This is a genomic window from Streptomyces sp. NPDC093544 (genome assembly GCF_040683495.1).
Classification (GTDB): domain Bacteria; phylum Actinomycetota; class Actinomycetes; order Streptomycetales; family Streptomycetaceae; genus Streptomyces.
The window spans coordinates 169,140-219,579 of record NZ_JBFBEA010000017.1 but is presented as its reverse complement, the minus strand read 5'-3'; the positions used below and the strand labels follow the sequence as shown (position 1 = coordinate 219,579).

Annotated in this window: 41 protein-coding genes, 2 rRNA genes and 2 pseudogenes (1 of these 45 running past the window's edge); 33 read left to right on the top strand and 12 right to left on the bottom strand. The window is 69.1% G+C overall.

Annotated features, from left to right (window positions below; translation table 11 throughout):
- From AB0N66_RS26315 to AB0N66_RS26270, 10 genes are all read left to right on the top strand, one after another.
- Positions 1-74: ribosomal RNA gene (locus AB0N66_RS26315) — 23S ribosomal RNA — on the top strand; the annotation flags it as partial.
- Positions 75-161: 87 nt separating this feature from the next.
- Positions 162-278, top strand: a 5S ribosomal RNA gene (gene rrf, locus AB0N66_RS26310).
- Positions 279-359: 81 nt separating this feature from the next.
- Positions 360-1,004, top strand: coding sequence for an HAD family hydrolase (locus AB0N66_RS26305; protein ID WP_365439421.1), 645 nt, complete (start codon positions 360-362; stop codon positions 1,002-1,004).
- Positions 1,005-1,139: 135 nt separating this feature from the next.
- Positions 1,140-2,369, top strand: a complete 1,230-nt coding sequence (locus AB0N66_RS26300) for an MFS transporter (RefSeq protein ID WP_365439419.1) — start codon at positions 1,140-1,142, stop codon at positions 2,367-2,369.
- Positions 2,320-3,492: an acetoin utilization protein AcuC gene (locus AB0N66_RS26295; RefSeq protein WP_365439417.1), complete on the top strand. Its 1,173-nt coding sequence runs from the start codon at positions 2,320-2,322 to the stop codon at positions 3,490-3,492. The genes AB0N66_RS26300 and AB0N66_RS26295 overlap by 50 nt, the downstream gene beginning before the upstream one ends.
- Before the next feature lie 201 nt (positions 3,493-3,693).
- On the top strand, positions 3,694-4,509 hold the full coding sequence (locus AB0N66_RS26290) for a phosphatase (protein ID WP_365439415.1): 816 nt from the start codon (positions 3,694-3,696) through the stop codon (positions 4,507-4,509).
- A gap of 129 nt (positions 4,510-4,638) precedes the next feature.
- Complete coding sequence (locus AB0N66_RS26285) at positions 4,639-4,851, top strand: helix-turn-helix domain-containing protein (RefSeq protein WP_365439458.1); 213 nt, start codon at positions 4,639-4,641, stop codon at positions 4,849-4,851.
- 192 nt (positions 4,852-5,043) lie between these two features.
- The gene (locus tag AB0N66_RS26280) at positions 5,044-5,142 is read left to right on the top strand and encodes an AURKAIP1/COX24 domain-containing protein (protein ID WP_003948845.1); all 99 of its coding nucleotides are present in this window, start codon (positions 5,044-5,046) and stop codon (positions 5,140-5,142) included.
- 303 nt (positions 5,143-5,445) lie between these two features.
- Positions 5,446-6,507, top strand: coding sequence for an NAD-dependent epimerase/dehydratase family protein (locus tag AB0N66_RS26275; RefSeq protein ID WP_365439414.1), 1,062 nt, complete (start codon positions 5,446-5,448; stop codon positions 6,505-6,507).
- A 14-nt stretch (positions 6,508-6,521) separates the two neighbouring features.
- Positions 6,522-7,571 carry a lysophospholipid acyltransferase family protein gene (locus AB0N66_RS26270; protein WP_365439412.1) on the top strand — a complete coding sequence of 350 codons (1,050 nt, stop codon included), beginning with the start codon at positions 6,522-6,524 and terminating at the stop codon, positions 7,569-7,571.
- A gap of 92 nt (positions 7,572-7,663) precedes the next feature.
- On the opposite strand, the gene AB0N66_RS26265 is transcribed toward AB0N66_RS26270, so the two are convergent.
- The 3 genes from AB0N66_RS26265 to AB0N66_RS26255 all read right to left on the bottom strand — a co-directional run bounded on the left by AB0N66_RS26265 (position 7,664) and on the right by AB0N66_RS26255 (position 11,633).
- Positions 7,664-8,902, bottom strand: a complete 1,239-nt coding sequence (locus tag AB0N66_RS26265) for a DUF5667 domain-containing protein (RefSeq protein WP_365439410.1) — start codon at positions 8,900-8,902, stop codon at positions 7,664-7,666.
- A gap of 332 nt (positions 8,903-9,234) precedes the next feature.
- Positions 9,235-10,005, bottom strand: a complete 771-nt coding sequence (locus AB0N66_RS26260; RefSeq protein ID WP_365439408.1) for an ECF subfamily RNA polymerase sigma factor, BldN family — start codon at positions 10,003-10,005, stop codon at positions 9,235-9,237.
- Positions 10,006-10,688: 683 nt separating this feature from the next.
- Complete coding sequence (locus AB0N66_RS26255) at positions 10,689-11,633, bottom strand: HAD-IB family hydrolase (protein ID WP_365439406.1); 945 nt, start codon at positions 11,631-11,633, stop codon at positions 10,689-10,691.
- Between the two features lie 191 nt (positions 11,634-11,824).
- Between AB0N66_RS26255 and AB0N66_RS26250 the strand changes: the two genes are divergently transcribed.
- The 5 genes from AB0N66_RS26250 to AB0N66_RS26230 all read left to right on the top strand — a co-directional run bounded on the left by AB0N66_RS26250 (position 11,825) and on the right by AB0N66_RS26230 (position 17,736).
- Entirely contained in the window at positions 11,825-12,121 is a 297-nt protein-coding gene (locus tag AB0N66_RS26250) for a glutaredoxin family protein (protein ID WP_365439456.1), read from the top strand.
- 323 nt (positions 12,122-12,444) lie between these two features.
- Positions 12,445-13,206 (top strand): redox-sensing transcriptional repressor Rex, encoded by a 762-nt coding sequence (locus tag AB0N66_RS26245; RefSeq protein WP_365439404.1) that lies wholly within the window; start codon positions 12,445-12,447, stop codon positions 13,204-13,206.
- Positions 13,203-15,041 carry a glutamyl-tRNA reductase gene (locus AB0N66_RS26240; RefSeq protein ID WP_365439402.1) on the top strand — a complete coding sequence of 613 codons (1,839 nt, stop codon included), beginning with the start codon at positions 13,203-13,205 and terminating at the stop codon, positions 15,039-15,041. The genes AB0N66_RS26245 and AB0N66_RS26240 overlap by 4 nt, the downstream gene beginning before the upstream one ends.
- Positions 15,038-15,997: a hydroxymethylbilane synthase gene (gene hemC, locus AB0N66_RS26235; protein WP_365439400.1), complete on the top strand. Its 960-nt coding sequence runs from the start codon at positions 15,038-15,040 to the stop codon at positions 15,995-15,997. The genes AB0N66_RS26240 and hemC overlap by 4 nt, the downstream gene beginning before the upstream one ends.
- Positions 15,994-17,736 carry a bifunctional uroporphyrinogen-III C-methyltransferase/uroporphyrinogen-III synthase gene (locus tag AB0N66_RS26230; RefSeq protein WP_365439398.1) on the top strand — a complete coding sequence of 581 codons (1,743 nt, stop codon included), beginning with the start codon at positions 15,994-15,996 and terminating at the stop codon, positions 17,734-17,736. The genes hemC and AB0N66_RS26230 overlap by 4 nt, the downstream gene beginning before the upstream one ends.
- Positions 17,737-18,064: 328 nt before the next feature.
- Here the strand turns inward: AB0N66_RS26230 and AB0N66_RS26225 are convergent, their stop codons facing one another.
- Entirely contained in the window at positions 18,065-18,466 is a 402-nt protein-coding gene (locus tag AB0N66_RS26225) for a helix-turn-helix domain-containing protein (RefSeq protein ID WP_365439396.1), read from the bottom strand.
- 137 nt (positions 18,467-18,603) lie between these two features.
- Here AB0N66_RS26225 and AB0N66_RS26220 point away from each other — a divergent pair, with 137 nt between their 5' ends.
- On the top strand, positions 18,604-19,494 hold the full coding sequence (locus AB0N66_RS26220; RefSeq protein WP_365439394.1) for an NADP-dependent oxidoreductase: 891 nt from the start codon (positions 18,604-18,606) through the stop codon (positions 19,492-19,494).
- A 65-nt stretch (positions 19,495-19,559) separates the two neighbouring features.
- Here the strand turns inward: AB0N66_RS26220 and AB0N66_RS26215 are convergent, their stop codons facing one another.
- Positions 19,560-20,369, bottom strand: a complete 810-nt coding sequence (locus tag AB0N66_RS26215; protein ID WP_365439392.1) for a helix-turn-helix domain-containing protein — start codon at positions 20,367-20,369, stop codon at positions 19,560-19,562.
- Positions 20,370-20,484: 115 nt separating this feature from the next.
- Here AB0N66_RS26215 and AB0N66_RS26210 point away from each other — a divergent pair, with 115 nt between their 5' ends.
- The 5 genes from AB0N66_RS26210 to AB0N66_RS26190 all read left to right on the top strand — a co-directional run bounded on the left by AB0N66_RS26210 (position 20,485) and on the right by AB0N66_RS26190 (position 25,882).
- Entirely contained in the window at positions 20,485-21,588 is a 1,104-nt protein-coding gene (locus tag AB0N66_RS26210; protein WP_365439390.1) for an LLM class flavin-dependent oxidoreductase, read from the top strand.
- A complete protein-coding gene (locus tag AB0N66_RS26205; protein WP_365439389.1) occupies positions 21,585-22,241 on the top strand; it encodes an FMN reductase in 657 nt (218 codons plus the stop codon). The genes AB0N66_RS26210 and AB0N66_RS26205 overlap by 4 nt, the downstream gene beginning before the upstream one ends.
- A gap of 559 nt (positions 22,242-22,800) precedes the next feature.
- Positions 22,801-23,415 (top strand): DUF2867 domain-containing protein, encoded by a 615-nt coding sequence (locus tag AB0N66_RS26200; RefSeq protein WP_365439387.1) that lies wholly within the window; start codon positions 22,801-22,803, stop codon positions 23,413-23,415.
- Positions 23,416-23,648: 233 nt separating this feature from the next.
- The gene (locus tag AB0N66_RS26195; protein WP_365439385.1) at positions 23,649-24,386 is read left to right on the top strand and encodes a response regulator transcription factor; all 738 of its coding nucleotides are present in this window, start codon (positions 23,649-23,651) and stop codon (positions 24,384-24,386) included.
- A gap of 50 nt (positions 24,387-24,436) precedes the next feature.
- Positions 24,437-25,882, top strand: a complete 1,446-nt coding sequence (locus tag AB0N66_RS26190; RefSeq protein WP_365439454.1) for a HAMP domain-containing sensor histidine kinase — start codon at positions 24,437-24,439, stop codon at positions 25,880-25,882.
- Here the strand turns inward: AB0N66_RS26190 and AB0N66_RS26185 are convergent.
- The gene (locus tag AB0N66_RS26185; protein WP_365439383.1) at positions 25,879-26,112 is read right to left on the bottom strand and encodes a hypothetical protein; all 234 of its coding nucleotides are present in this window, start codon (positions 26,110-26,112) and stop codon (positions 25,879-25,881) included. The genes AB0N66_RS26190 and AB0N66_RS26185 overlap by 4 nt on opposite strands.
- 268 nt (positions 26,113-26,380) lie before the next feature.
- Here AB0N66_RS26185 and AB0N66_RS26180 point away from each other — a divergent pair, with 268 nt between their 5' ends.
- From AB0N66_RS26180 to AB0N66_RS26165, 4 genes are all read left to right on the top strand, one after another.
- Positions 26,381-26,812 carry a GntR family transcriptional regulator gene (locus AB0N66_RS26180; RefSeq protein ID WP_365439381.1) on the top strand — a complete coding sequence of 144 codons (432 nt, stop codon included), beginning with the start codon at positions 26,381-26,383 and terminating at the stop codon, positions 26,810-26,812.
- 8 nt (positions 26,813-26,820) lie between these two features.
- Positions 26,821-27,750 carry an ABC transporter ATP-binding protein gene (locus AB0N66_RS26175; RefSeq protein WP_365439452.1) on the top strand — a complete coding sequence of 310 codons (930 nt, stop codon included), beginning with the start codon at positions 26,821-26,823 and terminating at the stop codon, positions 27,748-27,750.
- The gene (locus AB0N66_RS26170; protein WP_365439379.1) at positions 27,747-28,748 is read left to right on the top strand and encodes an ABC transporter; all 1,002 of its coding nucleotides are present in this window, start codon (positions 27,747-27,749) and stop codon (positions 28,746-28,748) included. Before AB0N66_RS26175 ends, AB0N66_RS26170 begins: the two co-directional genes overlap by 4 nt.
- A 139-nt stretch (positions 28,749-28,887) precedes the next feature.
- Complete coding sequence (locus AB0N66_RS26165; RefSeq protein WP_365439377.1) at positions 28,888-32,226, top strand: S8 family serine peptidase; 3,339 nt, start codon at positions 28,888-28,890, stop codon at positions 32,224-32,226.
- 24 nt (positions 32,227-32,250) lie between these two features.
- On the opposite strand, the gene AB0N66_RS26160 is transcribed toward AB0N66_RS26165, so the two are convergent.
- The 4 genes and pseudogenes from AB0N66_RS26160 to AB0N66_RS26145 all read right to left on the bottom strand — a co-directional run bounded on the left by AB0N66_RS26160 (position 32,251) and on the right by AB0N66_RS26145 (position 36,288).
- Positions 32,251-34,224 (bottom strand): amino acid transporter, encoded by a 1,974-nt coding sequence (locus AB0N66_RS26160; protein ID WP_365439375.1) that lies wholly within the window; start codon positions 34,222-34,224, stop codon positions 32,251-32,253.
- 394 nt (positions 34,225-34,618) lie between these two features.
- Positions 34,619-34,738, bottom strand: a pseudogene (locus tag AB0N66_RS26155) (short-chain dehydrogenase); the annotation flags it as partial.
- An 82-nt stretch (positions 34,739-34,820) separates the two neighbouring features.
- On the bottom strand, positions 34,821-35,432 hold the full coding sequence (locus AB0N66_RS26150; protein ID WP_365439373.1) for a DUF998 domain-containing protein: 612 nt from the start codon (positions 35,430-35,432) through the stop codon (positions 34,821-34,823).
- Positions 35,433-35,525: 93 nt separating this feature from the next.
- Positions 35,526-36,288, bottom strand: a pseudogene (locus AB0N66_RS26145) (cation:proton antiporter).
- Positions 36,289-36,510: 222 nt separating this feature from the next.
- On the opposite strand from AB0N66_RS26145, the gene AB0N66_RS26140 reads away from it, so the two are divergent.
- Entirely contained in the window at positions 36,511-39,174 is a 2,664-nt protein-coding gene (locus AB0N66_RS26140; protein WP_365439450.1) for an ATP-binding protein, read from the top strand.
- A 79-nt stretch (positions 39,175-39,253) separates the two neighbouring features.
- Here AB0N66_RS26140 and AB0N66_RS26135 read toward each other — a convergent pair whose 3' ends face one another.
- Complete coding sequence (locus AB0N66_RS26135; RefSeq protein WP_365439371.1) at positions 39,254-39,745, bottom strand: peptidylprolyl isomerase; 492 nt, start codon at positions 39,743-39,745, stop codon at positions 39,254-39,256.
- A gap of 45 nt (positions 39,746-39,790) precedes the next feature.
- Positions 39,791-40,363 (bottom strand): hypothetical protein, encoded by a 573-nt coding sequence (locus AB0N66_RS26130; RefSeq protein ID WP_365439369.1) that lies wholly within the window; start codon positions 40,361-40,363, stop codon positions 39,791-39,793.
- Between the two features lie 319 nt (positions 40,364-40,682).
- Here AB0N66_RS26130 and AB0N66_RS26125 point away from each other — a divergent pair, with 319 nt between their 5' ends.
- From AB0N66_RS26125 to AB0N66_RS26095, 7 genes are all read left to right on the top strand, one after another.
- The gene (locus AB0N66_RS26125; RefSeq protein ID WP_365439367.1) at positions 40,683-42,524 is read left to right on the top strand and encodes an APC family permease; all 1,842 of its coding nucleotides are present in this window, start codon (positions 40,683-40,685) and stop codon (positions 42,522-42,524) included.
- Positions 42,525-42,770: 246 nt separating this feature from the next.
- Complete coding sequence (gene kdpF / locus AB0N66_RS26120) at positions 42,771-42,860, top strand: K(+)-transporting ATPase subunit F (RefSeq protein WP_266456782.1); 90 nt, start codon at positions 42,771-42,773, stop codon at positions 42,858-42,860.
- Between the two features lie 8 nt (positions 42,861-42,868).
- Complete coding sequence (gene kdpA, locus AB0N66_RS26115; RefSeq protein ID WP_365439366.1) at positions 42,869-44,533, top strand: potassium-transporting ATPase subunit KdpA; 1,665 nt, start codon at positions 42,869-42,871, stop codon at positions 44,531-44,533.
- Positions 44,530-46,671: a potassium-transporting ATPase subunit KdpB gene (kdpB, locus tag AB0N66_RS26110; protein WP_365439365.1), complete on the top strand. Its 2,142-nt coding sequence runs from the start codon at positions 44,530-44,532 to the stop codon at positions 46,669-46,671. Before kdpA ends, kdpB begins: the two co-directional genes overlap by 4 nt.
- Before the next feature lie 5 nt (positions 46,672-46,676).
- Entirely contained in the window at positions 46,677-47,390 is a 714-nt protein-coding gene (locus tag AB0N66_RS26105) for a potassium-transporting ATPase subunit C (protein WP_365439364.1), read from the top strand.
- Between the two features lie 126 nt (positions 47,391-47,516).
- Positions 47,517-48,200, top strand: coding sequence for a response regulator (locus tag AB0N66_RS26100; RefSeq protein ID WP_365439362.1), 684 nt, complete (start codon positions 47,517-47,519; stop codon positions 48,198-48,200).
- Positions 48,201-48,225: 25 nt separating this feature from the next.
- Positions 48,226-50,440, top strand: the 5' portion of a protein-coding gene (locus AB0N66_RS26095) for a sensor histidine kinase KdpD (protein WP_365439360.1). It continues 326 nt past the right edge of the window; only the first 2,215 of its 2,541 coding nucleotides appear in the window; it begins with the start codon at positions 48,226-48,228; its stop codon lies beyond the right edge, outside the window.

Genomic DNA, 50,440 nt, shown 5'->3' with positions numbered 1-50,440 from the left:
GGTTGATAGGCCAGATGTGGAAGCCCAGTAATGGGCGAAGCTGACTGGTACTAATAGGCCGAGGGCTTGTCCTCAGTTGCTCGCGTCCACTGTGTTGGTTCTGAAACCACGAACAACCGTCGTAGCCATGCCACGGCTCCGGTTGAGAAGTTTCATAGTGTTTCGGTGGTCATAGCGTAAGGGAAACGCCCGGTTACATTCCGAACCCGGAAGCTAAGCCTTACAGCGCCGATGGTACTGCAGGGGGGACCCTGTGGGAGAGTAGGACGCCGCCGAACAAGTTTTGGAGAAAACCCCTGTACCGGGAAACGGTACGGGGGTTTTCTGCGTTCAGGGTTGCCTCGTTTTAATGTTGCAGTATGCGCTACGAATTGATCATCTTCGACAACGACGGCGTCCTCGTGGACAGCGAACCGATCTCCAACGCTCTCCTTGCCGCGTATCTCACCGAGCTCGGGCACCCCACCTCGTACGAGGAGTCCCTCCGCGACTACATGGGCGCCGCCATGCACCGCGTACACGACCTGGTCGAGGAGCGGACCGGGGAGCGGCTGCCCGCGGACTTCGATGACGTCTTCCATGCTCAGGTTTTCGCCGCCTTCGAGCGGGAGTTGGAGCCGGTTCAGGGTGCTGTGCAGGTGCTGGAGAAGCTGGCTGCGGACGGGGTGCCGTACTGCGTGGCCTCTTCTGGGAGTCATGAACGGATTCGTGTGGGGCATCGGAAGACCGGGCTCGACCGATGGTTCGACGAGGGGCGCGTCTTCAGTTCGCAGGATGTGGGGCGGGGGAAGCCGGCGCCGGATCTGTTTCTGTACGCGGCCGAGCGGATGGGTGTGGTGCCGGAGAAGTGTGTCGTCGTGGAGGACAGTCCGCTCGGAGTGCGGGCGGCCGTCGCGGCTGGGATGGATGTGTACGGATTCACGGCCATGACGCCCGCCGGTCGGCTCGCGGGGGCCACTCGTCTCTTCTCCGACATGGATGAGCTGGCTGACCTGCTCGTATGACTGGGTTCGGTTGCGAGTCCTCCTCAGACACCCTGCCCTCCATCAGCCGTGGGCCGCGCCGAGTTGAAGAGCTGAGCAGAATTCATCTTCGGTTGGATCTACCCACGGGTAGGCCTGGGCTCTACGCTCGCCGCCATGACAGATGTGCTGCGGCGCGGTAGGGCCTCGCTCGCGTTCAGCTTCTTCGCCCAGGGCGTCGGCTTCGCGTTGCTCGTGACGCGTATCCCGGCGATCCAGGACCGCTACGGAATCTCCGACGCGTTGCTGCCCGCCTTCCTCGCCGCGGTGCCGGTGCTGGCGGGGGTCGGGAGCGTGGCCACCGAGAAGCTGGTCAAGCGGGTGCCGCCCAGTCGCGTACTGAGGTGGTCGCAGCCCGTCGTACTCCTTGCGCTGCTCGGGGTCGGGTCCGGTGACCAGGTGGTCGAGGTGGCGATCGCGCTCGCTGCCTTCGGGCTCGCGGTCGGTGCGCTCGACGCCTCCATGAACATGCTCGGGGTGAGTCTCCAGCGGACGTACGGGCGCAGCATCATGCTCGGGTTCCATGCCGTGTACAGCCTGGGCGGGATCGTAGGGGCCTCGCTCGCGTGGGCGGGGGCGCACTGGCATCTGTCGCTGTTCGTGTTGTATCTGCCGGTCGTGGTGGTCCTGTTGCCTGCGGTCCTTGTCGGGAGTCGGTGGTACGTCGATGGGGGTGCCGGCGCCGGAGCGGATGATGCCTCTGGTGCGAAGGAGGCGGGCGAGGCCGGGCCCGTCGTCTTCAAGTTGCTGCTGCCGCTGTGTCTGGTGATGACCTTCGCCTATATCGGGGACTCGACAGTCTCCAACTGGAGTGCGAAGTATCTGCAGGACGTGCTGGGCAGTTCGGAGCAGCTCTCGACCGTTCCGTACAACGTGTATATGGTCACGACGCTCCTGGGGCGGGCGATCGGGGACTTCGGGGTACGGCGGTTCGGGGCTGCGGCGGTCGTACGGGTGGGGGCGGTGGTCGCGGCGCTGGGATTCGGTGTCGTGGCGGTGGCACCCGGCGCGTGGGTGGGGATGGTCGGGTTCACCCTGCTGGGGCTGGGGCTCTGTGTGATCGTGCCGCAGACTTTCGCGGCTGCCGGGCGGCTCTTTCCGGGGGCTTCGGATACGGCCATCGCGCGGCTCAATATCTTCAATTACGTGGGGTTCTTGATCGGTTCGCCCTTGGTGGGTGCGCTGGGGGACGCCTGGAACTACCGGGGCGCCATGCTCGTACCCATGGTGTTGGTTCTGCTGACCTTGAGGTACGCCCGGTCGTTCGCCGTTGAACCGGACCGATACGGTGAAGGGCATGAGCGGCCGCGCACAGCTGATGTGGGACGAGGCAGTAACGGGCTATAACTTTGGCCCGGATCATCCGATGGATCCGGTCAGGTTGGTGTTGACGAGGAAGCTCGTCGACGCGTTCGGGCTCGATCGGGACCTTGATGTGGTCGCGGCGAAGCCGGCCGGGGATTCGACGTTGCGGCTCGTGCATCGTGAGGACTACGTGGAGGCGGTCAAGGCCGCTTCCGTGGACCCGGAGGCTGCCGACACCTCGTACGGGCTCGGGACCCTCGACGATCCCGCCTTCGCCGGGATGCACGAGGTGTCCGCGATGATCGCCGGGCAGTCGGTGGGCGCGGCTGAGGCGGTGTGGCGCGGGGACGCGGTGCACGCGGTGAATTTCGCGGGTGGGCTGCACCATGCGATGCCGGGGGGTGCGTCCGGGTTCTGTATCTACAACGACGCTTCACTCGCCATCGCGCGGCTGCTTGAGCTGGGGGCCGAGCGGGTCGCCTATATCGATGTGGATGTGCATCACGGGGACGGGGTGCAGGCGGCGTTCTGGGAGGATCCGCGGGTTCTGACGATCTCGCTGCATGAGCATCCGCGGACGTTGTTCCCGCAGACCGGGTGGCCGGAGGAGACGGGCGGCGACAGCGCGGAGGGGTCTGCCGTCAATGTCGCGCTGCCTGCCGGGACGGGGGATGCGGGGTGGCTGCGGGCGTTCCACTCCGTGGTGCCTGAGCTGATCGCGGACTTTCGGCCGCAGGTGCTGGTTACTCAGCACGGGGCCGACACGCATTTTGAGGATCCGCTCGCGCATCTCGCGGTGTCGCTGGACGCGCAGCGGGCTGTGCAGGTTGCCTGTCATCAGCTGGCGCATGAGTACGCCGAGGGGCGGTGGGTCGCGCTGGGCGGGGGTGGGTACGCGGTGGTGGATGTGGTGCCTCGGTCCTGGACGCATTTGGTTGCCATTGCGGCGGGGCGAGCCGTGGAGCCCACGGCGTTGGTTCCCGAGGGGTGGCGGCAGGAAGTGTTCGCTCGTACGCGGCAGTTGGCGCCGGGGCGGATGACTGATGGGCGGTGGCCGGTGGCCTGGGCGGACTGGGAGTCCGGGTACGACCCGGCCGATCGGCTGGATCAGGCGGTACTGGCTACTCGGCGGGCGGTGTTTCCGTTGCGGGGGCTGTTGCCGTAAGGGGCTGGCCATTGTTTTCTCGCCCCCTCCGCCCCTTCCCGTCCCGTTTCTGGGGGCAGCCGCCCCCAGGCCCCCGCTTCGGCCTGAACGGCCTCGTCCTCAAAGGCCGGACGGGCTGAAATACCAGGCCGTTACGCCAACTGTGCGGCCTTTTCGGGATTTTCGGGGTGAAGGCGCGGCAAATGCGTCAGCATCGCTGACGTGTTGAGCACCGGAGCTTTGCGTGCACACCTGTTGGCCGCCCGGCTGGCCGGGCCTGTGGCCACCTCGCGTGAGGAGAGTCTGCGCAGTTATCGGCTCTTCGCCGCTCGTGATCCTCGCGTTCTGCTCGGGCTTGATCCCGAATGGACTTGGCGGCAGCGGGACTTGATCGAGTTGATGGCGGACAAGTGTGGGGTTTCTGCGGACCCGTCGCACACTTCGGGGCATGATGTGATCGATCCCGAGCGGACCCTGGCCGCCCTCGACGCCTTCGCGACGCGGCTCGGAGAGGCGGCTCGCAGGCGAGAACCGGTGCTTCTCGGCACCGGTCATCCGCATCGGCTGATCGGTTTCTACGCCGCTCTCGCGGACGCCCTGTCGGCGGCGGGATGTACTGTTCTCACCCCCGCGCAGGGTGACTGTGTCGACATAACGACCCGGTTCGGTCTACGCACGTACAACCTTGACTACGTACAAGGTGTCGCGCTGGTGCGCGAACCCGGCGTGCGAGCCCCCGGTAGTGCGACCGGCGCACACACCCACTCACCCCTCCCGGTTCGTACCGTTCTGGCCGCCGCGGCGGAGGCCGGTGGACCGCTCCCCGAGCTGGTGATCGGAGACCACGGATGGGTCTGCGGAGCAGGTCAGTTGGGGTTCGAGGCGATGGGGCTGGCGGATACGGACGATCCTGCGCTCTTCGTCGGGGAGGCAGAGGGGCGGGTGTCCGTCGTCGTTCCGCTTGATGACGCTGTGCGGTCTGATTACTACCGACCGCTTACTCGCTATGTACTCAATCGAGCGTGTCTGTCACAGTAGGCGGCCGATGGCAGCTCCTCTTCCCCACTCGCATCACCCGCCCCTACTCTGGGGAGTAAGCACGCAACGACGAAGTGTCACCGGAAGGGGAAGCCGGTGACCGTCGAGTGCGGAAGGTTCAGGTGTGTCATGGCTGCAGTTGGCGAGAGGCCTCTGAACGAGGTTCAGTTCCTGACCGTGGCGGAAGTCGCCTCGGTGATGCGAGTGTCGAAGATGACCGTGTACCGCTTGGTGCACAGCGGTCATCTGCCGGCGATCCGGGTGGGGAGGTCCTTCCGGGTGCCGGAGCAAGCTGTTCATGAGTACCTCCGCGAGAGCTATGTGGGGGTGGAGACAGCCTGACGGCGGTCCGGGAGACCCTCCGGGGTGATCCCTGATGATCCGGGAGGCCATCCAGGATCATCCGGCGTTCGCCTGGAGATCTCCCGGATCCCCTCGATTACGACCTCAGCGCTCGGACGGGTAGGCTGGCCCCTCATACGTGTGGGCCCATGCAGCCCAGCACCGAGTAAAGAGAAGTGAGCGAGGGTAGTCGTGGGCTCTGTTATCAAGAAGCGGCGCAAGCGGATGGCCAAGAAGAAGCACCGCAAGCTGCTCAAGCGCACTCGCGTTCAGCGTCGCAACAAGAAGTAAGCGGCGCCGCAAGAAGCGCGTACTGTGGCCCCCCGCCAACTGGCGGGGGGCCACAGGCATATCCGGTTCCGCATATCCGTCGCGCAAATCCGTCATAGAAAGCCTTTGCGGGCGATGAACCGATTCCTGTGCGCCGAATGGCTTGGTCTGATCGCACGTATGTGGCTGTCGTCACCTCGTGCCTCGGGCGGTCATCACAGCGCAACAACAACCCGCTAGGTTGGCCGTAGACGGGGAACACGGCAGGCTACGAGCAGAGCTACATCCGCATTCTGGAAGCATTCTGGAAGGAAGGCGCTGATCTTGGGGAAGGTCGTGCTCGTGACCGGAGTTGCCCGTCGGCTGGGCGGCCGGTTCGTACGGCGGATCCAGCGTGACCCACAGGTGGACCGGGTGATCGCCGTGGACGCGGTCCCGCCCGAGCACCATCTGGGCGGTGCCGACTTCATCCAGGCCGACATCCGGCACCCGACCATCGCGCGCGTGCTCGCCGAGACGAACGCCGACACGGTCGTACACATGGATGTGACGGGCACCGCGCTGGGCAGTGGGAGCCGGACAACGGTCAAGGAGACCAACGTCATCGGCACCATGCAGCTCCTGGGCGCCTGCCAGAAGTCCCCCACCGTCAAGCGGCTCGTCGTGAAGTCCAGTACGAACGTGTACGGGTCCGCGCCGCGCGATCCGGCCGTGTTCACCGAGACCACTCCGCCCAAGTCGCTGCCCAGCGGCGGCTTCGCGAAGGACACGGTGGAGGTCGAGGGGTATGTACGGGGATTCGCGCGCCGGCGCCCCGACGTGGCCGTGTGTGTGCTGCGGTTCGCGAACATCCTGGGCCCGAGCGCGGATTCGCCGCTCGCCTCGTACTTCTCGCTGCCGATACTGCCGACCGTGTTCGGCTACGACCCGCGTCTGCAGTTCGTGCACGAGGACGACGTGATCGAGGTACTGCGGATCGCCTCGCACGAGCCGGAGCGCGGGACGCTCAACAGCGGCACGTTCAACATCGCCGGCGACGGCCTCCTGTTGCTCTCCCAGTGCTCGCGGCGCCTGGGCCGACCCACGGTGCCACTGCTGCTGCCCGCGCTGTCCTGGGCGGGCACGGCGGTGCGTACGCTGGGCGTGACGGACTTCTCGCCGGAGCAGCTGCGGCTGCTCACGCACGGCCGGGTCGTGGCGACCAAGCAGATGCGCGAGACGCTGGGATTCCGGCCGAAGTACACGACGGCGGAGACCTTCGCGGACTTCGCCCGCAGCCGGGGGCCCGGACTCCTGCCCCCCGAGGCCGTCGCGGGAGCCGTCGACCGGATCGCCGCGCTGTCTTACCTGGGCGGCGGCCAGCCCCCGACGCAGAGCGCCAACTGAGGAGCGCATCAACGATGGCGGACGCCAAGGTCATTCCGTTCGACGACGACCGGTCGCGCGGGGGTGCGGTGCAGCGCCCGCCGCGCCGCCGGAGCGCGGGGAGCCGCCGCCCGGGCGAGCCCGTGGTGGTTCGTGAGGTCCAGCACCTGCCGAGCCGGGCCGGGCAGCGAGATGATGTTCCTGTGACGCGTGAGGAACAGCCACCCCAGGAGCCGCAGGAGAGCGGCGGTCTGGAGCGGCGCATCGCCGGGGGCCTGGCCTTCCTGCGCCGGCGGCTCACGGGCGACTACGAGGTCGACGAATTCGGTTACGACGCCGAACTCACCGACCAGGTACTGATGTCCGTGTTCCGCCCGCTCTACGAGAAGTACTTCCGCGTCGAGGTCAAGGGCATCGAGAACATCCCGTCCGAGGGCGGGGCGCTGATCGTCGCCAACCACTCCGGGACGCTGCCGCTGGACGGCCTGATGATGCAGGTCGCCGTCCACGACAACCACCGCGAGGGCCGCCACCTCCGCCTCCTGGCGGCCGACCTGGTCTTCATGCTGCCGGTCGTCAACGAGCTGGCCCGCAAGGCCGGGCACACGCTGGCCTGCGCCGAGGACGCCGAACGGCTGCTGGAGCGCGGCGAACTGGTCGGCGTGATGCCCGAGGGCTTCAAGGGCATCGGCAAGCCCTTCAGCGAGCGCTACAAGCTCCAGCGCTTCGGCCGCGGCGGCTTCGTCTCCACGGCCCTGCGCCAGGGCGCCCCGATCATCCCGTGCTCGATCGTCGGCGCGGAGGAGATCTATCCGATGATCGGCAATGTGAAGACGCTGGCGCGCGTACTGGGAATCCCGTACTTCCCGATCACTCCGACCTTCCCGTGGCTGGGCCCGCTCGGCGCGGTCCCGCTCCCCACGAAGTGGACGATCCAGTTCGGCGAGCCGATCCGCACGGACGGCTATCCGCCGGAGGCGGCGGAGGATCCGATGCTGATGTTCAACCTGACGGATCAGGTCAGAGAGCAGATCCAGCACACGCTGTACAAGCTGCTGGTGCAGCGGCGGTCCGTCTTCTTCTGATCATGGGTATACGTTTCTTCTGATCGTTTGGCTGTACGACGTTGGGGCGCCCTTCTCAGGAAGGGCGCCCCAACGTCGTACAGCCAAACGATCTAGCCGACGTCCTCGCTGTCGATGCCCAGACCCGGGAGCAGACCCGGGAGGAGCGGGGGCAGGGTGACGTCCGGTTCGCCGGTGGACGGGGTGTTCTTGCCGGTGGACGGGGAGGCGGAGCCGGTGGCGTCCTTGGGCGGGTCCAGTAGGCCGCCCGTGTTGCCGCCGAGCAGGCCGTCGTCCTGGCTGCCCGAGGTGGACGGCTTGGGTTTGCCGCTGCTCTGACTGCCATTGGACGAGCTGCTGCCGCTGGTGGCGCTGGGCGCCGGACGGTCCGTACCGGAGGAGCCGGTGGACTCCGAGCTGGAGCCGCGGTGGCGGCCCGTGCCCTCCGGTGCGGGCGGCTGCGGGAGCAGCGACCGCAGCGGTTCGACCTCTTCGTCTATGGCGTCGAACACCGACGAGACCTGGTCACTGACATCGCCGAGCTGCACGGGCAGCCGGTCGCGCAGCGTGCCCCAGGCCTCGCGGTGGGACTGCGAGAAGGCGGACAGGGCCTGGATGGGGCCGAGTGAGCCGTCCCGTTCGTATGCCTCGTGCAGCAGTCGATGGCCTTCGGCCGCGTCGTGCTGCATGCCCGACAGGGCGCGGCGGATCTCGCTCAGGGACTCGTGGTCGAGCTGCCCGGCCCGGTCACGCTCCAACAGCCGGCGGGCCTCGCTGAGCCGGTTCGAGGCCTGGTCGAGGTAGAGCTCGCCCCGGTCGCTCTCTCCGTGGGCCAGGCCCAGCTTGATGTCCTCCATGCCGCGCTTCAGCCCATAGAGCGAGTCACCGGGGAGGGCGTTGGTGCTGGCAGCGGCCACGCCGCCGAAAGCTCCCGCGGCCACACCGACGGTGAGCCCGCCCGCGGCGAGTCCCTTCGACAGCCGGGAACGCGGCCGCAACTTCCCGAGCCCGGTCGCCCGGTGCGCGCCCCGGCCCCGGTGGGACCGCTGCTCGGGCACCGAAGGGCCCGGGCCCTGGCCTCCCGCGGCAGTGCCCTCCAGCAGCATGGCCTCCATCGCGGCGACGAGCTGGGCTCGCTGCACGACTTTGACCTCGGGGTCGAACTCCGGTTTGGGCAACTCGCCGAGACCGGTGGCCAGGGCCAGCAGCAGGCCCTGATCGGTCTGTTCCGCAGCAGCCGGGGACGGTGCCGACCCATCGGGCTGCTCGGCCGCCGTGCCCTGGTCGGACTGCTCTTCCAGGGCCAGGGCGAAGGCGTTCGCCCGCCGGTGTGCCGATACGTTCGCGATCACTGGCGGCACCTCCTCTCATCATGACGGTCGACTCCCCAGGGGGTCCTGAGGGTTGCACTCCCTGACCACATCCACACGATCGAGTGATCGGTGGTGGCCGGGGAGTGACCACAGGGAGCCTGTATCCCGCACAACGAGCGTCGCGGCACTTGGGTTACGGACGACGGATGATCGGACCGCGAAGTCAACAGACTTTTACGGAAGGTGAGTTGAGCGTCGCTGAGCGTGTGGGATCACTGTGACTCCGCTCCCCCACCTATAAGGAGGGGGGCTTCCAACCCGAGGGTTGCGGTCCAGCCTGAACCGATGGCGTTTGTGCGGGTGTACGGGGCTCAGCGGGCGTCGTCCGGAAGGAGCCGGGCCAGCGTACGGACGGCCCGGTACTGGAGGGTCTTGATCGCGCCCTCGTTCTTGCCCATCACGCGGGCGGTCTCGGCGACCGAGAGCCCCTGGAGGAAGCGCAGGGTGACGCACTCCTGCTGCTGGGGGTTGAGCCGCTTCACGGCATCCAGCAGTGCCGCGTTCGACAACGACTCCAGGACGGAGTCCTCGGGGCTGCGCTCGACGTCGTTCGAGTCGAGCATGTCGCCGGTGGTCACCTCCAGCCGGAAACGGCTGGACTTGAAGTGGTCGGCGACCAGGTTGCGGGCGATGGTCACCAGCCAGGCGCCGAAGTCGCGGCCCTGCCAGGTGAAGGTTCCGATGCGGCGCAGGGCGCGCAGGAACGTCTCGCTGGTGAGGTCTTCCGCGGTCGCCTTTCCGCCGACGCGGTAGTAGATGTAGCGGTACACGGTGTCGCTGTACTGGTCGTAGAGACGGCCGAAGGCATCGGCCTCGCCCGCTTGGGCGCGCTCTACGAGTTCCATCATCCGGGCGCTGTCACTGTCTGCGGCCGGGCGGCGAGCGGTGGTGGCCGAGCTCGAGCGGCCCCGTCTGCCGACCGCCGCGCTTCCGTCGGCCAGGGCGTAACAAGGGCCGACGGGCGCGGGGCCGGCGAAGGCGGGGACGGCGTACGCGGTGGGGACGAAGCCGCGCAAGCGGTCCAGAACCGTTGCGCGCAGCGTAGCCAGGCCCGAGGCGTCAACCCCGACGTGTGAGTACACGGGACTCCCAGAGGCAGAGCTTCCATCACGTTCAGTGCGGAACCGTTCACCCGTCGTAGCGAAAGTGGGGTGGCGGTTTGCGTCTGAGGAGAATAACGCTTCGTACAGGCAGCGCTACACCGAGTTGCGTAAATCACCGGTTGCGTCGCTTCTGTTTCTTGTTGACGCTGATTCAAGTACCGGACAGTGACCGTTTGTTGATCGTTTTGGTCCGTGTTCCGTTTGAGTGCGGGGCGTGTTGTGGTCGACTGCCGTTAACGGGACTGGCGGGGGCGTTGTGGGGGTAGGAGTGCGGGATTGCCGGGTTTCGGGTGTGTCATGAGCATCCGGAAGCCCGTGGGCTGGGGAGTGGGTTGTTCGCCCCCCTCCGCCCCTACCCGTCCCTTGTTCCTGGGGGTTGCCGCCCCCAGACCCCCGCTGTCGGCCCGGACGGCCTCGTCCTCAAACGCCGGACAGGCTGAGACTGCCGGCCGGGGCTGAAGGGTGCTGCCCCCAGAGGGTGGGTGGGGGACTGGGATGGCACCGGCTCGTCCTCGAACGCCGGACGGGCTGAAACGGCCGCGCCTATGGGTGGCCTCGTCCTTGAACGTCGGACGGGCTGGGGGTGCCCTGGGTCGGGCTGAAGGGTGGAGTCCCCGTGTATGGGTGGGGGATCGGCGTGGTGGCCCTTGTTCTTGGGGGTGTTAGCGGCGGCGGCGGTGCAGTGCGATTGCTGCTGCTGTGCCGCCTGCTACCGCGCCTACTCCTGCTGCGGCTGGGATGCCTACCTTGGCGGCCTTGCGGGCCGTTCGGTAGTCGCGTAGGCGCCATTCCAGGTTGCGGGCGTGCTTGCGGAGCTTGGTGTCGGGGTTGATGGCGTAGGGGTGGCCGACCAGGGAGAGCATGGGGATGTCGTTGTGGGAGTCGCTGTAGGCGGCGCATCGGGAGAGGTCCAGGCCCTCCGCGGCGGCCAGGGCGCGCACCGCCTCCGCTTTTGCCGGGCCGTGCAGCGGCTCGCCGACCAGCTTGCCCGTGTAGACGCCGTTCACCGACTCGGCGACCGTGCCCAGTGCGCCGGTCAGGCCGAGACGGCGGGCGATCACCGTCGCGATCTCGACCGGGGCGGCTGTGACCAGCCACACCTTCTGGCCGGCGTCCAGGTGCGCCTCGGCCAGCGCGCGGGTGCCCGGCCAGATCCGCTCGGCCATGTACTCGTCGTAGATCTCCTCGCCGATGGACATCAGCTCGGCGACACGGTGGCCCTTGACGATCGACAGCGCCGAGTCGCGGGCCTCCTGCATGTGCTCCGGGTCCTCGACGCCGGCCAGCCTGAACCACGCCTGCTTCCAGGCGAATCGGGCGAGGTCGCGCGTCTCGAAGAACTTCCGCTTGTGCAGCCCGCGGCCGAAGTGGAAGAGCGCGGCACCCTGCATCACGGTGTTGTCGAGGTCGAAGAACGCGGCTGCCTTGTCGTCGCCGAGCACCGGGAAGGTTGGTTCGTCGGTGGGGAGATCCGGCGCGGCTTCGTGCGCGAGTTCCTCCAGCTCCTGGGAGGTTTTGCGCGCTGCCTCCGCCGAGGCCTCGCCTGCCAACACGCTCCGCGCGGTGGCGGAGCGCCTACGGGGAGTGAGCCATCCGAGAGCGGCCATGTCGTGAGCATAGCCAGTTTGTTCGGTGGTTCCGGAGTCGCGAGGATTCGAGGCTGTGAACTCTCCGCGACCGAGCCGTTAAAGAAACGGTCCGGGCGGTGTGTCGGGAGGGGCGGGGGCGGTCCGACCGCCTTGTGGCCGGGAGGGGTCGCGCCGGGCCCGGGTGGCGGGAGAATGGCCCTATGAGTTCCATGTTCCGGCGCGGTGGGCGTCGTACGGAGACGGATGGCGCGGCTACCAGAGCTTCCGGAGAAGGGCGGGTGGTCACGCTGATCAGGAAGCCCGGGTGTCATCTGTGTGATGACGCACAGGAAGTGGTCGCGAGGGTCTGCGGTGAGCTCGGGGTGGTCTGGGAGCAGAAGGACATCAGTACGGACGAGGAGTTGTACCGCGCGTACTGGGAGCAGATCCCTGTTGTGCTGGTCGACGGCGCCCAGCACACGTTCTGGCGGGTGAACGAGGAGCGCCTTCGCAAAGCCCTCACATAGTGGAGGAGGGCAGGTGTGACCGCATCGTGGCCTGACTGGGTAGTCCAACTGGTCCGGAAAGTCGCCTAGGATTGACGGCGATTGGTCTCGGGGGCGGGATGCGGTGAGGAGAGTGTGCGGGTTTGCCCCCTTCAGGCGAGGATCGAAACTGCCTGTGCGCCGGTTTCATATCCGTGCGCCAGGCGTGCGTGACCCCGGTCACGTTGGCCGGGCAAATCGGACACCATCTTTGTGCACGCGTTCACAAAGACATAGCCTGCATTCGACGGGGCGGTCTAGGTACGTGTGACCGCCTGCAGCCCCGCGCTACCCGCAGGAGCACCGTGGCAACTGGCCGAACTCACCGACCGGCGACCCGCAGCCGAGGGATTCCCGAGGCCACCGTCGCCCGGCTTCCGCTGTACCTCCGAGCCCTCACCGCACTGTCGGAGCGCTCGGTACCCACGGTCTCCTCCGAGGAGCTCGCGGCCGCCGCGGGGGTCAACTCCGCGAAGCTGCGCAAGGATTTCTCCTACCTCGGCTCCTACGGGACGCGTGGTGTGGGGTACGACGTCGAGTATCTCGTCTACCAGATCTCCCGCGAGCTGGGCCTGACCCAGGACTGGCCGGTCGTGATCGTCGGTATCGGTAACCTCGGCGCCGCGCTGGCCAACTACGGTGGATTCGCCTCCCGTGGGTTCCGGGTCGCCGCGCTGATCGACGCCGATCCCGAGATGTCCGGCAAGCAGGTCGCCGGGATCGCCGTGCAGCACAGCGACGGCCTGGAGAAGATCGTCGACGAGAACGGCGTCTCCATCGGGGTGATCACCACCCCGCCGGGCGTCGCCCAGGCGGTCTGCGACCGACTCGTCGCCGCCGGAGTCACCTCCATCCTCAACTTCGCGCCGACCGTCCTGTCCGTCCCGGACGGTGTCGACGTACGCAAGGTCGATCTCTCCATCGAGCTGCAGATCCTCGCCTTCCACGAGCAGCGCAAGGCCGGCGAGGAGGCCGAGGCGCAGGCCGCCGCCGCCATGCTCCCGGCCGCTCAGGAGAACTCAGGCAAAGGGCCTGACGGGGATGTCCCCGCCGTGATGCCGGCATGAGTCTCCTCGTTGTGGGGCTGAGCCACCGCAGCGCTCCGGTCAGCGTCCTGGAGCGGGCCACGCTGTCCGCGGACGCGCAGGTCAAGCTGTTGCAGGACACCCTCGCCGCCGAGCCGTCCGAAGAGGCCGCGGTACTCGCGACCTGCAACCGGATCGAGCTGTACGCCGACGTGGACAAGTTCCACGCGGGCGTCGCCGAGCTGTCCACGCTCCTCGCCCAGCACAGCGGGGTCGGCCTGGACGAGCTCACTCCTTACTTGTACGTGCACTACGAGGACCGGGCCGTCCACCATCTGTTCTCGGTCGCGTGCGGCCTCGACTCGATGGTCGTGGGCGAGGGCCAGATCCTCGGCCAGATCAAGGACGCCCTCGCCACCGGGCAGGAACTGCACACCGCCGGCCGGCTGTTGAACGACCTGTTCCAGCAGGCCCTGCGGGTCGGCAAGCGCGCCCACTCCGAGACCGGCATCGACCGCGCGGGCCAGTCGCTGGTCACCTTCGGCCTGGAGCAGCTGGCGTCCGGCGCTCCGGTCGACGCCTGGCTCCAGGGCAAGCGGGCGCTGGTTCTCGGCGCCGGCTCCATGTCCTCACTGGCCGCCGCGACGCTGGCGCGCGCCGGGGTCGCCGAGCTCGTCGTCGCCAACCGCACGCTGGACCGCGCCGAGCGCCTCGCCCAGATCCTGACCGACAGTGATGAAACGGACGTGCTGGCCCGCGCGGTACCGATCAACTCGGTGCCGTTCGAGCTGACACGTGCCGACATCGCCGTCTCCTGTACGGGGGCGACGGGGCTCGTCCTGTCGGCCGAGTCCGTCGCCGCCGCGATCGAAGGGCGTACGACGGAACCCGTGGTCCCCGGTGCGGATGCCGGCCCTCGCCGTTCGGCGGCGGGCGACTCCGGTCGTACGACCGTCTCGGGCGCCGTGCGGGACGCCCTTCCGCCCACGAGTGTCGGAACCGACGAAGGCTGCCCGCTCGATCTGTCCGCCGTGCAGACCACAGCCGGGTTCTCCGTGCAGGGTGAGGCGGCCGTCGCCGGAATGGGCGCGGCCGAGCTGGAACAGCACGCGGCCTGGGTGGACAAGGGCGACGTGGCGGGCCGGGCGCAGCGCACGGTGGTCGCCGGCTCTGGTGCCGCGCAGGACAGCGCCGCCGGGTTCGCCGAGCTGCTCGACCCGGAGGGTGACGCCGACGCCATCGCCGCGCTGGCCGCGGCGGCCGCCACCGTCGGCCGGGTGCCGGAGCGCCGCAGGCCCGAGCCCGTCGCCGAGATCCCCCGGCCCGCGCCCGTACTCTCGCTCCTCGATCTCGCGATGCCCCGTGACATCGACGCGGCCGTGCACCGGCTGCTCGGGGTGCGGCTCGTCGACATCGAGTGGCTCGCCGACGCTTCCGCCGACGCTCCGATGGCCGCCGACGTCGACCAGGTGAAACGGATCGTCTCCGAAGAGGTGGCCGCTTTCGGTGCCGCCCTGCGGGCCGCGCACATCACTCCCACCGTCGTGGCGCTGCGGACCATGGCCGCCGATGTCGTCGCGAACGAGATCGCGCGGCTGGACGGCCGGTTGCCCGGCCTCGACGAGAAGCAGCGCGGGGAGATCACCCAGACCGTGCGGCGCGTGGTGGACAAACTGCTGCACGCGCCGACCGTACGGGTCAAGCAGCTGGCCGCCGAACCCGGCGGCGCCGGGTACGCGGACGCGCTGCGGACCCTGTTCGACCTGGACCCCGAGACGGTCGCCTCCGTCTCGCGGGCCGAGGAGAGCGACAGCAGCACCGAAAACGCCCAGCACATCGAGAACACAGAGAACGCCGAGAACCGAGGGCGAGCATGAATAACCAGGCTTTGAGGCTGGGGACCAGGCGGAGCAAACTCGCCCTGGCCCAGTCCGGGCAGGTGGCGAAAGCCGTGAGTCAGGTGACCGGACGGCCGGTCGAGCTCGTGGAGATCACGACGTACGGCGACACCTCGCGCGAGCACCTCGCGCAGATCGGCGGCACGGGGGTGTTCGTGACCGCGCTGCGCGACGCGCTGCTCGCCAAAGACGTCGACTTCGCCGTGCACTCCCTCAAGGATCTGCCGACCGGCCAGCCCGACGACCTGGCGCTGGCCGCCGTACCGCTGCGCGAGGACCCGCGTGACGTGCTCGTCGCCCGCGACGGGCTGACTTTCGCGCAGCTGGGGAACGGGGCGCGGATCGGCACCGGTTCGCCGCGCCGGATGGCCCAGTTGAACGCGTACGCGCGCAATCACGGGATGACGATCGAGACGGTCGCGATCCGGGGGAACGTCGACACCCGGATCGGATATGTGCGCAAGGGTGAGCTGGACGCTGTCGTGCTCGCCGCCGCCGGACTCGGTCGCCTCGGCCGGATCGAGGAAGTGACGGACTTCCTGTCCGTCGACACAGTTTTGCCCGCCCCCGGCCAGGGGGCACTGGCGATCGAGTGTGCCGCGGACAACGCGGACCTCGTCGCAGCGCTCGGTGAACTCGACGACCCGCTCAGCCGGGCCGCCGTGACCGCCGAACGGTCCCTGCTCGCCGCCCTGGAGGCCGGCTGCAGCGCACCTGTGGGTGCGTTCGCCGACCTGTTGGCCGACGGGCAGATTGTCAAGGAAATGCGCCTGCGCGGCGTCGTCGGCACGACCGACGGCTCGACGCTGGTGCAGTTGTCCACCACCGGTCCCGTGCCCGAGACGTACGACCAAGCAATGGCGCTCGGCCGTGAACTCGCTGCCGAGATGCTTGCCAAGGGCGCGGCCGGTCTGATGGGGGAGCGAGCACAGTGAGCCCCACCAACCTTTCCGCCGGTCCGGAACACGGGCACGTCACCTTCCTTGGTGCCGGACCCGGGGATCCGGGACTACTGACACTGCGCGCCGTGGAGGCGCTGGCGAACGCGGATGTTCTCGTCGCCGAGCACGAGGTGCTCGACGTCGTCCGCTCACACGCCAGACCGGGCGTCGCCGTACTGAATACGGATACCGAAACTGGTACAGGTACTAACGCGTCGCCCGTGGGCACGCCTTCATCCGTGAGTGCGCGCTCGGGTACAGGCACGCCTCAGCTAACGGTTGTTGACGGTTTGTCAACTACCGTTGGTGACCCCGTGTTGAGGGACGCTGCCAATCTTGTCATGACGGCCGCACGGGGCGGCAAGCGGGTCGTGCGTGCGGTGTCCGGGGACCCCGGACTAGATACGTACGCCGCGGAGGAAATGCTCGCCTGCGTCGCCGCGGGAATTCCGTTCGAGGTCGTACCCGGTGTCGCGGCCGCCGTCGGTGTGCCCGCTTACGCGGGTGTGCCGCTGCGGGACGCGCAGGGTGCGGATGTGCGGTTCGTCGACGCGCGGACGGCCTCCGACCGTTGCTGGACCGAGGTCGGGGCGTCGGACGGGACGGTCGTCGTTTCGTCGACGCTCGACTCGGTCGGTGCGGCGGCGGGTGAGCTGGTGGCCGCGGGCCGTAAGCCCGATACGCCGATGACCGTCACGATCGCCGGTACGACGACCCGTCAGCGGACCTGGGCCGCCACCCTCGGCACCATCGCGCTGACGCTGAAGCAGGCGAAGGTGCTGCCCTCCCCGGAGGGTCACCGCCCGGTGATAGCCGTGGTCGGTGAGCGTTCCGCCGCCGCCCAGCGCGACCAGTTGTCGTGGTTCGAGTCCAAGCCGCTGTTCGGCTGGAAGGTCCTCGTGCCGCGCACGAAGGAGCAGGCGGTGTCGCTCTCCGACCAGTTGAGGTCGTACGGGGCCGTGCCGCACGAGGTGCCGACGATCGCCGTCGAGCCGCCGCGGACGCCGCAGCAGATGGAGCGGGCGGTCAAGGGGCTTGTCACCGGCCGCTACGAGTGGATCGCCTTCACCTCGGTGAACGCGGTCAAGGCGGTGCGGGAGAAGTTCGAGGAGTACGGGCTCGACGCGCGCGCTTTCGCCGGCATCAAGGTGGCGGCGGTGGGCGAGCAGACCGCCAAGGCGCTGGTCTCCTTCGGAGTGAAGCCGGATCTGGTGCCGAGCGGGGAGCAGTCCGCCGCGGGGTTGCTGGAGGACTGGCCGCCGTACGACCCGGTGTTCGACCCGATCGACCGGGTGTTCCTGCCGCGGGCCGACATCGCCACTGAGACGCTGGTCGCGGGGCTGATCGAGCTGGGCTGGGAGGTCGACGACGTCACGGCCTACCGGACCGTGCGGGCGTCGCCTCCTCCGGTCGAGACGCGTGAGGCGATCAAGGGCGGTGGTTTCGACGCGGTGCTCTTCACGTCGTCCTCCACCGTGCGGAACCTGGTCGGTATCGCGGGCAAGCCGCACAACGTGACGGTGATCGCCTGTATCGGGCCTGCCACCGCGAAGACGGCCGAGGAGCACGGCCTCCGGGTCGATGTGATGGCTCCGGAGCCGTCCGCGCTCAAGCTGGCCGAGGCGCTTGCGGACTTCGGGCTGCGGCGTCGGGCGGCGGCTGCGGAGGCGGGGGATCCTGTCACTCGGCCTAGCGAGCGGCGGCCGGGGTCTCGGCGGCGGCGTACTACGTAGGTGCTTGGTGTGGGGTGACTCCCGTGGCCTGTGGCCGCGGGAGTCATTCTGTTTTGTGCGGGTGCGGGTGCGGGTGCGGGTGGTTCGGGGCGGGTCTCCGGTTGGTGGTGGGTCGGGGCCGGGGGCCGGTACATCCGCCCGTCGCCGCCGGATCAGACGTCGGTTGTGTGGAGACGGGTCCGGTGACGCGAACGTACGCGACGGGCATGTGATGTACCGGCCCCCGGCCCCTTCCGCCGGTGGGCTGCCTCCGGCCCTCTTCCGCCGGTGGGCTGCTTCTCCGCCCCTCTTCCGCCGGTGGGAGGCTGCGGGACGGTGGGCCGGGCGGTCAGGACGGCTCGGCGTCGTAGTCGTCTCTTGCCTTGTTGACCTGTTCGATGTGCAGTTCTGCCCAGTCCTTCACTGCGGAGAGCAGGCAGCTGAGGCTGGTGCCCAGGGGGGTCAGTTCGTAGTCGACGCGGACCGGTACGGACGGGGTCACTGTGCGGGTGAGGAGTCCGTCGCGTTCCAGGGAGCGGAGGGTCTGCGTCAGCATTTTGGGGCTGACGCCTGCGATCTTGCGGCCCAGGTCGCTGTAGCGCATCGAGCCGGGGGTGAGTGCGCAGACGACGAGGCTGACCCATTTGTCGCTGATGCGGTCGAGGAGCTGGTTGGTGGGGCAGTTTTTGATGAACGCGTCGTACTCGATGCGTGCTTTTTCGCGTTGCTGCGCCGCGGTTGTGGTCGCCATGGCTCACCTCCGGGTGACGTACGCACCTTGAGGTGCCTACTTACTGATGGAGAGTAACTCTTCCTAGGGTTGTTGCTGCCGGGGAGATATCTGGGTCTTCTCGGGCGAATTGGTTTCTGCCTGTGGGGAGAGTTGTTATGCGTGCAGCAGTTGTTACGGCGTTCGGTGGACCGGAGGTCGTGGAGGTTGTCGAGATTGATGTGCCTGAGCCGGGTGCCGGGCAGATACGGATCAAGGTCGCGGCCGCTGCGCTGAATCCGGTCGACGCCGGGGTTCGTGTGGGTGTTTTCGGGGGTGCGGGTGAGCGGCTCGGGCTTGGCTGGGACGTGGCCGGGACCGTTGACGCGGTGGGTGTCGGGGCGGGGTGGGCGGTTGGTGATCAGGTGGTGGCGTTGTCGTACGGGCCCGTCAAGTCCCTTGGTACGCACGCCGATTACGTCGTCGTCGACGCGGACGCGGTGGCTCTGGCGCCCGCCTCCATCGACGCGGTGCACGCGGCGACCTTGCCGTTGAACGCCCTTGCCGCCGCGCAGGCGCTCGATCTGCTGGCGCTGGAGGCGGGGCAGAGCCTGCTGGTCACCGGGGCGGCGGGGGCGGTCGGTGGGTACGCCGTCCAGCTCGCCGTCCATCGGGGGCTGTCGGTGACCGCTCTGGCCCGGGACGCCGATGAGGCGCTCGTGCGGTCGCTGGGGGCGGGCAGCTTTGTGTCGGGTGAGGTCGCGCCCGGGAGCGTGGACGCGGTCCTGGACGCGGCGATCGTCGGCGATGCGGCGCTGGAGTGGGTCAGGGACGGGGGTGGGTTCGTGGCTGTCATCCCGCATACGGAGCCGGCGTCTGTGCGCGGTGTGCGGACTGCTGCCGTTGAGGTGAGTGCCGATGGGGCTCGGCTTGCGGAGTTGGTGGCGCTGGTGGATGAGGGGGTGCTGACGGCTCGGGTCGCGGACACCTTTGCCCTGGCGGATGTGGTGAAGGCGCATGCGCGGCTGGCCGAGGGCGGGGTGCGGGGGCGGCTGGTGCTTGTGCCCTAGCGAGCCCTAGCGACGGTCTCTGCTCGGTGAGGGGGCTGAATTCCTGTGAATTCCTTCAGCCCCTCTCAGTGGACCCCTCGCGCATACGCCGTCGGTGGCACTCCCACCGTTGCCGTGAAGTCCCGGACCAGGTGGGCCTGGTCGGCGTAGCCGAGGTCGGCGGCCAGGGCTGCCCAGTCCGGGGGGTGGGAGGCCTCCGCGTGTTCCAGGGCTTCGTGGATGCGGTACCGCAGGATGATCCACTTCGGGCCTACGCCGACGTACGCGGCGAAGAGGCGTTGCAGGCTGCGTACGGTCATGCCCTGGGCGTGGGCGAAGTCGCCGACGTGGCGGATCGTGCGGTCGGTGCGGATGCGGTCGACGAGGGTCATGGCCAGGTCGGACTGGGGGTCCGGCCGGGGGTTCAGGTTCAGGAGGAAGGTGTCCAGGGCGGTGACACGGGTGTCCTCGTCGTCCGGGGCGAGGATCGTCGTGGGGGCGTCGGTCGCAGGGGAGAAGGCTTCGGGGAGCGGGACGCGATGGCCGGTCCAGTCGGTCACCGGGTGCTCCGGGGCGAAGGGGCGGAAGCCGCCCGGCCGGAACTGGATGCCGCACACCCGTCCCCTTCCGCTCAGCTTCTGGGTGAAGAGGCCGAGTCCGATGCCGGCGACCTCGCCGAAGGGGTCCTGTCCCTCGTACTGCTGGAAGACGACGTTCACGGAGGGGTGCGGGACGACGTGGGAGGCGTACGGCTGGGGCAGGTCCCAGTCGATCAGCCAGTAGTGCTCCAGGTAGCGGCGCAGGGGTGGTGCGGGTGCGCGGCGTCGGAAGCGGACCCGGGAGAAGAGCTCCGTGGCGTCGACGATGCCTCGGGTGTCACGGCGTGGGGCGGCCATGTCGGGATCGTAAGGCCGGGGACCGACAGTCGCGGGTGGTGTGGGAATAGGGAGGCGGGCGGTCTCGTTAGCGGGTATAGTTGAATCGTAAACAACCTGCGGAGGATGAGCGACCATGCAGTTCGGGATCTTCAGCGTCGGTGATGTGACACCGGATCCGACGACGGGGCGGACGCCGACCGAGCACGAGCGCATCAAGGCCATGGTCGCCATCGCGCAGAAGGCCGAGGAGGTCGGCCTGGACGTCTTCGCGACCGGCGAGCACCACAACCCGCCGTTCGTGCCGTCGTCCCCGACCACGATGCTCGGCTATGTCGCGGCGAAGACCGAGAAGCTGATCCTCTCCACCTCAACCACTCTCATCACCACCAACGACCCGGTGAAGATCGCCGAGGACTTCGCGATGCTCCAGCATCTGGCGGAGGGCCGGGTCGACGTGATGATGGGGCGCGGCAACACCGGCCCGGTCTACCCCTGGTTCGGGCAGGACATCCGCCAGGGCATCAACCTCGCCATCGAGAACTACGCGCTGCTGCACAGGCTCTGGCGCGAGGACGTGGTGACCTGGGAGGGCAAGTTCCGTACGCCGTTGCAGTCGTTCACGTCGACGCCGCGGCCGCTGGACGGCGTACCGCCGTTCGTCTGGCACGGTTCCATCCGTTCGCCGGAGATCGCCGAGCAGGCCGCGTACTACGGCGACGGCTTCTTCCACAACAACATCTTCTGGCCGGCCGACCACACGAAGAAGATGGTCGAGCTGTACCGGGAGCGGTACGCGCACTACGGGCACGGGACCGCCGAACAGGCGATCGTCGGGCTCGGTGGACAGGTGTTCATGCGGCACAACTCGCAGGACGCGGTACGGGAGTTCCGGCCCTACTTCGACAACGCGCCGGTGTACGGGCACGGGCCCTCCCTCGAGGACTTCACCGACCAGACGCCGCTGACCGTCGGGTCGCCGCAGCAGGTGATCGAGAAGACGCTGGCCTTCCGGGAGTACGCCGGTGACTACCAGCGGCAGCTGTTCCTGGTGGACCACGCGGGGCTGCCGCTGAAGTCCGTGCTTGAGCAGCTCGACATGCTGGGCGAGGAGGTCGTGCCCGTGCTGCGCGAGGAGTTCGCGAAGGGCCGGCCGGCCGGGGTGCCGGACGCGCCGACCCACCAGTCCCTGCTGGCCGCTGCCGCTTCGGAGGCTTCGGAAGGGGTGACCGTCGCATGAAGCTCGTCGTCGTTTCGGCGGGGCTGAGTGTCCCGTCCTCCACGCGGCTGCTTGCCGATCGGCTGGCCGCCGCTACGGTCCGGGAGACCTCCGCCGACGTCCAGGTCGTCGAACTGCGCGACCTGGCCGTCGAGATCGCCCACAATTTCACCAACGGGTTCCCTGGGCGGGCGCTGGCATCCGCGTTCGACGCGGTGACGGCGGCGGACGGGCTCATCGTCGTCACGCCCGTCTTCTCCGCCTCCTACAGCGGGCTGTTCAAGTCCTTCTTCGACGTGCTGAGCGTCAGCGAGAAGGACGCGCTCGCCGGAAAGCCGGTGCTGATCGCGGCGACCGGGGGTTCGGCGCGGCACTCGCTCGTACTGGACCACGCGCTTCGACCGCTCTTCGCCTATCTGCGGGCCGTGGTCGTGCCGACCGGCGTGTACGCGGCTTCGGAGGACTGGGGAGCGGAGGGGCTTGCCTCGCGCGTCGACAGGGCTGCGGGGGAGTTGGCGGGGCTGATGGCCGGTGCCGGTGCGTATGTGCGGCGGGCAGAGGGGGAGTTGGCGGCTGAGTCCGGGACTGAGGCCGCGGGTGTCCGGTCCTCCGGTACCGACGGTCGCTTCGAAGTGGTTCCTTTCGAGCAGCAACTGGCCGCGCTGCGGTCCTAGTTGGGGACCCAGTAGTGAACCTGTGCGATGAGGGACCAGCTCGCGTCCCGGGTGCGGGAGAGTAGAGCAACCCCCGCCCTGGCTACACCAGTTCAGGGGTTTCGTCTGGCAAGTTCCGCCGGGCCCAGAACGTACTCGACGCCGCCGTCCAACTCTCGACTCAGCCCTGGCTGGGGTTCGTTCCCGACGACGTCCCCTCCGCTCCTCGTGCGGCGGGGGGCGTCTGGCGAAGCAGCTCGGGGGCGCCGTCGCCGACTTGGCGGGCTACGGAGAGCGCGGGCAGACCCGCACGGATCACTTGCGGGAGACTGCCGAGTACCTGTCGTGGAAGGTATGCCGTTTGGCCGGCCTCGTCGCGCTCGTATTTCCCGGTCAGCCGGCGCCCGCAGGCCTTCTCCACTCACTTTGTCGCGCGGCGTTCGTGCAGCGTCCACGGCGTGCCCAATCTCACCCGTGCCCCCGATATACGTATCCGCATAGTGGGCAGGCTTCGTCGTGTACGCAAGCGTGTAACGGGAGTGGCGGACGACGTCCGGCCCAGGAGAGGTTGGCAGCGGCCATGAAAATTCCCCGCACCGCCCATTCCGACCAGCCGTGGCGGATCCACGAGTTCACCGGCGACTTTCGGACCGAGGACGTGTGGTCCTTCCGCACTCCTGGTGCCGGACCGGACGACTTTCCCGTCATACTCGCCGCGATGCAGACAGTCGGCGGATTCGCCAAGCCGCCCCGCGCAATCCGGTTCCTGTTCACGGTGCGCTCGCAGCTCGGTGCCCTCCTCGGTTGGGACAAACCCAGGACGAGCCTCGGGAAGCGGGTTCAACCACTGTACGAGCGCCTGCCAGGCGATCTCCGTGAGACCGTCGACGTCGCCGACACCAGCGACGCCCCGTTCACCCCCGTGTACCTGCTCCACAACGAGTCTGTCCGCGAACTGGCGAACAAGACCTGCCACGCCGTCATGCACCTGGGGTGGGTGCCGACCGGAGGCGGCGAATACGAACTGCGGATGGCGATCCTGGTCAAGCCCAACGGCCGGTTCGGACGGGTGTACATGGCTCTCATCGCACCGTTCCGCTACCTGATCGTCTACCCCGCGATCACCCGGCAGTGGGAGCGGGCCTGGCGGGACCGCGAGCTCCCGCCCACCGCGAACGTGGGTCCTCGTCCGTAGTCGCTGCGAGCGTCGACACCATTCGTGGCCTCGCAACGGAAAGTCGCGGCCGCCGGCACCCGACCGGGACCATGCCGGGGTGACCGGCCGTGCCGCTCCGTGTGGTCGGTGTTTCATAGGTGGTCGACGAGGGCCAGGGGCCGGGCACGGCTCGCGGTGAGAGGGGGGTAAGAAGGGTGCCCGGGTGCTCGTTCATCAGGTGGTGTGCGGCGGGGGCCAGGCAGACTGGTGGGGTGCCCCAGAATGTGCTGCTCGCCGAGGACGATCGTGCTATTCGTCATGCGCTGGAGAGGGCGCTGGCCCTGGAGGGTTATGAGGTGACGGCCGTCGCCGATGGGGTGGCGGCGTTGGCCCAGGCCCATCGGACGCCGCCGGACGTGCTGGTTCTTGATGTGATGATGCCCGGCATCGACGGCTTGCAGGTGTGCCGGGTGCTGCGTGCGGAGGGGAACCGGACGCCGATTCTGATGCTCACCGCGCTGGTGGAGACCGCCGACCGGATCGCGGGGCTGGACGCGGGGGCCGACGACTACGTGGTCAAGCCGTTCGACGTGGAGGAGGTCTTCGCACGGCTGCGGGCGCTGCTGCGCCGCACGGGCGGCGGAGACGGTGCCCCCGATGATGTGGTCGATGTGGTCGAGGTGAAGGCCCGGGAGCTGCCCGTTCCCGCGGGGCAGGTCGCCGCGGCCGGGGTGCGGATGGACACCCATGCTCGGCGGGTCTGGCGTGGGGGGCGGGAGGTGGAGCTGACGCGGACCGAGTTCGAGCTGCTTGAGCTGCTCGTTCGTAACGCGGGCATCGTCCTTGACCACTCCACGATCTACGATCGGATCTGGGGGTACGACTTCGGCCCCGGGTCGAAGAATCTCGCCGTGTACGTGGGGTATCTGCGGCGCAAGCTCGACGAGCCGGGGGCGTCCGGGCTGATCCATACGGTGCGGGGTGTGGGGTACGTCCTGAGGGAGGACTGAGGGTGCCCCCGAGATTTCCCGAGCGATTTCCCGCGCGATTCCTCGAACGGCTGTCGCGGGTTCGGCTTCGGCGGGTTTCCTCGCTGCGGGCCACCTTCACCGTGTCCTTCGCGGCTGTGGCCGCCGTCGTCACCGTTCTGATCGGGTTTCTGAGCTACGACGCCGCCGCCCGGCTCGTACGCGTGGACCAGCAGACCGTCTTCGCCGGGGTCGTGCAGGATCTGCAGGTCGAGGTGCGTCAGCAGGAGCTGGGTCCGGGGAACTTCGCCTCGTCCGATACCGACCACGGCGGGGCGCTCGACAAGATCGTGCGGCCCAGTCGTACGGACGTGCAGGTGCTCGGGCCGGGCGGCGCGGTCGTCGACCCCGGGCACCCTCCGCTGCCCGTCGTCGCCGCAGACCGGCAGGCCGCGGACGCCGCGGCGGCGGGCACACTGGCGGAGCACAAGGAGGTCGAGGTCGGCGACAGCTGGTTCCGGGTGGCGACCGTCGCGCTCGGTGGCGGGCGGGGAGCGGTGCAGGTCGCGCAGGAGTTCAGCGACACGGAGGATCTGCTGAACGAGCTCCAGCAGCGGACCGTGCTGCTCGTCGGGGCCGTCGTCATCGCCTCGGGGCTGTTCGGGTGGTGGCTGGCCCGGCGGATCACCCGGCGGCTCGTGCGGCTGGCGGGGGCCGCTGAGGACGTGGCGCGGACCGGGCGGCTCGGGATCCAGGTGCCGGTCGCGGGATACGACGAGGTGGCCCGGCTCGGGCGGTCCTTCGACCGGATGCTCGGGCGGCTCGCGCAGTCCGAGGAGGATCAGCGGCGGCTGGTCCAGGACGCGGGGCACGAGCTTCGTACGCCGCTGACCTCGCTGCGTACGAACATCTCCATGCTCCGGCGCATCGACGAACTGCCGCCCGCCGCGCGCGAGGAACTCGTCGCCGATCTGGCACTGGAGTCCCGTGAACTGACCGACCTCGTCAATGAGTTGGTGGCCCTCGCGGCGGGACGGTCCGACACCGAGCCGGTGCGGCGGGTCGATCTCGGTGAGGTTGCCGAGGATGTCGCCATCGTCGCCCGGCGGCGCAGTGGGCGGGACATCGTCGTGCGGGTGACCGGGGAAACGGGGGTCGACGGGCGGCCCACCGCGTTGCAGCGGGCGGTGTCCAATCTGGTGGAGAACGCGGTCAAGTTCGACCGGGGCGGGGGCGCGGCGATCGAGGTCGTCGTGACCGGGGCCGTGCCGGGTGGCCGCCCCGGGAGTGTTCGGGTCGAGGTGCTCGACCGGGGGCCCGGGATCGCCGAGGGGGATCTGGAGCGGGCCTTCGACCGTTTCTACCGGGCCGCCGACGCGCGCAGTCTGCCCGGGTCGGGGCTCGGGTTGTCCATCGTGCGGGAGGTGGCCGTGGGGCACGGGGGCGCGCCGTTCGCCCACCAGCGGGCCGGGGGTGGCGTGGTGATCGGGTTCACGGTGGGTGATGAGGAAGGGCCGGCGGACGAGGGTGGCCGTTAGCGCTTGTGCGTGAAGGAAAAGCGGCTTCGCAGTTTGCGGCGTGCCGGGGCTATGGGGACGGGTGGGGGTACCCCTTCGACGACTGTGTTGCTGGTGGCGCCCATGGCCCAGCCCCATGGCCCAGCCCCATGGCCCAGGCCCAGGCCCAGGCCCAGGCCCAGGCCCAGGCCCAGGCTCTGGGCCGTGATGGTGACGGTGTCCCTGGGCTGCTGCGGTGGTGGTTCGAACACACCGTTGCGCCCCCAGGTGCCCCTGGAGGCGTAGGCGACCGGCTGACTCCGCTTCCCTCTCCCTTCGCTCCGCTTCCCTCCCCTCCGCTCCGCGCCTCGCGCCCACGCGCGCCCGTCCGGCATGAGATGACGCCAACTCCCGCTGTGCTGCGAGGAGATCGCAGGCATGCCCGCTCCGGGCGGCCCGGTTGACCTGCTCCTTTGACATGCCTGCGTTCTGCCTTCATCATCATTCCACTAATCAAGTAGTGAAAGGGTGGAGGAGGGAGTGGAGTTTCGCATCGACCGGCGGAGCGGGGTGGCCGCGTACCAGCAGATCGTGTTGCAGACGAAGCAGGCTCTGCGGCTGGGTGCGCTGGTGCCGGGGGACCGGCTGCCGACGGCCAAGGAGGTCGCGGCGAGCTGCGCGGTCAACCCGAACACGACGCTGAAGGCGTACCGCGAGCTGGAGCGGGAGGGGCTGGTCGAGCCGCGCCCGGGTCAGGGCACCTTCGTACGCAGGTCGCTGGCCAGCCCCCAGGCGGGCGCCGACTCGCCACTGCGCGGGTCGCTGGAGGAGTGGATGGACCAGGCGCGCGAGGCGGGTCTGGAGCGGGAGGACGTGGCGGCGCTGGTCGCTTCAGTGCTGGAGGACCGGTATCCGCAGAGTGCGGCTGCCGCGGGGAACTCGGAATTCTCAGGGAACGGGGAACACAGGTGAGCAGCGCGATGACACACGCGGCGAGCGCGATAGAGGCGTACGGCGTGGGCAAGAAGTACCGGCGGGGATGGGCTCTGCGGGACTGTTCGTTCCGGTTGCCGGCCGGCCGGATCTGCGGGCTGGTGGGTCCCAACGGGGCGGGCAAGACCACGCTGTTGGGGATCGCGGCGAATTTGCTGGCGCCGACGAGCGGCACGCTACGGGTGTTCGGCGAGGCCGCGGAGTCGGCGGAGGCCGGCCGGCGCACCGCGTTCCTGGCCCAGGAGAAGCCGCTCTTCCGCCGGTTCACCGTCGCCGAGACCCTGCGGCTCGGCCGCGAGCTGAACCCCGGCTGGGACCAGAAGGCCGCCGAGGACATCGTCCGCGCGGGCAACATCCCCTTCGAGGCGAAGATCGGCACGCTGTCCGGCGGGCAGCGCACCCGGGTGGCCTTCGCGCTCGCCTTCGGCAAGCGGCCCGATCTGCTGCTCCTGGACGAGCCGATGTCGGACCTGGACCCGCTGGTGCGCCACGAGATGATGGGCACCCTGCTGGCCGAGGCCGCCGAGCACGGCACCACCGTGCTGATGTCCACCCACATGATCACCGAGCTGGAGAACGTCTGCGACTTCCTGGTGGTCATCGCCGAGGGCGGACTGCGGCTGGCCGGTGACGTCGACGAACTCCTCGCCGCCCACACCCTGCTCACCGGGGTCCACGACGGCACGGGCCTCCCCGGGGCCCTGGCACAGCACACGGTCGTCGAGTCCCGCACCAGCGGACGGCAGGTCAGGGCGTTGGTGCGCCCCGCCGGGCCGGTCGGTGGCGCCTGGCAGGCCGATGCCCCGAACCTGGAGGAACTCCTCCTCGGCTACCTGCGCTCCCCGCAGGCCCCACCCCTGATCACCCCGACCGCCCAGGTCGGCGACCGCGCCGTCGCGAAGGCGGTGGCGGCATGAGTACGTTGACCAGCACGAGCACCCCGGCCGGCACCGAGCCGGTACGCCGCGGACCTCGCCTCAGCGGGCTGAACTGGCTGGTCTGGCACCAGCACCGGGTCGCCTTCTGGACCCTCATCGCCCTCACCGTCGTCGCCGTCGGCTGGATGGCCTACCAGCGCGGGCAGTTGACGGACCAGCTGAACGGCGTCCCCGGGTGGCCCCACCCGACGGATGACGACTGGGCCGCGAAGGTCGACAGGAGCCGGCTGGCCTGGGCCGCTACCGGCCTCGGGTTCATCCCCGTCGTGATCGGCGTCTTCCTCGGCGCGCCGCTGGTCGCGGGCGATCTGGAGAACGGCACCGCCAAACTGGTCGCCTCCCAGTCGGTGAGCCGGGTCCGCTGGATCGCCACGAAACTGGGGACCACGGCTCTCGTGGTCGTCCCGCTCTCCGTCGTGCTCTCCGTGATGTTCGGCTGGTGGTGGGGGCCGGTCCGGAGCAGTCCGAACATCCTTGACTGGAGCACCGGTCCCGCGTTCGACAACACCGGACCCGTGCCGGTGGCGCTCACCCTGTTCACCCTGGTCGGCGGTGTCGCGATCGGCATGCTGCTGCGCCGGACCCTGCTGTCCATGGTCGTCACTCTCGGCTTCGCCGTCGCCGTGCAGCTGGTCTGGTCGTACTTCCGCCTCGACCTCGCCAACGTGGTCACGGTGACCACCAGCAACGGGGTCGGCGAGAACGCCTACCCGGCCGTGCCCGACACCGCCTACTCGATCGACCAGTCCTATCTCACCGCCAACGGCGATCTCATCGGCTGGGGGAGCTGCAACGAGGCCACGGAGAAGGCGGCCAACGCCTGCCTGGAGCAGAAGCAGGTCATCGGCTGGTCGGTCGACTACATCCCCTTCTCGCAGATGTCGTCGATGCAGTGGTTCGGCGCCTCCATCCTGCTGGCCCTGACCGCTGCCGTCACGGTGTTCATCCTCTTCTGGGGCCGTAGGCGTCTCGTCTGACCTCAGCTCCACCCCTTCACCGACCTCGCTGTTCACGAACTCGCCCCGGAGGCGCCGCCTCCAGGGCGCGGTTCGTCATGCCCTCGATCAACGACCAACCGAAAGGCACGTGTTGAGCACGCACAGGAAACGAGCGGTCGTGGCCACCCCGCTGGCGGCCGCCGTTCTCGCCGCCGGACTGCTGAGCGGTACGGCCGGCGGAGCGCAGGCGCTGCCCGAAGCCGCCGGTCCGGGCCTCGACTCGCCGGCCGTCGACGGCGGTGCGAAGACGGTCACGCTCGTCACCGGAGACCGGGTCACCCTCGACGTGGCCGGAAAGGTCACCCGCGTCACGGCCGCCGAAGGCCGTGAGGGGACTGCCTTCCGTATTGAACAGGCCGACGGCCACGCCTACGTCGTGCCGCGCGACGCCGACGCGCTGATCGCGAACGGCACGGCGGACCGGCGGCTGTTCGACGTGACAGAGCTGGTGGAGTCGCGCTACGACGACGCCGCCCGGCCCGACCTGCCGCTGATCGTCACCTACGACAAGGGCAAGTCCCTCGCGGCGAGCACCTTCTCCGCCTCCGGCGCCACCGTCCGACGGGACCTGCCCAGCGTCAACGGCGACGCCCTGCGGGCCCGGAAGACCGAGGGCGCCGCACTCTGGCGGACCCTCACCGGCAGCGGCGCGGCGCGGGGTTCGGCCGCCGTCGCCAGTTCGGCGAAGGTCGCGACGATCCGGCTCGACGGCCGGGTCGAGGCGGCCCTGGACAGGAGCGTGCCGCAGATCGGCGCCCCCGAGGCCTGGCGGGCCGGGTACGACGGCAAGGGCGTCAAGGTCGCCGTCCTTGACACTGGAGTGGACGCGACGCACCCGGACCTGACGGACCGTATCGACGCGCAAAAGAACTTCTCCGACGCCACCGACACCGTGGACCGCGTGGGACACGGCACGCATGTGGCCTCGACGATCGCGGGCTCCGGGTCCAAGTCCGACGGCAAGTACAAGGGCGTAGCGCCCGGTGCCCGGCTGCTGGTCGGCAAGGTGCTCGACGACTCCGGCTCGGGCTACGAGTCCGGCATCGTCGCCGGTATGCAGTGGGCCGTCGCCGAGGGAGCCAAGGTGGTGAACCTCAGCCTCGGAGGCCCGGACACCGCCGAGACCGACACGCTCGAACAGGCCGTGAACGACCTGTCGGCCGCCTCCGGCACCCTCTTCGTCATAGCCGCAGGCAACGACGGCCCCGACGAGGGCACGATCGGCTCGCCCGGCAGCGCGGCGGCCGCGCTCACCGTCGGCGCGGTGGACCAGGACGACGCCACAGCCGACTTCTCCAGCCGCGGTCCCACCGCCGACGGCTCCCTCAAGCCCGACATCACCGCCCCCGGCGTCGCCATCGTCGCCGCGCACGCGGCCCAGGGCACCGACGGTGATCCGGCCGCCGACGGCTATGTGTCGATGAGCGGTACGTCGATGGCGACCCCGCATGTCACGGGCGCCGCCGCGATCCTCGCCCAGGAGCACCCGGACTGGACCGGCGAGCAGATCAAGGCCGCCCTCGTCGCCTCCGCCAAGCCCCTCGCCGGAGTCTCCGCGTACACGCAGGGCACCGGTCGCACGGATGTCGCCAAGGCGATCACCCAGCAGCTCACCAGCAGTCCCACCTCGCTCGGCTTCGGCACCCGGCAGTACCCGCACACCGACGACCGGCCGGTGAGCAAGGAGGTCGGCTACCGCAACGCGGGCGACCGGCCGGTCATCCTCGACCTGGCCACCGAGGCCTTCGGCGCGGACGGCAAGCCCGCCGCCGACGGCATGTTCGAAGTCTCGCCGAAGCGGCTCACCGTCCCCGCGGGCGGCGAGGCGACCGCCACCGTCACCGCCGACAGCAGCGTGGGCACGATCGACGGCAATTTCGCCGGCTCGGTCACCGCGACTTCCACCGAGGGGGCGCCCACCACCGCGCGGACCGCCATCGCCATCAACCGTGAGGTCGAGTCGTACAACCTGACGATCAAACATCTCGACCTGAAGGGGAAGGCCACCGGCGACTCCGAGACGGGCATCTACGGCCTGGACAACACCATCTGGCAGGACGTCTCCGACCGGACCGACGGTCAGGTCACCGTGCGGCTGCCCAAGGGGCGTTACAGCCTGGACGGCCGGATCGGCACCGGCGGCGACGGATACGCCGTCCTGCTGAACCCGAAGTTCACACTGGCCAAGGACACCACCCTGGTCATGGACGCCCGCAAGACCAAGCCCGTACGGATCACCGTGCCGGACGCCGCGGCGAAGAACACCGACGCCATGGTCACCTTCCACAACAGCGTCAACGCCGACAACTCCTACGCCACCACGTACCTCGCCGACACCTTCAAGGACCTGCGCGTCGGCCAGTTCGGCGCGCGTGTGCCCGCCGGTGAGGCGCTCGCGCAGTACACCGGGACCTGGAAGCACGGGAGCGTGAACTACCGGCCGGCCTGGAACCGTACCGGCGACCTGGCGGGCTTCACCCAGAACATCCGGCGCTCACAGCTCACCAAGGTCAATGTCGTCATCGGCGCGCCCGCCAAGGGGAAGACCGCGAGTGTCGTCGCCGCGCCTCTGCTGCCCACCGGCTCCTGGTTCGACCTGAGCCCGGGCGAAGGCGGCCGCCTGCCGCTGACCAGCACCGAATACGTACTCCCCAACGGCGTCAAGTGGCATTATTCGGTTTCCCAGTCGGGCGCCCCCGGCGCGGACGGCGAACCGGTGTACGAGAGCAGCCAGTCCGCCTCGCCCAAGGCGTACGCGGCGGGCAGGGAGTACACCGAGCGGTTCAACATCGGCGTCTTCGGCCCGTCCCTCCCCGCCAGCCCCCTCACCCCAGGATACGAAAGCCCCGGCGCACTCCGCAGCGGCGACCGGTTCGCGGCGTACATGCCGCTGTTCTCCGACGGCGCGGGCCATCTGGGCGAGTCCGCGTACACCAAGGCCACGAGCAAGCTCTACGCCGACGGCACGAAGGTCTTCGCCGAGAGCTCGCCGCTGAACGGCGACGTCCACACGCTCCCCGCCGGGAAGCACACCTACCGGCTCACCACCGACGTCTCCCGGGCCACGGCCCAGAGCGCGGTCAGCAGCCGGGTCACCGCCGCGTGGACCTTCGCTTCCTCGCACGTCGCCGGGGACACCGCCAAGCGGCTTCCGCTGTCGGTGGTCCGCTTCACGCCGACGCTGTCGACGTCCAGTACGGCCAAGGCCGGTGCGAGCCTCGCCGTACCGTTCAAGATCGAAGGAGCCGCCAAGGCCGGCACCGTTCGCAAGCTCGCCTTCAAGGTGTCCTACGACAACGGCAAGTCCTGGAAGACCACCAAGGCCGTGGACGGCAAGCTGCTGAAACTGCGCCACCCCGCCAAGGCCGGCACGGTCTCGCTCCGCGCCACCCTCACCGATGCCGCCGGCAACACCCTGGAACAGACGGTGTACGGCGCCTACCGCACCACCAAGTAGCAGCCCCCCGGGTGCACGTCGGGTCTAGCCGACGTGCACCCGGGGGCGGCGTGCGCGGTCGGGTTCCGCCTCGCGGAGGACCTCGCGGGTCACCGGGGCCACCTCGCCCTGGCCGAAGAGGAAGAAGCGGAGGAAGTTGGTGAAGGGGTTGCCCTCGGTCCACTCGAAGTAGATGTGCGGGGTCTGGCCTGTGCTGTCGCGGACGTAGAGGAGGAGGGCCGCGAGGGCGTTGGGGATGGAGGAGGACTCCAGGGTCAGGACGCGGTAGCGGCCGTGCATGACCTCGCCGCGTACGGTCAGGCCCGTCTCGAACTCCGAGGCGTCAAGGACGGTGACCTCGACGAAGACGAAGTCCTCCTGGAGGGGTACGTCGTTGTCGGCGCGGATCTGCTCGATCTTCTCGCGGTATTCGGTGATGTCACGGTTGTCGGGCTCGTTGGCGATGAAGCGGGCCCGGCGGCTCGCGATGTCCCGTACGAACCGTTCCGCCATGGGGTCCATGGTCAGGCTGGTGACGCGCAGTTCGAAGGCGCGGGCAAGGCGGGACAGGAGCGAGACGAGGATGATCGCGGCGATGAAGCAGGCGCCGATCTTGACGCCGTCGGGGCGCTCGAAGACGTTCACGACGGTCGTGTAGAGGAAGACCGCCGAGATGACGGCGAAGGCGATGGTCCAGTTGCGCTGGCCGGCCTTGCGCGCGGCGATGGTGACCGCGATGGCGGCGGAGCTGATGAGGACGAGGACCCCGGTGGCGTACGCGCCGCCCTGGGCGTCGACGTCGGCGTCGAAGATCCAGGTCACCAGGAACGCGACCAGAGTGAAGACGATCACCATGGGGCGGACCGCGCGGGCCCAGTGCGGGGCCATGCCGTAGCGGGGGAGGTAGCGCGGCATGAGGTTGAGCAGGCCGGCCATGGCGGAGGCGCCGGCGAACCAGAGGATCGCGATGGTGGAGACGTCGTAGATCGTGCCGAAGGTGCTGCCCAGGTACTCGTGGGCCAGGAAGGCGAGCGCGCGGCCGTTGGCGTCGCCGCCCGGGTCGAACTCCTTCTCCGGGATGAGCAGCGTGGTGATGAAGCTGGTCGCGATCAGGAACACGCTCATGATCACGGCGGCGAAGGTGAGCAGCTTCTTCGTGCCCCGGATACGACCGGCCGGATTCTCCTCGGTGTCGCCCGGCTTGCCCTCCACATGCGGCATGACCGCCACGCCCGTCTCGAAGCCGGAGAGGCCGAGGGCCAGCTTCGGGAAGACCAGCAGAGCCACGCCGATCATCGCGAAGACGTTGCCGTGTTCGGCGGTCAGGGCGGTGGACCAGTCGGTGATGACGTGGCCCTTCGTGATCACGTGCCAGAGGCCCACGACGGTGACCACGACGTTGAGCGCCAGGTAGATGCCCACCAGGACGACCGCGACGCCGATCGCCTCCAGGAAGCCCTTGAGGAACACCGCGCCGAGGAGGGCGACGAGGATGAGGGTGATGATCAGCTGCTTGTCGTGCAGGGTCTCGGTGAGGTGCGGGTTCTCCACCAGGTGGGTGGAGGCGTCCGCCGCCGACAGGGTGATGGTGATCAGGAAGTCGGTGGCGGCGAAGCCGAGCAGGGTGAGGACGAACAGCTTGCCCTTCCAGAACGTCAGCAGCCGCTCCAGCATCGCGATCGACCCCTGGCCGTGGGGGCTCTCTTCGGCCACTCGGCGGTAGACGGGGAGTGCGCCCGCGAGGGTGACGATGACGAGCACGATGGTGGCCACGGGAGACAGCAGGCCGGCCGCCAGCGCCGCGATGCCCGGCTGGTAGCCCAGCGTGGAGAAGTAGTCGACGCCGGTCAGACACATCACCCGCCACCAGCGCTGGCCCTCGTGCGCGGGGGTGGTGGGCGGGGTGTGCGGGCCCGGCTGCGGGGTCTTGGCCATCTCGGAGAGGCCCTGGAGCATCCACGTACGCAGGGGGCTCGTGCGCGGGCGGCTCGTACGGGCGTCCTTGTCGGCGGTGGCCATCGGCGGGCTCCTGACGTGCTGCCAAGCGGGGGTTTCCGGCCATGACGCGGGCGGGCCGGGCCAGCGTATGCAACCAGTGATCCACAGGCCCAGGGTCTCGCGCATGTTGGGAGGAACGTCCCGGAAGGAATCCGGAGGACTCCGCAACGTCATCGCTTGTTCGTGATGGGGACGGGCGGTTGGTTTTTCGCCCCCTCCGCCCCTACCCGTCCCTTTCTCCTGGGGCTCCGCCCCAGACCCCGCTGCCCGCGTTTCAGCCTGTCCGGCGTTTGAGGACGAGCGCGTTCAGCGCGATACGGGGGTCTGGGGGCGGAGCCCCCGGGAACAAGGGACGGATAGGGGCGGAGGGGGCGGAGAACCCTTGGCGTCAGCGCTGGCCGGCCTTGCGACCGTGGGAGGAGACGTGCACGACGCGGCCACCGGGCTCGCTGGTGAGCGCCGGTTCCAGCAGGCAGGTCAGCAGGTAGTGGGCGAGGAAGTTGACCTGGAAGGCGATCTCGTTGCCGTCCGCGGATGGCCTGCCGCTCACGGCGGGCGTGCTGCCCCTTCTTGGCCTGCGCCCGCGGCTCGCCGAGTTCCGGTGAGGAGCCCCGGTCTCAGGTCGCTTTGACTGCGAGGCAGATTCCCACGGTGATGAACCAGAGGTTGGTGCTGACGAGAAAGACCCTTTCGAACAGGCCGAAGACCGTCCGCAGGCGGGGGAGCAGCGTGACGACCAGGAGCACGAGCGACACCAGGGCGATCCAGAGGAGTACCGACAGGAGCCCGTGCGCGGACTCCCAGGGCGACACTGATTCCAGGCGGGACGTCATCCCGGAGATCGCCGCGTAGGTGAAGGCGAACGCGGCGATGGCGAAAAGGTAGTGCAGGCGCCCGGTGCGGGTGAGTTTCTCGCCCTCAAGATCGGTAGGGAAGAGGGCCATGCCGAGACGCATGGCCGGTACCAGGAAGAGGAAGACGAGCTGGCTCACCGCCAGCGGCGGTGCACCCGGGTCGAGGGTGAGACCGATCGCCAGGAACACGACGCCTAGCGAGGACACCAGCAGCCCGAGTCGGAACAACGAGCCGTACCGGCCCACGGCATAGTCGCTGACGGCGTGGTGGACGGGGCTGTACCCCGTCGGCAGCACGTGCAGCGCTGTGAAGATTCCCAGATATCCGGTGAGCCCGAGCAGCCCGAGGATCGCGACGCAGAGTTCGGCAGACATGATTCGGTCACCTTTTCATGTCGCTCTGCGAATTTCGCGACGAAAATGTCAGGTATGGGGTCTGAGCGGTAAAACCCGGCCCCCATACGCACCTCATGCGTCCGAAAGCCGCGCCTCCCCCAGGTCCAGCGACCGCTGCAACCGCCTTCGCGTCGTGTCGCCGATCTCGTGTTCGTCCTACAGCCGCTGGAGTTCGGTTCCCTCGACGGTGATGAGGTCGCGGCGGAGCTGGCGGTGGGCGAAGTCGGCGGACTTGGACGGGGTGCTGTCGCCGTTCGCCGCAGAGAGGCGGTCGGTGGCGTCTTCGAGGCGGGCGGTGAGGCCGCGGCGGAGACGGTCGAGGACGACGTCGGGGGACGGCCTCCAGTTCCGAGATCTCGTCCAGGCGGCTCAGGCCGGCGCCCGCCAGGCTGCACCGGGTCGCCGCTTCCTCGCGTTCCGTGTGGTCGGGTTCGAGGGAGATGCCGGAGCGGCGGACGACCGCGGCGAGGGTGAAGCCCTGGACCACTGGGGTGACGACCACGACCGAGGTGGTGAGGACCAGGACCAGGGCCAGGACCAGTGGGCGGTCGGTGGTCGGCGAGGGACTCCGGGATCGGCGCACGCCGACCGGCTTCCACACCGCGCGCAGCTCGCGCCAGGACAGTTCCTCGGCGCTCGCGTACAGGAGCGGCGGCAGCACGACGAGCCCGATGATCTCGGGGCTGATCCTTATCTCGGGGGTACCCGGCAGCAGCGCGACGGATAGGCCCGCGACCACGAGCAGACAGGGGGCGGGGATACGCCAGCGGCGCGCGAACGTCGCCGCCAGGGTGGCGAGTACGACGAGAGCCAGGACCGTTCCTACGCTGCGCATGCCGTCCCCTTGGCCAAGAACGCGAGCCTTGTGGCTCCCGGCCGACCAGACTTCCCGGCACGCCGCTTTCACTCTGCCGGGCCGCTGTTCGTCAAGGCAGTGTCAACTTCCACGTGGGCGGCGCCAGGGAGGCGTCAAGATCGCTACACGGTGAGCCGCCGCGCGCTTGGCTGACAGAGATGAATGACGTACGGCGCACAGCGGACGAAGGACGTACGGCGGATGGGTGGTGACGTACGGCCCGGACGGCTGAAGGTCTACCTCGGGGCCGCCCCGGGCGTCGGCAAGACCTACCGCATGCTCGATGAGGGGCGGCGCAGGGCGGCACGCGGCGCCGATGTGGTGGTGGGGTTCGCGGAGTGCCACGGGCGTCCGCGTACCGAGGCCATGCTCGACGGGCTTGAGGTGCTGTCGCCGGCCCGGTGCGAGTACCGGGGATCCGAGTTCACGGAGATGGACCTATCCGCGGTCCTCGCGCGGCGGCCGCAGCTCGCGATCGTGGACGAGTTCGCGCACAGCAACGTTCCCGGCGGCGGCCGCAACGCCAAGCGCTGGCAGGACATCGAGGAACTGCTCGCCGCCGGGATCGACGTCGTCACGGCGCTCAACATCCAGCACCTGGAGTCCCTCAACGACGTCGTCGAGAAGATCACGCGGGCGCCGCAGCGCGAGACGGTGCCCGACGAGGTCGTACGGCGGGCGCATCAGATCGAGCTGGTCGACATCCCGCCCGAGGGGCTGCGCCGCCGGATGGCGCACGGCAACATCTACGCCCCCGAGAAGGTCGACGCGGCTCTCGCCAACTACTTCCGGCCCGGCAATCTGACCGCGCTGCGCCAGCTCGCCCTGCTGTGGGTGGCCGACCGGGTGGACGAGGCCTTGCAGTCGTACCGCTCCGAGCACGGGATCGGCAGGGTGTGGGAGACGCGGGAGCGTGTTGTGGTCGCGCTGACCGGCGGGCCCGAGGGCGACACCCTGATCCGACGGGCCGCCCGCATCGCCGACCGGTCGGCCGGCGGTGACCTGCTCGCCGTACATGTGAACCGTAGCGACGGGCTCGCCGCCGGTACCTCGCATGCCTCGCTCGCCCGGCAGCGGCGGCTCGTCGAGGGCCTCGGCGGCAGCTACCACTCGGTGGTCGGCGACGACGTGGCCACCGCGCTCGTCGAGTTCGCGCGCGCCGAGAACGCCACCCAGCTCGTCCTCGGCACCAGCCGCCGTGGCCGTCTCGAACGGTTCGTCACCGGGCGCGGCACCGGCGAGACGGTGGTCGAGCTCTCCTCCGACATCGACATCCACATGGTCACGCACGAGCGCGCCGGGCGCGGCACGCTGCTGCCGTCGCGCCGCCGTACGCTGCCGACCGCGCGGCTCGTCGCGGGGCCCGTGGCCGGTCTTGTCCTGCCGGTGCTGCTCACCCTCGTCCTCGCCCAGGTGCGCGGCACGGTCAGTCTCACGAGCGAGGCGCTGCTGTTCCTGCTCACGGTGGTGGGCGTGGCCTGTATAGGCGGTGTCACCTCGGCGGTGATCGCCTCTGTCACGGCGTCGCTGCTGCTCAACTACTGGTTCATCCCGCCCATAGGGCACTTCACCACCCTCAACGATCCGAACGCCATGCTGGCCCTGGTGGTCTTCGCGATCGTCGCCGCCACCGTGGCCGCGGTCGTCGACCGTTCGCTACGGCTGTCCAGGCGCAGCGCCCGCGCCACCGCCGAGGCGGAGACGATGTCGTCCCTCGCCGGCACGATCGTGCGGGGTGGCGCGACGATTCCGGCGCTGCTGGAACGTACGCGGGAGACCTTCGGGATGGACTCGGCGGAACTGGTGGACGAGCCGCCGGAGTCGGAAGGCGGGGCGGGTCCCGTGGCGGGGGTGGGGTCGGGTTCGGGCTCAGGGTCCGGGTCCGGGTCCGGCGTTGGATCGGGTTCGGGCTCCGGCGATGGGTCCGACTCCGGCGCGACGTCCGCGACGTCCGCGGACTCCGACTCCGGCGCGACCTCCGTGCCCATCGGCCCCGGCACCTGGCTCGTCCTGCGCGGACGTACGCTCCCCTCCTCGGAGCGGCGGGTCCTCGCCGCCTTCGCCGCGCATGTCGGTTCCGCCGTCGAGCGGGCCCGGCTCGCGGAGGCCGCCGCCGAGGTCGAACCGGTCAGGGCCGCCGACCGGATGCGTACGGCGCTGCTGCGGGCGGTAGGCCACGACCTGCGCACCCCGCTCGCCGCCGGGTGGGCCGCCGTCGCCTCGCTGCGCAGCCGTGACGTGGAGTTCTCCGCCGAGGACCGGGACGAACTGCTCGCCACCGCCGACGAGTCGATGGCCAAGCTGAACCGGCTGGTGGAGAACCTTCTCGACCTCAGTCGCCTCCAGGCCGGCGTCCTCACCCTCAACCTGCGCGCGACCGCGTTGGAGGAGGTCCTCCCCGCCGCCCTCTCCGACACCCCCGACGCCGTGGAGATACGGGACCTGGGGGAGATCCCGGCCGTACTGGCCGACCCGCCGCTCCTTGAGCGCGTGATCGCCAACCTGGTCGGCAACGCCGCCCGGCACAGCCCGGCAGGACGCAAGGTCCTCCTCACCGCCAGCGCCCACGCGGGCCGCGTCGAGGTAAGGGTGGTCGACCGTGGGCCGGGTCTGCCGCCCATGGACCGCGACCGCCTCTTCGAGCCGTTCCAGCGGCTGGGGGACACCGACAACACGACGGGGCTCGGGCTGGGGCTTGCCCTGTCCCGTGGGCTTACGGAGGCAATGGACGGAACCCTGGTCCCGGAGGACACGCCGGGCGGGGGGCTGACGATGGTGCTGTCGCTGCCGTTCGCGGAGCGGGAGCAGGGGGTGGAGCGGCGGGAGCAGGACGTGGAGCACCAGGAGCAGCGGGCGCTGAAGTGATACCGGAAAGCGGCAGGGGACCGTCCCCCGTGCCGGCGTCGGCACGCGTGACGGTCCCCGGCATGGGTGACAGCAGGTACTAGAGAACGCCGCTGCTCTCGATCACGACGCTGGTGCTCGGCGTGCCGCTGCGGCTGCCGAGCCCCTCGATCTTCTTGACCAGGTCGAGACCCTCGGTGACCTCGCCGAAGACCACGTGCTTGCCGTCCAGCCAGTCCGTCACGATCGTGGTGATGAAGAACTGGGAGCCGTTGGTGTTCGGCCCCGCGTTGGCCATCGACAGCAGGCCCGGCTTGGTGTGCTTGAGCTGGAAGTTCTCGTCGGCGAACTTCTCGCCGTAGATGCTCTTGCCGCCGGTGCCGTCACCCCTGGTGAAGTCACCGCCCTGGAGCATGAACTGGGGGATGATCCGGTGGAACTTGGAACCGGCGTAGCCGTAGCCGTTCTCGCCGGTGGCCAGCGCGCGGAAGTTCTCCGCGGTCTTCGGGACAACGTCGTCGTACAGATCGAAGACGATCCGGCCCGCGGACTCGTTGCCGATGCGGATGTCGAAGTAAACCTTTGTCGTCATGCCATCAGTCTGGCATTTCCCATCTGTGCTGATTACCGACGGCCCCTAGTTCAGCCCCGAGACCTTGAACACGGTCATCGCAGTCTCCCGGTCGATCCGCTCCGACACGCGGCGCAGTGCCGTCGCCCCGCAGGTGAGGGAGCCGTGCTGGGCGGAGACGCGGGCGTCCTCGTCCAGGCGGTGCCACAGCGGGGGGTTGGCGACCAGGACGCGGGGGTCGATCTCGATAGAGGCGCCGGAGGTGTCGCGCAGGACGAGGCGTTGGGCGACGCCGTCCAGGCAGCGGACCGACACCAGCTGGTCGGTGCGGACACGGCGGGCGCGCAGCAGGCCGCGGGAGGTCAGCCAGCCCTCGCCGGCCGCGACGCGGGTGGGGTGGAGGACGAGGAACAGCAGCAGCGCGAGAGCCATCCACAGGGCGGCGCGCGGCGGTGTGAGGGTGCCCGCTCCCCCGTCGATCAGCAGGAGCAGGGCGAGGAGTACCGCGGAGCAGCGGATCGAGCTGCGCAGGTCCTGGGCCCAGAGACGGTCGTGCACCACCTCCGGAGAGGGTGGTGATGCGGCGGGTTCCTCGACCGTGGCGCGCGTGTCGTTGCGGCGTTCCGTACGGCGTTCCATAGGAGCGACGGTAGGGACCCGGGAGGCCGGGGGCAGCACCCCTTGACGGGACTCTGATGGGTTTGACGGGACTCTGATGGGCGGGCGCGTCAAGGGTGCGACAAGGTCCCGGGGTTTCGCGCGAAGAACGCGCCAGCGGCGCGCGTACGCGGCCGGACCGGGCCGAACCTGACTGAGGCCGCGCACTGCCTCCCCGTGTGCGCGGCTCTTTTCATGCAGCGGGTGCACGCAGCAAGTGCACGCAGTGAGTGCGTCCAGCCAGTGCGTCCAGCGAGTACGTGCCGTGAGCCCGTGCCGTGAACGAAGGAGTATCTGCCCCATGTCCGTTCTGACCGCCGAGCCCGGTGCCACCCCCGACGCGGAGGAACCGCCGGATACCGGCGAGCGCCACCGGCTCACCGCCGTCACGGGCCTGGCCGCCCTCTCCCTCGACGCGATGGCCTCGGTGGCGTACGGCCCCGAGGCCATCGTCCTCGTGCTGGCCGCCGCCGGCGCGCACGGCCTCGGGTTCACGCTGCCGGTGACGCTCGCCATCGCCGGGCTGCTCGCGGTGCTTGTCGCCTCCTACCGGCAGGTGATCGCCGCGTTCCCGGACGGCGGCGGCTCCTACGCCGTCGACAAGACGCACTTGGGCGCGCGGACCAGCCTGGTCGCGGCCGCCTCCCTGGTCCTGGACTACGTACTCAATGTGGCCGTCGCCGTCACGGCCGGTGTCGCCGCGCTGACCTCGGCGTTTCCGGAGCTGTACGACGAGCGGCTGTGGCTGTGCCTGGCCGTGCTGGTGCTGGTCACGGGTGTGAACCTGCGCGGGATCGTCGAGTCGGCGAAGGCCTTCATCGTGCCGACCGTGGTCTTCGTCGGCTCGATCCTCGTGCTCATCGTGGTCGGGCTGTTCCGCTCCGCGCCCGTCAGCACCGCGACCGCCGACGGTCATGCCTCCGTGCTCGCGGACAACGCCACCACCGTCGGCGCCCTGCTTCTGCTGAAAGCCTTCGCCTCCGGTTGCAGCGCGCTCACCGGCGTCGAAGCCCTCGCCAACGCCGTCCCCTCCTTCCGCGTCCCGCGCGCCAAGCGGGCCCAGCGCGCGGAGGTCGCCCTCGGCGCCGTACTCGGTGTGATGCTGATCGGCCTGTCCGTGCTGATCTCGCGCTTCCACCTCCAGCCGGTCGAGGGCGTCACCGTCCTCGCCCAGCTCGCGGACGCCTCACTCGGCCACAACTGGGCTTTCTACGTCATCCAGTTCGCGACGATGATCCTGCTGGCGCTGTCCGCGAACACCTCCTTCGGCGGCCTGCCCGTCCTGTTGAAGCTGCTGGCCCGCGACAACTACCTCCCGCACGTCTTCGCCCTGAAGGCCGACCGCCAGGTCCACCGCCACGGCGTGCTCACGCTGGCGCTGATCTCCGCCGCGCTCCTCGTCTTCTCCGGCGGAGACACCAACACCCTCGTGCCGCTCTTCGCCTTCGGCGTCTTCATCGGGTTCACGATCGCCCAGGTCGGCATGGTCCGGCACTGGAACGGGGAGCGGGGGACGGGCTGGCGAGGCAAGGCCGCGCTCAACGGCTTCGGCGGACTGCTCACCGGTGTCGCCGCCGTCGTCGTGACCGCGACCAAGTTCGAGGAGGGCGCCTGGCTGGTCGTGATCGCGGTGCCGCTCCTTGTCGCGGCCTTCGAGACGGTGCACCGGGCGTACGCGCGGATCGGGGAGTGGCTCGGCCTCGGGCTCATCCCCGAGCGGCCCCATCGCGACCGTTCCGTGGTGGTCGTCCCGGTGTCGAACCTGTCCCGGCTCACCTGCGAGGCGCTCAACGCGGCCAGCTCCCTCGGCGACGAGGTGCGTGCCGTCACCGTCTGCCATCCCGACCCCGAGGACCGCGTTCAGGCGGCGGCCCTGGAGGACGCCTGGGAGCGCTGGGACCCCGGGGTCCCACTCGTTCGGCTCGCCTCCGAGGGCCGGGCCCTGGGCCGCCCCATAGCGTCGCATGTGTCCCATATCGCGGCCGGCGAGCCCGCCACCCGCGTCACCGTGCTGATCGCGGAAGTCGAGCCGGACCGGCTGTGGCAGCGGCTGCTGCAGAACCAGCGGGGCGCTGTCGTCGCCCACGCCGTGCGGAAGGAGACGGACGCGGTGATCTGCCGACTGCGGTTCCGCATCACCTGAGGGCCCCCGACACGTCTCCTGAACCCCACCCGAAACACCCCCGTAAGGGATGCGTCAAAGCCGTAGCGCGCCCCGTAAGGGACCCGTCAACGGTGGCTGGATCCGGCCAAAGAGGCGCTTTCCTCTACTAGTCCGTTCAACTCCGAACCTCATCTAGGAGCTCACGATGGCCGACGTGGCCTTCGTCGTCACCACGATCGCGGTGTTCGCGCTGGTGGCCCTCGTCGCCAAGGGGGTGACGAAGCTGTGACCGCCGAGAACATTGTCGGCCTGATCGTGGCCGTCGCCCTGCTGGGCTATCTCATCCTTGCCCTCGTCTTCCCGGAGAGGTTCTGAGCACTGATATGGGACCCGTCCTCGCCGGCGTGCTACAGATGGTCGCGCTCATAGCGGCACTGGCACTCGCCTACCGTCCCCTCGGCGACTACATGGCCAAGGTCTACTCGTCCGACAAGCACCTGCGCGTCGAGAAGTGGATCTACAAGGGCATCGGCGCCAACCCGAACACCGAGATGCGCTGGCCCGCGTACATGCGCAGCGTCCTCGCCTTCTCCCTCGTCGGCGTCCTCTTCCTCTATCTGCTGCAGCGCGTCCAGGGCATCCTGCCCGGCTCGCTCGGCTTCTCCTCCATCGACCCGGACCAGGCGTTCAACACCGCCGCGTCCTTCGTGTCGAACACCAACTGGCAGTCGTACTACGGCGAGCAGGCCATGGGCCATGTCCTGCAGACCGGCGGCCTGGCGGTGCAGAACTTCGTCTCCGCCGCCGTCGGTATCGCCGTCGCCGTGGCGCTCGTACGAGGATTCGCGCGCTCGCGCACCGGTGAGCTCGGCAACTTCTGGGCCGACATGGTGCGTGGCGTCATCCGCATCCTGCTGCCCATCGCGGTGATCGCCGCGATCGTCCTGGTCGCGTGCGGCGCCATCCAGAACTTCTCCGGCATTCACGCCGTCGGCCAGTTCATGGGCGGCTCGCAGCAGTGGAACGGCGGCGCGGTCGCCTCCCAGGAGGCCATCAAGGAGCTGGGCACCAACGGCGGCGGCTACTTCAACGCCAACTCGGCGCACCCCTTCGAGAACCCCTCCCCGTTCTCCAACCTCTTCGAGATCTTCCTGCTCCTGCTGATCCCGTTCGCGCTCACCCGGACCTTCGGCCGGATGGTCGGCTCGCTCCGGCAGGGCTACGCGATCCTCGCCACGATGGTCACCATCTGGATCGGCTTCACGGCCCTCATGTTCTGGACCGAGTTCGCCCACCACGCCCCGGCGTTCCAGGTCGCGGGCGGTGCGCTGGAGGGCAAGGAGACCCGCTTCGGAGTCGGCGGCTCGTCGATCTTCGCGGTGGCGACCACGCTCACCTCGACGGGTGCGGTCAACTCCTTCCACTCCTCGTTCACCGGCCTCGGCGGCGGCATCACCATGCTGGGCATGCAGCTCGGCGAGATCGCACCCGGTGGTACCGGCTCCGGCCTCTACGGCATGCTGATCATGGCGATCATCGCGGTGTTCATCGCCGGTCTGATGGTCGGCCGTACGCCCGAGTACCTGGGCAAGAAGATCGGCACCCGCGAGATCAAGCTCGCCGCCTGCTACATCCTCATCACTCCGGCGCTGGTGCTCGTCTTCGCCGCCGTGGCGATGGCGCTGCCCACCCCGGCCAACTCGATGCTGAACAGCGGCGCGCACGGCTTCTCCGAGATCCTGTACGCCTACACCTCGGCGGCCAACAACAACGGCTCGGCCTTCGCCGGTCTGAGCGCGGACACCCAGTGGTTCAACACCACCCTCGGTCTGGCCATGCTCCTCGGCCGCTTCCTGCCCATGGTGTTCGTGCTGGCCCTGGCCGGATCGCTCGCCGAGCAGAAGCCGGTGCCCGCGACCGCGGGCACGCTGCGCACCGAGAAGCCGCTGTTCACCGGCCTCCTCGTGGGCGCGATCCTGATCATCACGGGTCTGACCTACTTCCCGGCGCTCGCGCTGGGCCCGCTGGCCGAGGGGCTGGCGTCATGAGCACCCGGATAGAGAAACCGCGTAAAGAAGAGGGCTCGATGTCCACCTCCACTCCGACCCGGGCACCGCACAGCGATGTGCCGACCGGCCACAAGACCGACGAAAGCCGCGTCGGCGCGGGTGCGTTCGACCCGAAGCAGCTGCTCAAGTCGCTGCCGGACGCCTGTCGCAAGCTCGACCCGCGGGTGATGGTCAAGTCGCCCGTCATGTTCGTGGTCCTCGTCGGCTCGGTGCTGACGACTGTCTTCTCCTTCAAGGACCCGGGTGACTGGTTCGGCTGGACGATCAGCGCCTGGCTGTGGCTGACCGTCATTTTCGCCAACCTGGCGGAGGCAGTGGCCGAGGGTCGCGGCAAGGCGCAGGCGGACACCCTGCGCAAGGCCAAGACCGACGCGGTGGCCCGGCGCCTCAACGGCTCGGTGGAAGAGCAGGTGCCCGGCACCGAGCTGCGCGTCGGCGACCTGGTGGTCTGCGAGGCGGGTGACATCATCCCCGGCGACGGTGATGTCGTCGAGGGTGTCGCGAGTGTCGACGAGTCGGCCATCACCGGTGAGTCGGCCCCCGTCATCCGCGAGTCCGGCGGCGACCGGTCGGCCGTCACCGGCGGTACGAAGGTGCTCTCCGACCGCATCGTCATCAAGATCACGACGAAGCCGGGCGAGACCTTCATCGACCGCATGATCGCCCTGGTCGAGGGCGCCGCACGGCAGAAGACGCCCAACGAGATCGCGCTGAACATCCTGCTCGCGTCCCTCACCATCGTCTTCCTGCTAGCGGTCGCCACGCTGCCGCCGTTCGCGGACTACGCGGGTACGGACCTCACCATGGTCGTCCTGGTGGCCCTCCTGGTCTGTCTGATCCCGACCACCATCGGCGCGCTGCTCTCCGCGATCGGTATCGCGGGCATGGACCGCCTGGTCCAGCGGAACGTACTGGCGATGTCCGGGCGTGCCGTCGAGGCCGCCGGTGACGTGTCGACCCTGCTGCTCGACAAGACCGGCACCATCACCCTCGGCAACCGCCAGGCCTCCGAGTTCGTGCCGGTGACCGGTACCACCGACGCCGAGGTCGCCGACGCCGCCCAGCTCTCCTCGCTGGCCGACGAGACGCCCGAGGGCCGCTCCATCGTCGTACTGGCGAAGGAGAAGTACGGACTGCGCGAGCGTCACCAGGGTGAGCTGGCCGGTGCCGAATGGATCGCCTTCACCGCCCAGACCCGAATGTCGGGCGTGGACGTCGACGGGCGCAGGATCCGCAAGGGCGCGGCCGGTTCGGTCATCGCCTGGGTGCGCGAGCGGGGCGGCGAGATCTCCGCGGACGCCGACACGCTGGCCAACCGGATCTCCGAGGCGGGCGGCACCCCGCTGCTCGTCGCCGTCGAGGACGACCAGGGCGCCCGTGTCCTGGGCGTCATCCACCTCAAGGACGTAGTCAAGGAGGGCATGCGCGAGCGGTTCGATGAGCTGCGCCGCATGGGCATCAAGACCGTCATGATCACGGGTGACAACCCGCTGACGGCCAAGGCGATCGCCGACGAGGCGGGCGTCGACGACTTCCTCGCGGAGGCGACTCCCGAGGACAAGATGGCGCTCATCAAGCGGGAGCAGGCCGGCGGCAAGCTCGTCGCGATGACCGGTGACGGTACGAACGACGCTCCGGCGCTGGCCCAGGCCGACGTGGGCGTGGCCATGAACACCGGTACCTCGGCCGCCAAGGAGGCCGGGAACATGGTGGACCTGGACTCCAACCCCACCAAGCTCATCGAGATCGTCGAGATCGGCAAGCAACTCCTGATCACCCGGGGCGCGTTGACGACGTTCTCCATCGCCAACGACGTCGCGAAGTACTTCGCGATCATCCCGGCGCTGTTCGCGGCGGTCTACCCGGGCCTGGACAAGCTCAACATCATGCACCTGTCCTCGCCCGACTCCGCGATCCTGTCCGCGGTCATCTTCAACGCGCTGATCATCATCGCGCTGGTCCCGCTCGCCCTGCGGGGCGTGCAGTACCGGCCGGTGAGCGCCGACAGGATGCTCCGCCGCAACCTCGGGATCTACGGACTCGGCGGACTCATCGCGCCCTTCATCGGCATCAAGATCATCGACCTGATCATCTCCCTCATCCCCGGAATCGGCTGATCGCCATGAACAACTCGGTTACGAACACTGCCCGGTTGCTCTGGGCCGGCCTGCGAGCCCTGCTCGTTCTCACGTTGGTGACGGGCGTCATCTACCCGCTCGCCATCACCGGCATCGCCCAGGGCCTGTTCAACGACAAGGCGAACGGCTCGGAGATCAAGTCGAACGGCCAGGTCGTCGGCTCCTCGCTGATCGGCCAGGCCTACAACCTGCCGCTGAAGAAGGGCCAGGAGACCCCGGAGCCCGACCTCAAGTGGTTCCAGGGCCGCCCGCAGAACGGCCTCGGCACCAACAGCGTCAACACCCAGTACAGCCTGATCCTGTCCGGTGCCACCAACCTCGCCGGTGACAGCGGCGCGGTCGGCGGCGTCTGCCCGCCATTGGGCAAGGTGGAGGAGGGCACACTCTGCTACCAGGTCGAGTCGGCCAAGGCGGCGGTCATCAAGGACAACTCGGTGCCCGGCTACACGGTCAAGGCCTCCGACGTACCCGCCGACGCGGTGACGTCCTCCGGCTCAGGACTGGACCCGGCGATCTCTCCCGACTACGCCGACATCCAGGTGCACCGCGTCGCGGAGAAGAACAACCTCCCCGTCGCCGAGGTGCAGAAGCTCGTCGACGAGCACACCGACGGTCGCACGCTCGGCTTCATCGGCGAGCCCACCGTCAACGTCCTCGAACTGAACATCGCGCTCAAGGCACTTGTGGCCAGGAGCTGATGGGCTTAGCCGACGCACAGTGCGGGAGTTGGCGCCCGGGGAACCCTCCGGATCCGCCAACTCCCGTACCACATATGGCACTTATGGCATTCATGCCCCGGCGTACGAAGTGAGAGGCACACACCGATGACCCGCGTGCTGGTGGTGGAGGACGACCCACAGCTCGTACGGGCGCTCGTGATCAACATGCAGGCACGCGGGTACGGGGTCGACGCGGCCCCGGACGGTGCGACCGCGCTCCGGCTCGCCGCCGCGCGCCGGCCCGATGTGGTCGTACTGGACCTGGGACTGCCCGACATGGACGGAACGGACGTCATCAGGGCCCTGCGCGGCTGGACCCGTGTACCGATCCTCGTGCTGTCCGCGCGCCGCGCCTCCGACGAGAAGGTCTCGGCACTGGACGCGGGCGCCGACGACTACATCACCAAACCGTTCAGCATGAACGAACTCCTGGCCCGGCTGCGCGCCGCCGTCCGCCGCACCGACTCCGTGCCGCTCCTCCCCGAGACGGTCCTTGTCACCACGGACGAGTTCACCGTCGACCTGGTCGCCAAGAAGGCCAGCCGCGCGGGCCACGACGTCCGCCTCACCCCGACCGAGTGGCACCTGCTGGAGATCCTGGTCTGCAACCCGGGCCGGCTCATCACACAGCGCCAGCTCCTCCAGGAGGTGTGGGGCGCCTCGCACGGCAACAAGACCAACTACCTGCGGGTCTACATGGCCCAGTTGCGGCGCAAGCTCGAACCGGACCCGTCGCACCCCCGCTATCTGATCACCGAGCCCGGGATGGGCTACCGCTTCGAGGCCTGAGAGGGACGAGGGGACCAGAAGGACCATGGGACGCGGCAGACTTCGGATCTATCTGGGCGCGGCACCGGGCGTCGGCAAGACGTACGCGATGCTCTCCGAGGCGCACCGGCGCGTCGAGCGGGGCACCGACTGTGTGGTCGCGTTCGTCGAGCACCACCGTCGCGCGCGTACCGAGGTGATGCTGCACGGCCTGGAGCAGGTACCGCGCAAGGAGTTGGAGTACCGCGGCACCGTCTTCAGCGAGATGGACGTGGACGCGGTACTCGCGCGGCACCCCCAGGTCGCCCTGGTGGACGAACTCGCCCACACCAACGTCCCCGGCTCCCGCAATGCCAAGCGCTGGCAGGACGTGGAGGAGCTGCTCGCGGCCGGGATCGATGTCGTCTCGACGGTCAACATCCAGCATCTTGAGTCGCTGGGTGATGTGGTGGAGTCGATCACGGGTGTACGGCAGCGGGAGACCGTTCCGGACGAGGTGGTCCGGCGGGCGGATCAGATCGAGCTGGTCGACATGTCGCCGCAGGCGCTGCGGCGGCGGATGGCGCACGGGAACATCTACAAGTCGGACAAGGTCGACGCTGCGCTGTCGAACTACTTCCGCCCAGGAAACCTGACCGCTCTGCGGGAGTTGGCGCTGCTGTGGGTGGCCGACCGGGTCGACGAGTATCTGACCGAGTACCGCACGGATCACCGGGTCTCGAAGATCTGGGGTTCGCGGGAGCGGATCGTGGTGGGGCTGACGGGTGGTCCGGAGGGGCGGACGTTGATCCGGCGTGCGGCGCGGCTGGCGGAGAAGGGTGCGGGCGGTGAGGTGCTGGCCGTCTACATCGCGCGCAGCGACGGGCTGACCTCCGTCTCGCCCAAGGAGCTTGCCGTCCAGCGCACCCTGGTCGAGGACCTCGGCGGCACCTTCCACCACGTCATAGGTGAGGACGTCTCCTCCGCCCTTCTCGATTTCGCACGCGGGGTGAACGCCACGCAGATCGTCCTCGGGGTGTCCCGTCGCAAGGGATGGCAGTACGTCTTCGGGCCGGGCGTCGGTGCCACGGTGGCCCGCGGGTCCGGGCCCGATCTCGACGTCCACCTGATCACCCACGGCGAGGCGGGCAAGGGGCGGGGACTGCCGGTGGCGCGGGGAGCGCGGCTCGGCCGTTCCCGGATCATCTGGGGCTGGATCGTCGGTGTGGTCGGTCCGGTGGTCCTCACCTTGCTCCTGAACACGGTGGATCTGGGCCTAGCCAACGACATGCTGCTGTTCCTGACGGTCACGGTGGCGGCGGCCCTACTGGGCGGCCTGTACCCGGCGCTCGCCTCGGCGGCCTTCGGCTCCCTGCTGCTGAACTACTACTACACGCCGCCCATTCACCGACTGACGATCGCCGACCCCCGGAACATCGTCGCCATCGCGATCTTCTTCGGCGTCGCCGTCTCCGTGGCCTCCGTGGTGGATCTCGCGGCCCGGCGTACCCACCAGGCTGCCCGGCTGCGTGCCGAGTCGGAGATCCTCTCGTTCCTGGCGGGCAGTGTGCTGCGGGGTGAGAACAGCCTGGAGGGGCTGTTGGAGGTGGTGCGGGAGACGTTCGGGATGGAGTCGGTGGCGCTGCTGGAACGGGAGAGCGACGTCGATCCGTGGACGTGCGCGGGGAGTGTGGGCCCGAATCCGTGCGTCCGTCCGGAGAACGCGGACGTGGACATGACGGTGGGCGACCACATGGCGCTCGCGCTCTCCGGGCGGGTGTTGCCTGCCTCCGACCGCCGTGTTCTGGCGGCCTTCGCCGCGCAGGCCGTGGTGGTCCTTGACCGGCAGCGTCTCCAGCACGAGGCCGACCAGGCCAAGGAACTGGCCGAGGGCAACCGCATCCGTACGGCGCTGCTGGCGGCAGTCAGCCACGATCTGCGGACCCCGCTGGCGGGCATCAAGGCGGCGGTCTCGTCCCTGCGTTCGGACGATGTGGCCTGGTCGGAGGAGGATCAGGCGGAACTCCTCGAAGGCATCGAGGACGGCGCCGACCGGCTCGACCACCTGGTGGGCAACCTGCTGGACATGTCCCGCCTCCAGACCGGCACCGTCGCCCCGCTGATCCGCGAGATCGACCTCGACGAGGTGGTCCCGATGGCACTCGGCGGCGTACCCGAGGACAGCGTCGAGCTGGACATCCCCGAAACCCTGCCCATGGTCGTCGTGGACCCCGGGTTGCTGGAGCGGGTGGTCGCCAACCTCGTGGAGAACGCCGTCAAGT

What these genes read in the sequence shown, in the direction of transcription:
- AB0N66_RS26205 (WP_365439389.1), top strand. Translation starts at nt 21,585, where the DNA reads ATGAAGCTCGTCGTCGTTTCGGCGGGGCTGAGTGTCCCGTCCTCCACG.
- AB0N66_RS26215 (WP_365439392.1), bottom strand. Translation starts at nt 20,369, where the DNA reads ATGGCCGCCCCACGCCGTGACACCCGAGGCATCGTCGACGCCACGGAG.
- AB0N66_RS26130 (WP_365439369.1), bottom strand. Translation starts at nt 40,363, where the DNA reads ATGGAACGCCGTACGGAACGCCGCAACGACACGCGCGCCACGGTCGAG.
- AB0N66_RS26300 (WP_365439419.1), top strand. Translation starts at nt 1,140, where the DNA reads ATGACAGATGTGCTGCGGCGCGGTAGGGCCTCGCTCGCGTTCAGCTTC.
- AB0N66_RS26175 (WP_365439452.1), top strand. Translation starts at nt 26,821, where the DNA reads ATGACACACGCGGCGAGCGCGATAGAGGCGTACGGCGTGGGCAAGAAG.
- AB0N66_RS26210 (WP_365439390.1), top strand. Translation starts at nt 20,485, where the DNA reads ATGCAGTTCGGGATCTTCAGCGTCGGTGATGTGACACCGGATCCGACG.
- AB0N66_RS26200 (WP_365439387.1), top strand. Translation starts at nt 22,801, where the DNA reads ATGAAAATTCCCCGCACCGCCCATTCCGACCAGCCGTGGCGGATCCAC.
- AB0N66_RS26105 (WP_365439364.1), top strand. Translation starts at nt 46,677, where the DNA reads ATGAACAACTCGGTTACGAACACTGCCCGGTTGCTCTGGGCCGGCCTG.
- AB0N66_RS26270 (WP_365439412.1), top strand. Translation starts at nt 6,522, where the DNA reads ATGGCGGACGCCAAGGTCATTCCGTTCGACGACGACCGGTCGCGCGGG.
- kdpA (WP_365439366.1), top strand. Translation starts at nt 42,869, where the DNA reads ATGGGACCCGTCCTCGCCGGCGTGCTACAGATGGTCGCGCTCATAGCG.
- AB0N66_RS26220 (WP_365439394.1), top strand. Translation starts at nt 18,604, where the DNA reads ATGCGTGCAGCAGTTGTTACGGCGTTCGGTGGACCGGAGGTCGTGGAG.
- AB0N66_RS26150 (WP_365439373.1), bottom strand. Translation starts at nt 35,432, where the DNA reads ATGTCTGCCGAACTCTGCGTCGCGATCCTCGGGCTGCTCGGGCTCACC.
- kdpB (WP_365439365.1), top strand. Translation starts at nt 44,530, where the DNA reads ATGAGCACCCGGATAGAGAAACCGCGTAAAGAAGAGGGCTCGATGTCC.
- AB0N66_RS26295 (WP_365439417.1), top strand. Translation starts at nt 2,320, where the DNA reads ATGAGCGGCCGCGCACAGCTGATGTGGGACGAGGCAGTAACGGGCTAT.
- AB0N66_RS26140 (WP_365439450.1), top strand. Translation starts at nt 36,511, where the DNA reads ATGGGTGGTGACGTACGGCCCGGACGGCTGAAGGTCTACCTCGGGGCC.
- AB0N66_RS26285 (WP_365439458.1), top strand. Translation starts at nt 4,639, where the DNA reads ATGGCTGCAGTTGGCGAGAGGCCTCTGAACGAGGTTCAGTTCCTGACC.
- AB0N66_RS26170 (WP_365439379.1), top strand. Translation starts at nt 27,747, where the DNA reads ATGAGTACGTTGACCAGCACGAGCACCCCGGCCGGCACCGAGCCGGTA.
- AB0N66_RS26160 (WP_365439375.1), bottom strand. Translation starts at nt 34,224, where the DNA reads ATGGCCACCGCCGACAAGGACGCCCGTACGAGCCGCCCGCGCACGAGC.
- AB0N66_RS26125 (WP_365439367.1), top strand. Translation starts at nt 40,683, where the DNA reads ATGTCCGTTCTGACCGCCGAGCCCGGTGCCACCCCCGACGCGGAGGAA.
- AB0N66_RS26305 (WP_365439421.1), top strand. Translation starts at nt 360, where the DNA reads ATGCGCTACGAATTGATCATCTTCGACAACGACGGCGTCCTCGTGGAC.
- AB0N66_RS26135 (WP_365439371.1), bottom strand. Translation starts at nt 39,745, where the DNA reads ATGACGACAAAGGTTTACTTCGACATCCGCATCGGCAACGAGTCCGCG.
- AB0N66_RS26255 (WP_365439406.1), bottom strand. Translation starts at nt 11,633, where the DNA reads ATGGCCGCTCTCGGATGGCTCACTCCCCGTAGGCGCTCCGCCACCGCG.
- AB0N66_RS26225 (WP_365439396.1), bottom strand. Translation starts at nt 18,466, where the DNA reads ATGGCGACCACAACCGCGGCGCAGCAACGCGAAAAAGCACGCATCGAG.
- AB0N66_RS26100 (WP_365439362.1), top strand. Translation starts at nt 47,517, where the DNA reads ATGACCCGCGTGCTGGTGGTGGAGGACGACCCACAGCTCGTACGGGCG.
- AB0N66_RS26240 (WP_365439402.1), top strand. Translation starts at nt 13,203, where the DNA reads ATGAGTCTCCTCGTTGTGGGGCTGAGCCACCGCAGCGCTCCGGTCAGC.
- AB0N66_RS26250 (WP_365439456.1), top strand. Translation starts at nt 11,825, where the DNA reads ATGTTCCGGCGCGGTGGGCGTCGTACGGAGACGGATGGCGCGGCTACC.
- hemC (WP_365439400.1), top strand. Translation starts at nt 15,038, where the DNA reads ATGAATAACCAGGCTTTGAGGCTGGGGACCAGGCGGAGCAAACTCGCC.